Here is a 55,903-nt window from a genome sequence, read left to right as displayed (position 1 = left end):
CGTTGCGCCTGAGCGTCAAACGGTCACCTCGAGCTTCGAACCGGTCCGTGACTTGCGCACCCGCAGCCGGGTCGGGATGCGCTGCCGCAGTTCCTCCACGTGCGACACCAGCCCGACCACCCGGCCCCCGGCCCGCAACTCGTCGAGGATGTTCATCACGACGTCCAAAGTCTCGGCATCCAGCGTGCCGAAGCCCTCGTCGACGAACAGCGTGTCCAGCAAGGCCCCGCCGGTCTCGCCCGCGACGACATCAGCGAGGCCCAGGGCCAGCGAAAGCGAGGCCAGGAAGGACTCTCCACCGGAGAGCGTCTTCGCGGGGCGGACCATGCCCGAGTAGTCGTCGAGGACGTCGAGGCCGAGGCCACCACGAGTGCCGCGCGAACCAGCCGCATCGGAATGCACGAACGAGTACCGGCCCTGGCTCATCTTGCGGAGGCGCTCGGTGGCGGCCACCGCCACCTCCTCGAGGCGCGCCGCGAGCACATACGACCGCAGCGACATCTTCCGCGCGTTCTGCCCCCGCCCGTTGACGACGTCGGTCAGCGCGTCGAGTTCCGCGAAAGCCTCTTCGACCGGCCGCAACGCCTCGGCCGCCGAGCCCAGCCGCTCAGCGAGCGTGTCCAGGTCTTCGGCCCGGCTGGTGACCGTCGCCAGCACGGCGACCGCCGTCTCGGCCCGTTCGCGGGCGGATTTCGCCTCGGCGAGAGCCGATTCGACGTCCACCTCGTCGTCCGGGCCGACCCCGGCAAGCTCTGGCTCGGCAAGGGTCTCCCGCGCGGCGGCCTCCGTGGCGGCCGCTTCGGACAGCCGTTTTTCCAGCCGTGCCAATGTTTCCTTGTCGCGGGCGGCCGCTCGCATGTCCGAGACGGTGGCGAAGCCCGCCTGGTCAAGCGACTCGCGCACGGCCGCACGCTGCTGCTCCAGCCGTTCTTCGGCGCTCAGCCGCGCCACCCTGGACTCGACGAGCGCGTCGATCGCACGCACGACTCTCGTCAGGTGCTCCCGCCGAGCGCCGACGTCGGAATGCTCGCCGCGCGCCTCATCGAGCCTTCGCGCACGCTCGGTCACCCGCTCGACAAGATCCTTCCGGCGCGTCTCCAACTCCTTCGCGGCCAGTTCGGCGGTGCTGCGCTGCTCCGTGAGCGCCTCGGCTTCAGCGTCCGCGGCCTGCACGCTGTTCGCCAGCCGCACCTTCTGACCGGCCAATTCGCGCAGCTTGGCGAGCTGTTCGGTCAGCGCGCCGAGTTCCGCGGTCACCTCGTCACTCGTGCGGCCCCGCAACCGTTCCCGAAGCGCGGTGAGCGCGGTTTCCGCCTCGTGCTTCGCGGTCTCGGCGGCCTTGCGCCGCCGCTCCGCCTGGTTCTCGGCCTGTTCCGCGACCTGTTCCTGAGCCCGGTCGACCGAACCTTCGGCGGGCTGAGCCAGTGCGGGATGCACCTCGGAACCGCACACGGGGCAGGGAGAACCGTCGCCCAACCCCGCGGCCAGCTCCGCCGCCATCCCTTCGAGCCGCAACTCACGCAGGCGCAACCGATGCTCGCGTGCCTGCAGATGCGCCTCGGTCGCTTGCTGAAGCCTTTTCCCGGCTCGGCCTACCGCACGTTCGGCGGCAGGCAATCCTTCGGCGTCGCGTGCCGCCGCGGCCAGTTCCGCTTCCCGCTCGCGCGACGCTTCGAGCTTTACCCTGGCTTCCGTCGCCATGTCGAGCCGCCGCCGCAGCTCTCGAACCTGATCCGGAATGCCGGCCAGCTTCTCCGTGAGGACTTGGACCTGCGTTCGCGCGTCCGCTCCGGCTTCGGCAAGCTGCCTGATCTCCCGTTCGTCACGCCGCTGCTGCTCGGCCTCGGCCACCAGACCGGCGAGAGCACCCGCTTCCTCGCGCAGCTTCCCGGCGTGCTGCCGCAACTGCGTCACGTCCGAACCGGTTTCCGCGTAGCCCGTCGCGGCGAGCACGCGGACCCGCGCGTCTTCCGCACCACGAGCCTGATTCAGCTGTTCGGCGCACCGGTCGGCCTGGGCTGCGACGCCGACCACGGTGGCCGCACGGCGGGCCGCCGCGATTCCCTCAGCCCATCGCGCGCGCTCGGCCTCCCGTTCGGCGAGGGCGGCGAGCCGCCGGTGCGCCCCACGCACTCGCTGCACTCGCTCGGCGGAGGCCCGGCGGTGTTCCGACGTCTTCTCCGCGATTTCGCGCGCCTCGATCGCCTGCCGATTCGCGATCTCGGCGTCCGTGACCGCCTGCCGGGAGCGTGACCGGACCTGGGCGACCCAGCCGGCCACGTTCTCCTCCGGCGCTTCCTCCCTGGCCACCTGCGCGAACCGCGCGAGTAAGGCGTGCACGTCCTGCCTGCGCAGCTCCAGTTCGCGCCTCCGTTCGGCGCGAAGGTCGCGAAACCACGCCTCGACGTCGGCGAAACGCCTGGTGCCGAACAGCTTTTCCAGCAGGCGCTCGCGTTCCTCGGTGTCGGCGCGGAGAAACCTGGCGAACTCGCCCTGGGGCAGCAGGACGACCTGGAAGAACTGTTCGGCGTTCATGCCCAGGAGCCGCTCGACCGTGCGGCCGACCTCGTCGATCCGGATCAGCCCCTCGGCCAACTGCCCGGCCGGGGCGTCGCCGACCCAGGTGAGCGAAGCCCTGGCCTGCTGGGTCGTGGTGCCCTCGCCACGGAGCTTCGGGCGCTGGTATTCGGGACTGCGCACCAGCCGCAGCCGCTGGCCCTGGACCGTGAGTTCCAGCACGACCTCGGTGGGGTCGGCGGGACTCGCCAGGTCGCAGCGCAGCCGCTTCACCTGCCCGCGAGCGCCGGGAACCGATCCGAACAGCGCGAACGCGACCGCGTCCAGCAAGGTCGTCTTGCCCGCGCCGGTGTCACCGTGCAGGAGGAACAGCCCGTCGACGCCGAGCCCGTCGAAGTCCACGACCTCGCGCCCGCGATAGGGTCCGAAGGCCGACACTTCGAGCCGGTGCAACCTCATCTCAGTACCTTCCGCACCTTCCGCACCTTCCGTACCTTCCGCCGTTTTCCGTGCGACCGCGATTCACCAGAGCTTCGCGGCATGTCAGTGGTCTCCCGTGCCCGCGGTTTCCAGTGCACGCCGGAGCAACCCCGCCTCACGCTCGTTAGGCGGCGCGCCGCGGCAGTCGGCCAGGAAGTTGTCGGCGATTTCACTGTCCGAACGGCCTCGGACCGCTTCCGCATACCGAAGCGCGGCCGAAAGGTTCCCGTTCTCCGGCTGCCAGTCCAGGTGCACCGCGAACGGAAAGCGCTCCCGCAGCCGCCGCATCGCGTCGACGGGACGGACCGGATCGGTGAGCGTCACCGACAGGTAGCAGTCCAGCAGCTCGCTGTGCTCTTCGGCGATCAACAGCTGTTCGAGCCTGCCGGACAGTTTCGCCAGCCTGCGCGGCACCGGCAGCTCTTGCCGCCGCACCTCGGCGGCGCCCGCGCGGTCGAAGTCCACCAGCCACACCGATTTCCGTTGCGCCGCTTCGGAAAACGAGTACGCGAGCGGACTACCCGAGTACCGCACGTGCTCGGCGAGGGTCTGCGGACCGTGCAGATGTCCTAACGCGACATAGTCGACACCGTCGAAGACCTCGCGGCCGACCAGTTCCACATTGCCCCGGACGATCGGTCGCTCGGAATCGGTTCCCTTGCCCCCGCTGACGAAGGCGTGCGCGAGTACGACCGAACGGGTTCCCGGCGCCCGGCGCGCCAGATCGGCTCTGACCCGGTCCATCGCCTCGGTCAGGACTCCGGTGTGTCCCGCCGCCTCCGGCACACCCAGCGCGTACCGCGCGGGTTCCGGCTCCAGATAAGGGATTCCGTAGATCGCGACCGGCCCGTACGCGTCCTCGGCCAGCACGGGCTCGCCGATCCGGGCGATCTCGGTACGCAGGTGCAGACCGCCCGCCGCGGCGAACTCACCGAACGCGCCGAGCCTGGCCGCCGAGTCGTGGTTACCCGGCGTGATGACGAGTTCCGCCCCGGCGCGGCGAATCCTGCTCATCGCGCGAGTGGCGACCTGCACCGCCTCCGCGGACGGCACCGCGCGGTCGTACACGTCGCCCGCGACCAGCACGAAGTCGACCGCCTCCACGGCCACCAGGTCCGCGATGTGCCCGAGCACGGCGTCCTGCTCGGCGAGCAGATCGACGCCGTGGAAGGTGCGCCCGACGTGCCAGTCGGAGGTGTGCAGGAATCTCACGGCGCCCAAGTTAGGGCTCCTGCCTCCCGGAGCCGCGGCACCACGCCGAAGTGGTCGTCCGGCGATCGGCCGGCCGGGTATTCCGCACATGAGCCTCGGACCTGCGGTGATACCCAAGAGATCATCGTGGTGCAGCCCGCTGACCAGCCGAAACGTGTCCATCTGCGGAGAACGGGGCTAGCGGGTCCGGAAGGCCAGCCGCCGGTCGGCGTACGCCGCGATCCGGTCGAGCACCTCATCCAGCGCCATGAACACTTCCCATGGCTCCTGGCCGCTCCCGGCCGCGAGGCGTGCGGGTCACCACCTGCTCGAGGTCAGGGACGCGTTTCGCCTTCCAGATCTTGTCGGCGAGGCTCACCAGCAGGTCTTCGAGGTCCACTTCGGCCGCCGCCCGGGAGGCGTGGGTCCGCGCCAAATCCTCCTGACGCCGCGCGCCCGCAACAAGTCGCAGCCGGCTTGCTCGTGGTCCGAACCAGGTCCGGACAGTTCGCCGGGGTGATCGATCTTCCCGGTGTCGTGGGTGGCCGCACCGAACAGGACCGCCCGCCGGTCGAACTCCACGGCGGGTAGTGCTGTTCGGCCCGATCGGCCAACTGGCAAGCCACGTCGTGAACCCTGCCCGCTGGGGGCCAACCCCCGGACCCCGCCTGGGGGCAAGCCCCAGACCCCCTGCGAAGACGCGAGGCCAGCCAAGGCGGCGGCGCAAGTTCCTCCTGCAAGGCTTGTGCCACGCCCGGCAACGGACGCAGCCCCAGGTCAGCGGTGTCGGTCAGGGCACGGCGCAGAAGGTCGGGGATCACCTCGCTACGTTAGGCCGCCCATTTTTGTCGGTGGTCTGCGCCATGATGGCCAGGACCGGGAAGGGAGGAACGGAAGTGGCATCCCCCGTGATCAGCACGGCGGCCGTGGCCGTCGCCGTGGTGCTGGTGGTGGCGGTCGTCCTGCTGTGGCGCCTGTACACCGACAGCGTGCGCCGGGCGGACGCGGCCGCCCGGCAGGTCGAGGCCGAACGCTCACGCGTGGATCAGCAACAGGTCGCGCTCCGCCGCTACGAGGTGGTGTTCGCCTCGATCAGTGGCCGGGGTGAGCTCGGTGAGCAGGTACTCGTGGAGACCGCACGGGCGCTCGGGCTGCGTGAGGGCCTGCATTTCACCCTGCAGACCGACCTGGCAGGCGGCGGCGCGGCGAAGCCGGACATGGTGCTGCGGGTCGGCGGCGACCGCACCGTTCCGGTGGATGCCAAGGCCAGCCTCGCCTGCTGGGCGGAGGCGGTGGAGACCGACGACGCCGACGAACGGCTCGACGCCCTCCGAGTGCACGTCCGCAACCTACGGTCCCGGGCCGCGGAGTTGGCGGGCAAAGGCTACCAGCGATGGGCGGACGCGATCTACGGCACGATCATGTTCGTCCCCTCCGACGCGGCCGTGGTGGCCGCCCTCGACACCGACCCCGAACTGCTGCGCTGGATGCTCGACCGGCGGGTCTTCCTGTGCGGGCCCACCGGATTCGCGGTGCTCGCTTCGGCGGCGATGTTCGCGGCGAGTGAGCGGGCCGTGGTCGAGGACGTCGAACGGGTGCGGGCGGGCGCGGCCGCGGCACACCGGGCGGCGGGCGCGGCGGTGGAGGCGGTCAACCTCTCCAGCACTCATCTGCAGCGGTTCCTGTCGGCCCGGCGGCGGGAGCTGGACGCGCTGGAGGGGTTCCGCGCCTCGGTGGCGCCGCTGACCGAAGCGTCGGGAAGCCCGGTGGAGATCCCGATCATCAGGAAGGGAGACGAAATGGCCGCAAGCTGATCGTTCGCCCTGGTGGGCGCGGTCTAAGGGACGAACCTCCCGGGCACGGGGCGGCAGGGCGCACCCGGACGGCGAGAACGAACACACCTGAAGGGACGAATGGTCGAAACCAATCGAACGAAAATTCGCTGCAACAGGCAGGTTGCCAACAAGTCGGACATGCCGTAAAACCCCTGATAGAGAGGGACCTGACCTGGCCTGACGAAGTGGCCCAAGGCCCAACTCCAAGGAGTGGCAGGCGGTTGACGTCCAGTACGAGTTACGGTGTTCCCTCGTGACCGCCCTACGCGATCGCGCGAGCGATCCTGACGCCGACGAGGTTGCCGCGCCCTGGGACGCTCGTGCCATCTTCGGTGCCCGGCGCGGCCTGCCCTGGTGGGCCGCGGTACTGCTCGCGTTCGGCCTCGCCGTGGTTGGCGCCGTTGTCGACATTCAGACGCAGAACACGCTCGGCTGGGTGTTCAAGATCGCGTATTTCGTCGGCTCGGTGAGCGCGATCTGCGTGGTCCAGCGCCGGAGCCTGTTCGGGCCGATGGTGCAACCACCGCTCATCCTGGCCATCACGGTGCCCGGGGTGGTGCTGCTGGTCTCCGGGCTGCCGTCCAGCAGCGACACCCTCTCCAAGGCACTGGCGGTCGCGACGCCGCTGATCAACGGCTTCCCCACGATGGCGATCACCACGGGATGCACCCTCGCCATCGGCATCTTCCGGCTCTACCGGCAGCGCGATCCCAATCCGCCGGTGAAGACGAAGAAGTCCGGGGGGCCGACCGGGCCGAAGCGTCCGTCGAACCAGGGACGCCTCCGGGAGAACGGGCGTGCCGGCGACAGCCAGGGTCGCGGGGGCGAGAGTCCGGGACGCTCGGCGGACGGCCAGGGCCGCGCCGCGGACGAGGCTCGCCCGCGTCAGGGTCGCCCCGGCCGGGAGACCCCGACTCGCGGGCAGCGGCCGTCTGAGGGACGTGGCGGCGCGCAGCGCCGGTCTACGGGCGAAAGTCCGCTACCACCCCCCGCGCGACGGCAGCCCGGAGACGAAGGCCCGCGCCGTGGCGAACCCCCGGCCCGGACCGGCAAGACCCCGCCTCCCTCCGGCCGCCGTCCGCGCGGTGCGGCACCCGACGACCTGGACCGTCGCCGATCCGGTGGCCAGCCCGGCGCCGACCGGCAACGCCGCGTGCCACCCCGTGGCGGCGATCAACGCGGTGGTCCCCCTGGCGACCCGCGCCGCGGTCCCCGCCAGAACCCCCCACCCCCGCGCCGCCGCCCCTGGGACGACGAACCCTGACCCCACCGCGAGTCCCGCTTCCGCGACACCCGAGTCCCGCTTCCGCAACACGCGAGTCCAACTTCCGCAACACGCGAGTCCAACTTCCGCGCAGCGCGAGCCGCACCTTCGCCACGACTGAGTCCGACCTTCCCGACTGGTGAGTCCCGCCGACCGTCACTTTGGGTCGCGACCGAAGACGGCTGGGGCGCCGGGAAGGCTCAGCTGCTCACTTTCCGGAGCTCACGCGGCAGGGCGAACGCGATCTTCTCGCTGGCCGTGGTGACCTCTTCGACGTCGGCCCAGCCGCGCTCGGCGAGCCACCGCAGCAGTTCCATCACCAGCACGTCCGGCACGGAGGCACCACTCGTCACGCCGACTGTGCCGACGCCGTCCAGCCACGACTCGTCCACCTCGCGTGCGAAGTCGATCAAGTGCGCGTCCCGGGCTCCGGCTTGCAAAGCCACCTCGACAAGGCGCTTGGAGTTCGACGAGTTGCGCGAGCCGACCACGAGCACCAGGTCGCATTCCGCGGCCATCGCCTTGACCGCGCCCTGCCGGTTCGAAGTCGCGTAACAAATGTCGTCGCTCGGCGGGTCGGCCAGGTTCGGGAATCGTTCCCGCAGCTGCTCGACCCGCTCCATGGTCTCGTCGACACTCAGCGTCGTCTGGGACAACCACACCACCTTGGACGGGTCCCGCACCTGAGCCTTCGCGGCATCCTCGGCGGTGTCGACGAGCTGCACATGGTCCGGTGCCTCGCCCGCGGTGCCCTCGACCTCCTCGTGGCCCTCGTGGCCGATCAGCAGGATGTCGTAGTCGTCCTTGGCGAACCGGTTGACCTCCTTGTGCACCTTCGTCACAAGCGGGCAGGTCGCGTCGATCGTGCGCAGGTTGCGTTCGGCGGCTTCGACGTGCACGGCCGGGGAGACGCCGTGCGCGGAGAACACGACCAGCGCTCCCTCGGGCACCTCGGAGGTCTCATCGACGAAGATGACCCCTCGCTCACGCAGCGTCTCGACGACGTGCCGGTTGTGCACGATCTCCTTGCGGACGTACACCGGCGGGCCGTAGAGCTCGAGTGCCTTCTCCACGGCGATCACGGCGCGATCGACACCCGCGCAGTAACCACGCGGCTTGGCCAGAAGTACGCGCTTGACGGGGGTCGCTCCAGTCATGGTTCCCATGGTACGGGCCGTCGAAGTGTGTGGCCGATCACGCCGACCCGGGGGAAGGTCGTTTGGGCAGGATGGCCCACATGCGGCAGGCTGTATGCATGAAGCCGCTCCCGCTTCCTCTCCGAGTCGCCGCGGGCCTCGCCATGGCCGCCGCCGAGCGCGCCCGTGAGCTGCCCAGGCAGTTGCTCGGCCTCCCCGTCACCGTGCTGTCCCGGGCACTGCAGTTCTCCATGCGCGTGCAGCAGCAGGTCACCGAGCTGGCGATCAAGGGCGATCAGGCCCTCTCCTCGTTCCGCCCGGTCGAGGAGACGCCGAGCTGGGCCACCTTCGATGAGGACATCGAGCCGCAGGCCAGCACGAACGGCCATCGCTCTGACGCCGTTGCCGCCCGTGACCCCTGGGAACAGGAGGAGCGCGCGCTGGCCGAGGACCACACCGAGGGTGAGTTCGACAGCACGATCGATCCCGAGGCCGTACTCGGCCCGGTGGGCCTGGCCAACTACGACGAGCTCTCCCTGCCGCAGCTACGCGCCCGGCTGCGCCGCTTCTCGCTGGAACAGCTCGAGGAGCTGTTGGCCTACGAGCGCGCGCACGCCAACCGGCCGTCGTTCGTCGGCATGCTCACCCGGCGGATCGGCAACGTGCAGCGGCTCGGCGAAGGCACCGCGGACGACGGCGCTCAGTGACCGCTGAAACAGCCAGAGAGCAGACGAGCGCTGAGCACCCTTGGCCGGTCCGCACGGTGGCCAGGAAGATCGCGGACTGGATCCACCGGCTCGGCGCGGTCTGGGTGGAGGGTCAGGTCACCCAGATCTCGGCGCGCCCCGGCACCCAAACCGCCTTCCTCACCCTGCGCGACCCGTCCGCCGACGTGTCGATGACGGTCACCTGCCCGATGCGGCTGGTCCGGACCATCGAGCCGCCGCTGCGGGACGGCGCGAGCGTGGTGATCTACGCCAAGCCGACGTTCTTCCTCGGCCGCGGCACGATCAGCCTGCGGGCCACGGAGATCCGCGCGGTCGGCATCGGGGAACTGCTTGCCCGGATCGAACGGCTGCGAAGGCTGCTCGACGCCGAGGGCCTGTTCGCGCCGGAACGCAAGCGCAGGCTTCCGTTCCTGCCCAAGGGAATCGGTCTGATCACCGGGCGCGCTTCGGCGGCGGAACACGACGTGCTGGCCAACGCGCACGCGCGCTGGCCCGCCGCGCGCATCCAGGTGGTCAACACCGCCGTCCAGGGCCCCACAGCCGTCCCGCAGATCCGAAAAGCACTGTCGATTTTGGACTCCGACCCGAATATCGACGTGATCGTGATCGCCCGTGGCGGCGGCAGTGTGGAGGATTTGCTGCCCTTCTCCGACGAGGCGTTGTGCCGGGCCGTGGCCGCGGCGGGCACGCCGGTGGTCAGCGCGATCGGGCACGAACCCGACACACCGCTGCTCGATCACGTCGCGGATCTCCGCTGCTCGACACCGACCGACGCGGGCAAGCGGATCGTGCCCGACGTCAAGGAGGAGACCGCGCGCGTGCACCAGCTCCGGGACCGCGCCCGCCGCGCGCTGCACGGCTGGGTGGACACGCAGTGCCGACTGCTCGACCAGTTACGCAGCCGCCCGGTGCTCGCCGATCCGCTCGGCCCGATCGAGCGGCGCGCCGAAGACGTCGAGTCGCACCGCGAACGCGCCCGTCGGGCGATTTTCGGCACACTGTCCACCGAGCAGGCCGCGATCGCCTCCGCCAGGGCACGGCTGACCGCGCTCGGACCAGCGGCGACGATGGCTCGCGGCTATACCGTCGTGCAGTATCCCGACGCCGAAGGCAACCTCCAGGTGCTCCGATCCATCTCTCAAGTGGCGGAGGGAACTCCGCTGCGCGTGCGCGTCGTCGACGGCGCCGTGCACGCGGTCACCAAGACCAGCGAACCAGGAGAGTAGGAAGTGCGCGCGACGTTCCTCCCGCTCACCACGGACGCCGCGGCGAAGACCGGGGCGCATACCGTGCTCCGGCGGGCCGCGGAGGCCGAAGCCGCGGCCAACGCGTGCTGGGCCTCGCTGCTGGGTGGTTGTGCTTCGGCCAAACGGTGGGGGCTGGACACGCGGCTGCGGCAGTTGTCCCAGGCGACCCGCGACCTGGCCGGTACACGCTGGTGGTTCACCGAAGGCACCGGTTACCGGCGCCGGGTGGCGCACGCGCAGGGCTGTATCGAGGAAGCCATCATCGAAGGTGACGGTTCCGAATTCGCGCGGGCGTTCGCCGGATACGACCACGCGATGGCGACCGTGGTCGTGGCGGCGCGCAACCAACGGCACGGCACCGTTCACACGAGGCCCGCGAAAAACCAGTAGTGTGCGCACGTGAGCGAGGAAATCGGCTACGAACAGGCCCGTGACCAGCTGGTCGAGGTCGTGCGCGAACTCGAGACGGGTGGGCTGTCCTTGGAGCAGTCGCTTGCCCTCTGGGAGAAGGGCGAGCACCTCACGAAGGTGTGCGAGCGGCATCTCGAAGGTGCGAGGGAACGTATCGAGGCCGCGCTCAAGTCCGTAGAGGACGAAAACGGCGACGAGGGGTGACCACCGTCGCCCTGCGATACGGGACAATTCTGGGAGAATCGTTGTCCGTCTAGCAGGCAGGAGGCAGCGATGTCCCAGTCCCCCAGCACATCCAGACTCAAGGAGGCTCCGGACCGCAACCTGGCCATGGAGCTGGTGCGCGTGACGGAAGCCGCGGCGATGGCGGCCGGCCGGTGGGTCGGCAAGGGTGACAAGAACAGAGGCGACGGCGCCGCGGTGGACGCCATGCGCCAGCTCATCTCGACCGTCTCCATGCGCGGGGTGGTGGTCATCGGCGAGGGCGAGAAGGACGAGGCGCCGATGCTCTACAACGGCGAGGAGGTCGGCAACGGCGACGGTCCCGACTGCGACGTCGCGGTGGATCCCATCGACGGCACCACCCTGATGGCCAAGGGCATGCCGAACGCGCTCGCCGTGCTCGCGGTCGCCGAACGCGGTGCGATGTTCGACCCGTCCGCGGTGTTCTACATGGAAAAGCTCGCCGTCGGGCCGGAGGCCGCGGGATCGGTGGATCTGTCGGCGCCGGTCGCGGAGAACATTCGCCGCGTCGCCAAGGCCAAGAACAGCGGTGTTTCCGACGTGACGGTCTGCATCCTCGACCGGCCGCGGCACGAGCGGCTGGTCAAGGAGGTCCGGGACGCCGGCGCCCGGATCCGGTTCATCTCCGACGGTGACGTCGCGGGCGCGATCGCCGCGGCCCGGCCGACCACCGGCGTCGACCTGCTGCTCGGCGTCGGCGGCACGCCCGAAGGGATCATCGCGGCGTGCGCGATGAAGTGTCTCGGCGGTGAGTTGCAGGGCAGGCTGTGGCCGAAGGACGACGCCGAGCGCGAGAAGGCGCTGGCCGCGGGGCACGACCTGGACCGGGTCCTCACCACGGACGACCTCGTGCGTGGCGACAACGTGTTCTTCTGCGCAACCGGTGTTACCGACGGCGACCTGCTGCGCGGTGTGCACTACCGGGAGGGCGGCGCGACGACTCAGTCCATCGTGATGCGGTCCAAGTCCGGCACCGTCCGGATGATCGACGGCTACCACCGGTTGACCAAGCTGCGCGCCTACTCGTCGGTCGACTTCGACGGCCAGTTGGGGGAGTTGGACGACGAAAACGCCCCGGTCCCGCCGCTCCCGTGAGCCCTCCCGCGCTTGAAACCCGATAATCGAGGCGACTACAAGGCCCGCCCTGTTCCACTGTCGGGGCGGCAGGGCGCCCATTCGAACGGCGTCACCCGACGTGGTGAGGAGCGCCCTGTCGACGCGATCGCGGCCACCGCGGGAGGAGTTCAGCCGCCGCTGGAGTGGCCGGGGAAGAGATGTGCTTCGGGGTCGAGCGCGACGGCGATGTTGTTGATCGCCGTCGCCGCCTCGCCGAACCCTGTGGCGATCAGCTTGACCTTGCCCGGGTAGGCGGCGACGTCACCGGCCGCGTACACGCGATCCCGGCCGGTGGCCATGGTGGAGTCGACGGCGATGGACCTGCGGTCGATCTTGAGGCCCCAGTTCTCGATCGGGCCGAGGTCGGCGGTGAACCCCAGCGCCGCCACCACGGTCTGCGCCGGCAGTACCACCGGCTCGCCGCCCTTGGCGTGGACGACCACCTCGGTCAACGCCCCGTTGCCGCGCAGTTCGGTGACCTCGGCGTCGGTGATGATCCGCACGCCCAGTTCCCGCGCCTCGCGAACGATGGACTCGGCCGCCCGGAACTTGGTTCGCCGATGCACCAGGGTGACGCTGGAGGCCACCGGGTGGAGTGCCAGCACCCAGTCGAACGCCGAGTCCCCGCCGCCGACGACGATCACGTCCTGCCCGGCGTGCGCGGCCAGCGAGGGCACGAAGTGGACCATGCCGCGGCCGAGCCAGCCATCGCCGGCGGGCAGCGGCCGCGGGGTGAACTCGCCGATCCCCGCGGTGATCAGCACCGCGCCCGCGTGCACCACCTGGCCGCCGTCGAGCACGACGTCCAGTCCGGAACCGGTGGAGATGAGCCGCTCGGCCTTGCGGCCCAGCAGGTAGACGGGATTCCAGGGCGCGACCTGCTCGACGAGCCCCTTGATCAGATCTCGTCCGCGCACGGCGGGAAAGCCGCCGACGTCGTAGATCATCTTCTCCGGGTACATCGCGGTCACCTGCCCGCCCGGCTCGGGCAGCGAATCGACGATGGCCATCGTCAGGCCGCGGAAACCGGCGTAGTAGCCGGCGAACAGCCCGGTCGGCCCTGCGCCGACGATCAGCACATCGACGGACAAGTCGTCGTTAGGCGCGCTCATGCCGTGATCTAACCACTCCAGGTACGTCAACTGCGTGAAATGCGCCACGGCTTACCCACTCGCGCGAGTCGCGCTCCCGGTGGTCGAACACATGCGGCGAACGCCCGCGCGCTGCGCGAAACTGGCGTCATGGCAGAACAGGAATACCGGATCGAACACGACACGATGGGCGAGGTGAAGGTGCCCGTCGAGGCGCTGTACCGGGCACAAACCCAGCGGGCCGTGGACAACTTCCCGATCTCCGGCCGGGGCCTCGAACGCGCCCAGATCCGCGCGCTCGGCCTGCTCAAGGCCGCCGCCGCCCGAGTCAACGCCCGCCTCGGCGTGCTGAATTCGGAAGTCGCCGACGCGATCGCCGAGGCCGCCGACCAGGTGGCCGAAGGCAGCTACGACGAGCACTTCCCGATCGACGTGTTCCAGACCGGTTCCGGCACCTCGTCGAACATGAACGCCAACGAGGTGATCGCGACGCTGGCCACCCGGAAGCTCGGCGTGGACGTGCACCCGAACGACCACGTCAACGCGTCCCAGTCGTCGAACGACACCTTCCCGACCACCATTCACGTCGCCGCGACCGAGGCGCTGCTGACCGACGTCATCCCCGCGCTGGAGCACCTGGCCGAGACCATCGAGGGCCGGGCCGGGGAGTGGCGGAACGTGGTCAAATCCGGGCGCACGCATCTGATGGACGCGGTGCCCATCACGCTGGGTCAAGAGGCGGGCGCGTGGGCGGCGCAGGTCCGGTTCGGCGTCGAACGGCTGCGGAGCTGCCTGCCGCGGCTCGGCGAACTGCCCATCGGCGGCACGGCCGTCGGTTCCGGGCTGAACGCTCCCGACGGCTTCGGGGCGGCGGTGGCCGAGGAGCTGGCGAGGGTGACTGGCCTCCCGCTCACCGAAGCACGTAACCACTTCGAGGCGCAGGCCACGCAGGACAGCGTGGTGGAGGCTTCGGCACAGCTGCGCACGGTGGCCGTCTCGCTGAACAAGATCGCCAACGACCTCCGGTGGCTGGGCTCCGGCCCGCGCACCGGCCTGGCCGAGCTGGCCCTGCCCGACCTCCAGCCGGGATCGTCGATCATGCCCGGCAAGGTGAACCCGGTGATCCCGGAAGCGACCCTGCAGGTGGTTGCCCAGGTGATCGGCAACGACGCCGCCGTCGCCTACGCCGGTGCGCAGGGCAACTTCCAGCTCAACGTCAACCTTCCGGTGATCGCCCGCAACGTGCTCGAGTCGGCGCGGCTGCTCGCGGCGGTGTCGCGATTGCTGGCGGACAAGGTGTTCGCCGGGGTGACCGCGAACGTCGACCGGCTCAAGACCTACGCGGAGGGCTCGCCGTCGATCGTGACGCCGCTCAACCGCTACCTCGGTTACGAGGAGGCGGCGGCGGTGGCGAAGCAGGCGCTGAAGGAACTCAAGACGATCCGTGAGGTGGTCGTCGAGCGGGGTCATGTGGCGAACGGCAAACTGACCGAGGCCCAGCTCGACGAGGCCCTCGATGTCCTCCGCATGGCACGCCGCGGCTGAGTCAGGCCACGTCTCGCCACGCGGCGGGTGGCCGGTAGTGCCGCGAGCCGGACGCGGTCGGAGCGGCCTCGTCCTGGGTCCGGCCGGTACCCGCCCGCCGCGCCCGGTGGCCGGAAGCGCGGTTGCCCGGCCACGGCCACCGGCTGTCCCGGCCGCCGATCAGCACGGTGCACAGCACCCCGATCAGCAACGGGATGTGGCTGGCCAGCCGGTACCACCCGACGTGCCCCGAGACTATGTCCACAAGGGACAGCGACACGAGCAGGACCGCGAAGCTGAGCAGCACCGGAAGCTGGCTGCGGGCCCGGTTGGGCCGGGCGGCCACCCACAGCAGTGCGACGGCGACCGCGAAGTTGAACGCGGCCGCCTCGTGCTCGAGATGCGAGCTGGGCGCGATCGACATCCCGTCGCCCATCGGCTGCGGCAGCAACAGCATCGAAACCACGATCGAGAACTGGGAAACCGCGGCGAAGACGAGCGCCCACCGGCCCCAGTCGACCGACCGAAGGCGAGTGGGCAGCGAGAAATGGCTGACCACCTCGGCGGTGACGTCCGGGGTTTCGCCCGCCGGGGCGAGCCGGGCCAGCCGCGTAACCGCCGCGGCGTCGTCTCGCCACGACGCACACGCCGGGCAGCCGTCGACGTGCAGGTCCAGCGCGGCCGGTTCGACCCCGGGGTCCTCACCGTCCAATGTCGCGGAGATCGCCTCACGTGCGGTCGCACAGTCCATATCACCATTGTCGCCCGCCGCGGGCGAATAGTTCCCGCACTGCTCGGATCGTCCCGGACAGGCCGAATTCATGCTGGCGCCATGTTGCGTTGATCCCGGCCGAGCACTCGTCCGTACATTCAGGTAAGCGCTCGACACTGCACGAGAGGGACCGCCGTGGACGATGAGGAGATCACCGGGTACGCGTTCCGTGCCGCCCACGGCGACCGCGCCGCGGCGGAACGGTTCGTCGCGGTGACCCGGCACCAGTTGCACCGGCTGCTGTCCTACCTGTCGAGCCCGGCGGTCGCCGAGGACCTCACGCAGGAGACCTACCTGCGTGCCTTCGCCGCCCTGCCCTCCTACGAGGGCCGGTCGCCCGCCCGGATGTGGCTGCTGGCGATCGCCAGGCGGGTCGCGGCCGATCATCTGCGCACGGCCCGGCGCAGGCCGGTGACCAGCCAGGTCGGGGACTGGGCCGCGACCGTCGAGCGGAACGGCACGCATGCCCCCGACCACGGCAGGCTCGTCGTGCTCCGGCGGCTGATCGACGACCTGGAGCCGGAGCGCCGCGAAGCCTTCGTGCTCACCCAGGTGATCGGATTGTCCTATTCGGACGCCGCGGAGGTCTGCGAGTGCGCGGTCGGCACCATCCGCTCACGAGTGTTCCGGGCACGCGAGGAGCTCACCGCCGCGATGACCGCGAGCGGGGGCAAGGCGTCGCACGGCTGACTCGGCCGCGGCCACGAGTATGTGGCCTTCTTCGGGCGGGAGTACCTGGGTGACGCTTTGCGGCGTGGCGCGACGGTGGGGCTCAGGGTCGTGGAGTCGCCTGCCATTGCTGGATGAAGCGTTCGTGCAGCTCCGCGCCGAGAGCCAGCGCGCGCTCGTGGAGCGCTCCGAAAACGAACGCGTCCGGTGCCGCCTCGCCTGCGGCGAGTTGGCGCAGCAACGCGCGGCAGGCGACCAGGTCATGGTGGTCGCCCAGCGTGCTTTGTGTCGCCTTCGCCGCTCTACGCCAGCGCTGTAACCGGCGTCCGAACGCGGGGAGGGCGGCTTCCGCGGTGTAGCGGGCTTGCTTGGCCTTTTTGCGGACCTCGTGCAGTCCCGCGTCGAGCTCCTCGCCGTTTTGCGCGTGGTCCAGGGCGCTGACGGCGTTGGTCAGCCGTCGGTGAGCTCGCCTGATCGCTCGGCTGAGCTCGTCTCGCGCCGCGCTCTCGGCGTGCGGAGTGAGTGGCGGTTCGGCGGCCGTTGCCTCCAGCGAGCCGAGAAGCGACGCATACCGGTGGCCGTTGAGCACATCGAGGGCAGCGGCACGCGCCTCACGGGTGGACTGCTCGAAATGCCGGGTCAGTGCGGCGCTGGCGCTTTCGACGTCCAGAGCCTCACCGACCGAGGACACCTGCTGAGCGAGCACCTCACGCATGACCTCGATGTCGCGGGCGTCGGACAACACCTGGCCTGCCCACCTCAGCTCTTCCGCGATGGGCGTCGTGCGCTCGCGGTCGAGCACCCTGCGGTAGCTGGTGAACAAGCTTCGCAGGCGGCGCATCGCGACCCTCAACTGGTGGACGGCGTCCTCCTCGTCACGGCGCACGCCGAGGTCGTGGCGCCGTACCGCGTCCACCTGAGCACGCAGATAGGCCAGGATCACCTCGCCGGCCGTCGACCGCCGGTCCACCCGGGCCCTGTCCGCGAGCACGTCGGCGAGCAGCCGGCGTAGCTTCGACGGCCAGTGCCCCGGCCGGGCACCCGAAGCGACCAGGGCCTCGCTCAGGTCGTCCAGCAGGTCGGGCGGTACCGCCTGGGCCAGCTCGATCTCCAGCTCACGCCACCCGTCCAGATGCGCGACCGGCCCGCCGGTCTCCCCGGTGACCTGGTCGTCGGTCAGTACCGCCACCCGCCGTCCGGACCGGTCGACGAGGTCGTAGCTGTAGCGCTCGGTCCGCAGATGCGCGACTTCGGTGAGGCTCTCCGTGCCGACCTCGGCGCGTACGCGCTCGATCAGTTCGGCCGGGACGTTGTCACCGGCATCCATCGGCAGTTGAACCTCGTCGCGGGCACCCGAGCCGGCCGGAAGTTTCAGATGCCATCCCGCGTCGGCGTCCCCGCTCCGTCTGCGCAGCGTGATACCCGCCCTGAGCAGGCGGTAGTCGTGGGTGTCGAAATAGGCGGCGTCGAGGATCGCCCGCACCGGCTCCCGCTGGGCGGCTACCGGCCCCACTCCGGTCAAGTGTGGCAGCGCGCGTCCGGGATCGAGGTCGAATTTCCGTTCCCGCTCGCGAATCACCAGTGGCACCACGCTCATTTCCCCGGGATGCCCGCCGCCGCTGAAGCGAAACTTCCTCCGGAGTCGCGGAACGGCCTGTCTGCCCGCCCCTGCCGGCGGTCACCGGAAGAAAACTGTCGGTGGGGCGAGGCATGATGATCCCATGCAGCTCACCGACATCGTCACCGCCTCCGCCGCCCTCGCCGCCACCCGCTCCCGCAAGGCGAAGATCGCCACGCTCGCGGACTTGCTGAACCGCGCCGAGCCGGGCGAACTCCCGGCCGTGGTCGCGTTCCTGACCGGCACGCCCACCCAGGGCCGGATCGGCACGGGATGGCGGACGCTCGCCGAACTCGGCGCGAACGCGTGGACCGGACCGCCCGCGTTGACGGTGTCCGAGGTCGACACGGCGCTGGGCGAGGTCGCCATCGCGTCCGGGAGCGGTTCGGCCCGGCGCCGCTCGGAGATCCTGCGCGCGCTGTTCGCCAAGGCCACCGAGGCCGAGCGGGAGTTCCTGTTCCGGCTACTCACCGGCGAGCTGCGCCAGGGCGCGCTGGAAGGCGTGATGATCGACGCCATCGCCACGGCCGCCGAGGTGCCCGCCGACGCGGTGCGCCGGGCGTTCATGCTCTCCGGACGGCTGCCCGTCACCGCGCTGGCTGCGGTCACCGGAGGCGAACGCGCGCTCGCCGAGTTCCGGCTCGAACTGGGCAGACCCCTGCGCCCGATGCTGGCTTCCCCGGCGGAGTCGCTGGACGAAGCGCTGGGCGAGCACGCCGCGCGCCTTGTCGAGTACAAAATGGACGGTGCTCGGATACAGGTGCACGTCGACCGCGACGAGGTGCACGTCTACACCAGGACGCTCCGGGAGATCACCGCGCACGTCGGCGAACTGGTCGACCTGGTGCGGGCGCTGCCGTGCGAATCCGTCGTACTCGACGGTGAAACCCTCGCGCTGACCGACGACGGCAGGCCACGACCGTTCCAGGAGACGATGAGCCGCTTCGGCAGCCAGTTCGGTGCGAAGATGCCGGCCAGTCGTGAGGAGCAGCTCCGCGCCCTGCTGCTGCGGCCGTACTTCTTCGACTGCCTGCACCTCGACGGCGTCGACCTGCTCGACGCGCCATTGCGCGAGCGGCACATGGCGCTGCGAAAGGTGGCCGGCGAGCACCTGATTCCCGGCGAGATCGAACCGGCCGACGCGGCATCCGTGCTCGAGGCCGCGCTGGCATCCGGTCACGAGGGGGTGATGGTCAAGTCGCTGGGCTCGGTCTACGCCGCGGGCCGCAGGGGCCGGGCCTGGCTGAAGGTGAAGCCGTCGCACACGCTCGACCTGATCGTGCTCGCGGCCGAATGGGGGCACGGCAGGCGCACCGGCTATCTGTCCAATCTGCACCTCGGCGCACGGGATCCCGACGGCGGGCCGCCGATCATGGTGGGCAAGACGTTCAAGGGCCTCACCGACGAACTGCTCGCCTGGCAGACCAGGACGTTCCAGGAAATCGAGACCGCGCGCGACGACTGGACCGTCCATGTGCGACCGGAACTGGTCGTGGAGATCGAGCTCGACGGCGCCCAGGTGAGCACCCGCTACCCGGGCGGGGTGGCGTTGCGGTTCGCCAGGGTGGTGCGGTACCGGCCCGACAAGGAACCCGCCGACGCCGACACGATCGACGCCGTACGGGCCACCCTGAGAGGCTGACCGATGAACGCCTTACCGCCCAAGGAAGATTGGATTGGTCAGCGCGGCCATCGCGCCGAAGTTCAGGCCGGGCGAGAGCGCCGGAGCGCCGGGGGTGCCGTCCGCCTGCGGGTGCCGCACTTCGGCCCGGACGTAGGCCGACACGTCCGGCGTGGTCAGCCAGGTCACCGTGCCCGAACCGCTCGCGGGCAGGCTCTGCTGGAGGATCTGGCCCTCATCGGTGATCAGCCGGACGGTCCCGTTGGGCACGCCGGTCACGTCCAGCCGCACCGCGACGCGGTCCCCGCCGGTCACACCGAGCCGCTCACCGATACCGGCCGACCGGCCCCGCGGCCCAGTGGCCACAAAGGACAGATCGACCGCGGCCGACTCCGCGATCCAGGTCCGGCCCGCGCGGAGGCCGGCGAGGATCGCGTCCCGGCTCAGCGCGTCGGCCAGCACGACGTTCTGCGGCAGGCCGATCACGTTGCCCGGGTTGTGCGCGTCGCTGTTGCCCATCGCGGGCAGCCACCGGTCGCCGCCGCGGGCGGCCGCCACCAGTTTCGCGTCCCACTCGGCGACCGCGGCTTCGTCGTCCCAGGTCCACGGGCCGTTCCACACCTCGATCGCGTCGAAGCCGGTGTAACCGAACTTGAAGTTGCAGGCCACCCAGGGGCAGTAGGGGTGCGCGGCCACGCACAACCCACCGGAACGGTGCACGTCGCGCTGATACTCCGGGAGCGCGTGATCCCGGGAACGGTACCGCCACTCGACGAACTGGCCGGGCCGCAACCCCAGCGCGAGCCAGTGCCCGTTGCGAGTGGTGACCTCTTCGCCGAGCATGATCAACAGATCGTCACCGGCGAACTTTCCCCACACGCCATGGGACGAGGAGGTGTTGTGGTCGGTGGAGGTGATGAAGTCCAGCTTGGCCTCCCGCGCTCCAGCGGCCACCTCGGCGGGCAGGCGCCGCCCGTCCGAGTAGACCGTGTGCAGGTGGCAGTCGCCGCGGTACCACGCGCGGCCCCGGCCCTTGGCCCGGGCCGGCGGGTAGTTCGGTTGGTAGGCCGCGCCCGGCGGGCCGTAGGTGAGCGTCACCTCGACCCAATAGTCCATGCCGCCGGGCGCGACGGTGTACGGGCCCAGCACGATGTGCCAGGTGCCCGGCATGATCTCGCCCGGGAGGTAGCCCGGGGTCGCTTCGGTTCCGCTGATCGAGAACCGGTCGCGGAACCCACCGGACCAGCCGCGGAATCCCGCGCCGCCGAGGGCGATCCCCCGCGCGTCGAAAACGCCGAGATCACACACGTTCCCCGGGGTGCCGGAGGGCACGGTCGGCTTGTCGTAGCCGTACACGGCGGAAATCTGGTTGGCTCCAGGCGGCACCTGGACCGGCAGGTACGCGAAATCCGGTGTACCAGGATCGAAATGTCCGGTGATCACCTTGGTCCAGGTCTGGCCCTCCGCCGCGGTCGCGAAGGAGACCGGGCCGAGGGTGGTCACGCCCGCGACCGTGGCCGCGGTGAGGAATCCGCGCCGGGAGAAATCCGGCCTGCCACAATCCGCCCCAGTGCACATGCCGTCAGACTGTGTCAAACATTCGTGACCATCGGGCAACTTTTGGCTGAACGAAGGAGGTTCGCGGGCAGATTCGGCTGACCAGCGGCTCGTCGCCCGCGCGAGTTAGGGTGCAGACATGGCAATGGTGAAGAACGTGGTCACGTCCGGGGTCTTCGAACTCGACGGCGGCAAGTGGGACGTCGACAACAACGTGTGGCTGGTCGGCGACGATCGCGAGGTGCTGGTCATCGACGCCGCGCACGACGCCGAGGCGATCGCCGAGGCGGTGGGCGACCGAGCCGTTCGCGGGATCGTGTGCACCCACGCGCACAACGACCACGTCAACGCCGCACCGGAGCTGGCCGAGCGCACCGGCGCGCCGATCCTGCTGCACCCGGACGACCGGGTGCTGTGGGACCTCACGCACCCGGACCGCGCGCCCGACGCCGAGCTTGCCGACGGACAGGTCCTGAAGATCGGCGGCACCGGGTTGAAGGTGCTGCACACGCCCGGGCATGCACCCGGCGCGGTCTGCCTGTACGCGGAGGAGCTCGGGATCGTGTTCACCGGTGACACGCTCTTCCACGGCGGTCCCGGGGCGACCGGTCGGTCCTATTCGGACTATCCGACCATCGTGCGTTCGATCCGGGAGCGCCTGTTCGCTCTCCCGGGGACCACGACCGTCCACACCGGACACGGCGAGTCCACCACGATCGCCGAGGAGAAGGCTACTTCCGGAGGCTGGGACTAGACACGACGAAATTCTTCGCGCGCGCCCAGCGAACGAGACCGGCGACGTCGATGCCGTGGGGAGCGGCGCCGGCATAGGGCTCGATGGCGTCGGCGCCGCGTGCCAGCAGTGCCTGCGCACCCTTTTCGTTGCCACGCGCCGCGTGGGTCAGGCCGACGGCCAGCTGCGCCAGGCCCTTCCAGAGGGTGCGCTCAGGGCCCTCGGTGGACTTCCACGCGTCCTCGAAAACCTCGTGGGCGTGGAAAGGCTTGCCCTCGTCAAGCAGCCGTTGCGCCTCGGCCAGCGTCTCTTCCGGGGTCCGTACCACCCCCTCGGGCTGCCGCGACACCCCCGGCGCCCCGTACGGCAGTGGTCGTCCCAGCCCGTCGCGCGGGCGCGCGTTGCGTGCCCGGCCCTGCTCGTCCCGATCCCGATCGGCCACCTGACCGAGGGTAGTCTGAGGACTCGTGCGTTTTCTCGATGGCCATGGGCCCGCCCACGATCTGACCTACGACGACGTGTTCCTGGTGCCGAACCGGTCGGATGTGGAGTCCCGCTTCGACGTCGACCTCGCCACTACCGACGGGACGGGCACGACCATCCCGATCGTGGTGGCCAACATGACGGCGGTCGCCGGCCGCCGAATGGCCGAGACGGTCGCGCGGCGGGGTGGACTGGTCGTGCTCCCCCAGGACGTCGACCCGGCCGCCGTCGCCGACATCGTGACCTGGGTCAAGACCCGGCACATCGTCTGGGACACCCCGCTCGTGCTGACCGGCGGCGATGCGGTGGCCGACGCGCTGAATCTGGTGGGCAAGCGCGCACACGGCGCCGTCGTGGTGGTCGACGAGGACCGGCGCCCGGTGGGCATCGTGGACGAGCAGGCGTGCGCGGGAGTCGACCAGTTCACGCGGGTTTCCGAGGTCGCGATACCGGCCGTGGTGACCTGCACCCTGGACACCCCGGCGCGAGAGGTCTACGAGCACCTGCACGCCGCGAGCGCCCGGCTCGCCGTGGGTGTGGACGGTGACGGAAGGCTGGTCGGGGTGCTGACCCCGACGGCGGCCCTGCGCACCGACATCTACGCACCGGCCGTCGACGGCGAAGGCAGGCTCCGGGTCGCCGCCGCCATCGGTGTGAACGGAGATGTGGCCGCGAAGGCGGAGGCGGTGGTCGCGTCCGGTGTGGACGTGCTTGTCGTGGACACCGCGCACGGGCACCAGGAGAAGATGATTTCCGCGCTGAAGGCGGTCCGGTCGCTGTCACCGGGGGTGCCGGTCGTGGCCGGCAACGTGGTCACCGCCGCAGGCACCCGCGATCTGATCGACGCCGGAGCCGACGTGGTCAAGGTCGGCGTCGGGCCCGGCGCGATGTGCACCACGCGGATGATGACCGGGGTCGGGCGTCCGCAGTTCTCCGCGGTGGCCGAATGCGCGGCCGCCGCCCGCGAACTGGGCAAGCACGTGTGGGCCGACGGAGGTGTGCGCCACCCCCGCGACGTCGCGCTGGCCCTGGCCGCCGGGGCGTCGGCGGTGATGGTCGGGTCCTGGTTCGCGGGCACCCACGAATCCCCGGGCGACCTGCGCTACGACGAAAACGGCAGGCCGTACAAGGAATCCTTCGGCATGGCGTCCAAGCGCGCCGTGGCCGGCCGGACCCGGACCCGGGCCGACAACGCCTTCGACCGCGCCCGCAAGGCCCTGTTCGAAGAGGGCATCTCGTCGTCGAAGATGATGCTCGACCCGGCCCGGCCGGGAGTCGAGGACCTGCTCGACTCGATCTGCTCCGGCGTCCGGTCCGCGTTCACCTACGCGGGGGCGCGAACCACCGAGGAGTTCGCCGAACGCGCGGTGCTCGGTGTCCAGTCCGCCGCCGGTTTCGCCGAAGGCCGCCCCCTCCCCGCCGGCTGGTGAACCTCAGGCTTCCTCGAGCGCTTCGCCAAGTCCCGCAACGGCCCGGGACCAGTGCTGGTCGGCCAGCACGTGGCCGGCGACCACGACGACCGCGACCGGCCACTCGATGAACCCGAAGGCCGCCAAAGCGCCCAAACCGGCGTAAAACGCCAGACGCTCCGGGGGCGGCACGTGCACGGTGCCCAGCACCGGTAACTCCATTCGCCGGCCAACCGCCGGACCGGCCGAACCCGATGACATCGTCCACCTCCATCGACGCAGGTCATCGGGTACCACGCCGCCGACGGCTCACGCATGCCGGCGACACCGGAATCCGGCCGGCTCGGGACGATCCGGTCGAAGGGCATGCGACGCCGGAGCGTCGCATGCCCCCGGAGGGTCAGCCGTGGTCCTCCAGCATCTCGGTGACCAGGGCGGCGATCGGAGAACGCTCCGAACGCGTCAAGGTGATGTGCGCGAAGAGCGGATGTCCCTTGAGCTTCTCGATCACCGCGGACACGCCGTCGTGACGGCCGACTCGCAGGTTGTCGCGCTGCGCCACGTCATGGGTGAGGACGACACGAGATGCCGTGCCGAGCCGCGACAGCACGGTCAACAGCACGTTCCGTTCCAGCGACTGCGCCTCGTCGACGATCACGAACGCGTCGTGCAGCGAGCGGCCGCGGATATGGGTCAGCGGCAGGACCTCGAGCATGCCCCGGTCGAAGACCTCGTCGAGGACTTCCTGGCTGACCAGCGCGCCGAGCGTGTCGAACACCGCCTGGGCCCACGGCTGCATCTTCTCGCTCTCCGAGCCGGGCAGGTAGCCGAGATCCTGACCACCGACCGCGTAGACCGGCCGGAACACCACGACCTTGCGGTGTTCCCGCCGTTCCATCACCGATTCCAGCCCCGCGCACAGCGCCAGCGCCGACTTTCCGGTGCCGGCCCGGCCGCCGAGCGAGACGATGCCGACTTCCGGGTCCAGCAGCAGGTCCAGCGCGATCCGTTGTTCGGCCGACCGGCCGTGCAGGCCGAACGCCTCCCGGTCGCCGCGCACCAGCCGGACCTTCTTGTCCTGGGTGACCCGGCCGAGGGCACTCGAAGAGCCGGACAGCAGCCGCAACCCGGTGTGGCAGGGCAACTCCCCGACCTCGGGCAGGCCGAACTCGGCCAGATCCACGGGCCCCTCGGAGAACAGCGCGTCGATCGCCTCCTGCGGCACCTCGAGATCGGCCATTCCGGTCCAGCCGGACGGGGTGACCTCCTGCGCCCGGTACTCGTCGGCGACCAGGCCGACCGCACCGGCCTTGACTCGCAACGGGATGTCCTTGGTGACCAGGATCACACCAGACCGCTCGGCGGCCAGGTTCAGCGCGCAGGCGAGGATCCGGTGGTCGTTGGAGTCGGTGCGAAAACCGGGCGGCAGCACGGTCGGGTCGGAGTGGTTGAGCTCGACGTGCAGGGTGCCGCCCTGGTCACCGATCGGGACCGGCGCGTCCAGCCTGCCGTAGGTTCGCCGCAGGTCATCGAGCAGGCGCAGCGCTTCGCGCGCGAACCAGCCGAGCTCGGGGTGGTGCCGTTTCGCCTCCAGTTCACTGATGACGACCAGTGGCAGCACGACGGCGTGCTCGGCGAACCTGCTGACCGCCCAGGGGTCGGAGAGCAGAACCGAGGTGTCGAGCACGTAAGTGTGCCGCTGGGATTCGGAAGATAGCGGGCCCGGGTCCTCGGTGCCTGTCGCACTGGTAGAGGCCTTACGGGGCGAACGCTGCGCAGTCACGGCATCTCCCTCGTGGGCGTGGCACCACGCCCGCACTAGCTGGGCCGGGCACCGCCCTGGCTGCCCGCGCTCACTGACACCGGAAGCGTCAGCGGGCGCGGCCACAAGGGCCGGGTGCCGGCCCCCTCGTGCGTTGCGCGAACGACCACGTGGCCACCGCCACTGCCGCTCCGTTCAACTACCGCCACGACCAGGGCCTCCCGTGATGTTCCGCAAGGTCACGGACCATCACCTCGCAAGTTACCTGCGTTCCGTCGCCGGTGCAGGCAGCCAGGCAGGTGATTCACGAGGATGTCATCTCACCGTAGGTAGAGCCGGCGGCGACAGTGTGTGCATGTCAAGTACCGAATCGGCGATGCCGCCAGGCATAATCACGCAGCGCACGCAGGAAGTCGACTTTCCGGAACGCCGGCCAGTACGCCTCGGTGAACCAGAACTCGGAGTGCGCGGACTGCCAGAGCAGGAAGCCGGACAACCGCTGCTCGCCGGAGGTCCGGATGATCAGGTCCGGGTCCGGCTGGCCCGAGGTGTAGAGATGCTCGGAGATGTGATCGACATCGAGGATCTTGGCCAGTTCCCGGATGGAAGTCCCCTCGTCGGCGTGCTGGAGCAGTAGTTTCTTGACCGCGTCGGCGATCTCCTGGCGACCGCCGTAGCCGACCGCGATGTTGACCTCCATGCCCTTGCGGTCTTCCGTGCGCGCGGACGCGGACTTGAGGCTGCGCGCCATGTCGATCGGCAGCAGCTCCAGCGCCCCCACCATTCGCAGCCGCCACGGGGTTCCCGGCGCGGCCAGTTCGTCGACGACGTCCACGATGATCTTGAGCAGCGCCTCGACCTCTTCCTGGGCGCGCCCGAGGTTGTCCGTGGACAGCAACCACAGCGTGACGACCTCGACGCCGGCTTCGCGGCACCAGGACAGGAAGTCCGCGATCTTGCGCGCGCCGACCCGGTGACCGTCCGAAACGTCGGTGAACCCGGCTTCGCGAGCCCAGCGGCGGTTGCCGTCCAGCATGATCGCGATATGCCGTGGATGGCGCCCGACGGCCTGCTGCACCAGCCGCCGCCCGTATGCGCCGTACAAAACCCTGGACACGAACGACCGAAGACTCACGTCGGACCAGCGTACGCACACCCGTTGGGCGAGTGGCTTGGGCCACCGGAGCGGCCGCGTCACGTGATCGGCCGCACGCCGACGTCAACGCGCGAAAAACCTACGGTCCCGTAGCCTGAGGAGGTGACCGTTGCGCCAATGCCCATCGCCGCCGTCCGCCCCCGGCTCCGCGGACACATCCACTTCTGGAGCTTCTTCGGCGCCCTCGCCGGCGTGGTGACGCTGGTCGCCCTCGCGGCCTCCACCGTCGGCGCGGAAGCCGCGCTGGCCACGTCCGTGTACGGCCTGACCGTGCTCGGTGTCTTCGGCGTCAGCGCGCTTTACCACCGGCGAGTCTGGAGCCCTCGTGGGTATCAGTGGATGAAACGCGCTGATCATTCCATGATCTTCTTGTTCATCGCCGGCACCTACACACCGTTCTCCCTGCTGGCGATGTCGAAGCCGACGGGATACGTGGTGCTGGGCGTGGTTTGGGGCGGCGCGCTCGCCGGGGTGGCACTGAAGATGCTGTGGCCGACCGCCCCGCGCTGGTTCGGCGTACCGATCTACATCGCCCTCGGCTGGGTCGCGATCTTCGTCCTACCAGAACTCGCCCGCCACGCCGGCGTCGCCGCTCTGGTGCTGCTCCTGGTGGGCGGCGCGTTCTACACCCTCGGCGCCGTGTTCTACGCCGTCCGCTGGCCGAACCACTGGCCCGAGACCTTCGGTTACCACGAGTACTTCCACGCCTGCACGGTTCTCGCCGCCATCTCGCACTACATCGCGATCTGGCTCGCCATGTACGCCTGAAGACAAGAAATCAGAAAAGAGACCCGTCACGGTTTATCTGTCTCACCGGCGGCCCGAGTCCTCTTCTTGCGCCTCTTGCTCTCTGGAAACTTCGGGCCAGCCGAATATTTTACCACAGTTCCACGCTTCTGCGTAGAGCTACGTGCGATTGTCTCACGGCCAACCAGATCGCGTAAAATGTCGCGCGCCTGATACACGTCGACATCAAATAACCGCTGAATTGTCCTGTTGTTGATATCGTCGTAATCATTGATGTGATCAATAATTTTCTTGTCGATATCACCGATAGCACGGCCCCCCTATCCCCCCCTCTATGGTAGGCCACAGCGTTACCCAATTGCGTCACCACCTCGGCACGCAAACGATATGAGGGATACCTTCGATTCATTGTTGCACGGGTCGGCTCCAAAATATTGGCCGGATCAACCGATAACCGAAGCAGAACAGCTTGCGACTCTTCCACCGTGCGTTGAAGCTCATGAGCAATAACGTCAGCCTTGACAGTTTTCTTCTCGCAGAGATGACGGACTATGAGAAGGGTGTCCGTATCGTTCTGCTCGGCCGTCGGCAGGGTAGACAAGAATTTTGTAGTACGAACTTTAGGTGGCTGTCCCCTGAACAGCACGGATACCCGGCTTGAATCTTCCGTGATGATCGGGATATCCCGGCCGGACCGGATCATCTCCCGATACATCCGGTCGACACCCTGCCCAACTTCTTCCGCAAGCCCCAGGACACGGAATCCCGAGGCGAGCGCAGAAAAACGCGCCCTTGAACCATGAGTCAAGATGTTCCTGGTGGTTATTCCCGAGACCAACGGACCAGGGGAGTCGATCCGTAGATACTGGGGCGAGTGTTCGATCTGAATCGGAACACGGAGTCGCCAGTCGCCATGGATAAACGCGTTTGCCAGCGCTTCGCGCACCGCGAGCGAGGGATAGTCTTCGATCTGCAATTGCTGACCATCGGGCAGAGTGACCGGCGTTATCCCCTGACGCGTCCGAATAAGCTGTATTAATTCTTCAAAGGCGGTCACCGCCGGACTCGAAAGCCGCGCGATCGAATCAACCTCCCCGGACTGTGTCCTTTTATGCTGTTAAACAACGATGTCCTCGGCCAGATTCTTTGCTGGACCGCACAAAAGAATCTCTCCGGACCTCGTCAGTGATCCATCGTCCGCAACGGCCTTCAAGACGCGCAGCAGGTCTTTGTCGTTAAAAGCTGCATACCGTTGACGAGTTACGTCCGTGGAAGCCGCAAGGAGACGTCGGATGTATCGCATGGCCAGAGGGTCGACATCTTCGATTGGTCGCCGGCTTGGACCGGCAGACCAGTCTATCCCCCTCCGCTCCTCGGCGAGGCGAGCGACATTCATCGGCCCCATCGGCACACAGTCGGTACTTATCCGCTGATGAGTATATCCTTTCGTCGTCGAATATACGTCCAACCCCTCGGGAACCCTTATCTCGAGCAGTCGCTTTCCAGAAAATTCAAACGCTTCGACATCTACGAGTAAACCTGGGTTAGTAAGTTGATGGATTCGCGACCGTAGCACTCCAGAATCAAGATCGCATCCAACAAACGCGTCTTCGCCCGCTTTGCTGTCCGCTACCCCAACGATGATCGTCCCACCGCTCCCGTTCGCGAAGCAAACGGCCGCCTCGGCGAGATCGCCGCATGCTTCCTTGAAGTTTGTTTTCTGCTCCTTGAAGTCGAGTCGCTCGGTCTCGACCTTCGAAGCCGACTTGCCATTGAGCACAGCCTTGAGTTCGGGCAGGACCGTGGTCATCGTTTGACTCTCCTTTGGGGCAAGTAACAGTGTGACAGTAAACCCAAAGGAGGCTCAAAGCTCGGCGACTCCGTCCAGTTCGTGCCAGGCCGTCACACGTCGGGCAGGGGCGAGAATCCCGAGAACCGTCGAGCACCAAACTCGCAGCGCAGAGGGTTGTCGATCTAGAAACGCCAGGTCGAAGTCGGCGGACGCGGGCAACTCCCCGGCCTCGGCACCTGCGGCAAGGCTTGGCGCAGCATTTCCCGCCGCGGTCACCGCTCAACGACCTGGCGGTGGGAAAACTCAGCGCCCCGATCACCGACATCGCTCCACTGCCCCTGCCCGAGGGGAAACCGCTGGTCGGCCATGGCTTGACGAGCCGGTCACGGAACCTGTCGAGCGGTTCGGGGTGCCGGTGCCGCTCTACCAGCAGCGAGCCGACGGTGGTCATGGCGTTGGCGCGCAGCAGGTTGTGGTGAATGTTCTTCAGGATCGCCAAGGCATGCTCGCGCGGAGGTCAGGGTGCCGCGCCCCGCCACCGCGGTCGTCCGCGTTTCGCGTGGCGATTTCGATTCGGGCCGGTTCGCCGAGGTCCAGGCCATGACCGAGGAAACCGGGAGCTACCTGGTCCCGGCGATCAGCAAGCTGGCTGATCACCTATCACGCGGGCGCCTCGCCCAAGGAGCACGCCGAGCAGATGAGCCGGCTGAAGCAAATGATCCTCGACGCCCGCGCCGACGCGGAGAAGGTCGGCGTCAACTTCATCCCGATCGTCAACTACCCGGTCAACTGGACGACCTGAAACGGCTCACGTAGCGGCGTTGCCAGGGCGTTTCGACCGCGTGCGGGTCGTAATGCTCCCGCACGTAGGCCACGGCCCGGTCCGGCGGGACACCGTCGAGGACGGCCAGGCAGGCCAGCGCTGTGCCGGTCCGCCCACGGCCGCCCGCGCAGGCGACCTCGACGCGTTCGGTTTCGGCTCGCCGCCACGCCTCGGCCAACGCCGCTCGCGCGGCCGAATCATCGCTGGCGAGCCGGAAATCGGGCCACCGCACCCAGATCGATTCCCACGGGACCGCCGGGGGCTCCTTGCCCAGCAAGTAAAGGGCGAAAGCCGGCAAGGGCCCGCCGGGTAGAGGCCGCGTCAACCCGCGACCCCGGACAAGGCGCCCCGACGGCAGCCGCAAGATACCGGGCGCGGCCGGGTCCCAGGTTTCGGACATGCCGATCAATGTAGGACCTCGCCCGGCGACCGTGGTGGCCCCGCCGGGCACCCCTTCATCGTGTCGGGAAGCACCACTGCCGGGTTCTTCGTTGGCAGCTACATGATCGTCTCCTTCTGGTGTCACATTCACCCGCTGGGCGGGGTCAGTGCTTTGACACGGCTCAACGGAGGAACGTGACGATGGACGCAGAGTTCTTGGCGGTGCGGTTCGAGGAGCACCGGCCCCAGCTGAGGGCAGTGGCCTACCGGATGCTCGGTTCGCTGAGCGAGGCCGATGACGCCGTCCAGGAGGCCTGGCTACGGCTCAGCGGTTCCGACGCGGACGCGATCGAAAACCTGGGTGGCTGGCTGACCATCGTCGTCGGTCGGGTGTGCCTGAACATGCTCCGATCGCGCAAGCGCGAGGAACCGCTGAGCGTGCACGTTCCCGATCCGGTCATCACCACCGACGACGGTCCCGGCCCCGAGCACGAGGCGCTGCTGGCCAACTCGGTCGGCCTCGCGCTGCTCGTGGTCCTGGAAACGCTGGCCCCGGCCGAACGACTCGCCTTCGTGCTGCACGACCTGTTCTCCGTGCCCTTCGAGGAGGTCGCCGAGATCGTCGGACGCACGCCCGCCGCGGCACGGCAACTCGCCAGCCGCGCCCGCCGCCGGGTACAGGGCGCGTCCCCGGCCCCGGACGCCGATCTGGCCCGCCGACGTGAAGTCGTCGACGCGTTCCTGAGCGCGGCGCGTGGTGGCGACTTCGACGCGCTCGTCGCGGCGCTGGACCCGGAAGTCGTGGTGCGCACCGACCGCGGCGCGCTGCGCCCGGGCGTCATCCTGCGCGGCCCGCATGCGGTGGCCGAAGGAGCGACGACGTTCGCGCGGTTGGCCGAGTTGGTACTACCCGCGCTGGTCAACGGCAGCCCCGGAGCGATCGGCATCGTGGACGGCAAGCCGGTCTCGGTCGCGGCGTTCACCGCCAGGAACGGGAAAATCGTCGCGATGGACATCATCGCCGACCCGGAACGACTCGCTCGGCTCCTTTCGGCCTAAGACGGGGCGTCGACGAGGGTGCGAGCGTGGGGGCGGAGACACTCGCACAGCTGGTTCACCGCGGCCACCACCGTAATCGCACGGGGTGAGGTGAGGCGGCCGTGCCCGAGGAACCAAGCTTGTCCTCGTCGACATGAGAAAGCACGTAGCGGTCTCGCACCTGGTTCAGAAATTTTTTCGGCATTTGCCGGACCGCCGCGCGGCAACCCGGCCGCCGTCTTCAGTTTGCGGGTATCGAAGACGGTCCAGCAGGGCTCACAAACCGTGACGTACACGGCATCGCCGGGCTGTGGGTCGGCCTGATCTTCCTGAGGCGGCCGGGCGCCAACTGGCTCCCGTCCGCGCCTAACGCCGGCGGAGTCGTCCGCGGGGTGCTCGGCCTTGGCGTCGAAGGACTCGTGTATCGCCGTGCTGATCGTCATGTACGACCAGTCGGCGAACGCGTTTTCCGGCGTCCGCGGCGCTGGCCGCCGTTCGGCGCGTCCGGACGCTCGCCGGACGCGACCGCCCCTACTCCTTCAGTCCTGGGCCAGGTCCGGCCCCTTCGTGCGCAAATCGTCGACCTTGGACATCGCCTCACGCAGCTCGCCGAGCCAGCTTTCCGCGTGCTCGCCCACCAGGCGTACGGCCCAGGCCAGGGCTTCCGACCGCGAGCGCGCCACGCCCGAGTCGACGAGTGTGTCGAGCACCTTGCGTTCGGGCTGCCGCAGCCGCGTCATCACCGGCACGGACAGCGTGGTGAACAGCTCCTTGGTACCGCCGATCCGCGCACCCCAGGCGACCTTGCGCCCATAGCGGTGCTCCGCCTGGCGCGCGATCTCGATGCGGTGCTCCCGGGTGTCCTCCCGGAACCGGCTGATCCGCCCCGACTCCGCCGCCGCCCGCGCCGCGTCGTCGTCGAACTGCTCGGCGAGCGGTGGCAGCTCGCCGACGATGAGGATCTCCTCGCGATCGACCGTGATTTCGGGGGCCGAGACGAACCAGTCGTCCGGCAGCCGCCCGGCGAACCACGCCGCGGCGTCCTCGGCGGATGGCACCTCCGCCTGTTGCCAGCCGCCCCGGCCCTTCCAGCCCCGATGTCCGTGTGTACGCATGACCGCCTCCGGATTACATAATTACCTTGATACAGAGATTACCGCGCACATCGTTGACCTGGGCCCATGTTCACCCCGGGCGAAAGGGTCAGGACAAGGCCGTCTCGAGGGCGTCCTGGCTGGTGACCGGTCGGTCGCACACGTAACCGCGGCAGACGTAGGCGGCCGCGCCACCGTCGACCAGTGGCCGGTCCATCAGCAGCGGCACGCTGTCCGGCGGGCCGGCGAGCACGACGCCACCACCGGGCACTTTCCGGGCCGCCGTCGCGCGGAGTTCGGACCACGCGGCGGGGTCCTGACCGACGACCGCGACCTGGATCGGCCCCGCGAGGAGCGCCTCCGCGACGGACAGCCAGTGCCCGGCGAACCGCGGCATCTTGGCGGCGAGTTGCCCGGCCCGGAGCACCGCGCTCTCCGCCGCGTCGCGATACCGCGCGGCCCGGTCCGGGCCGACCAGTACCGACGCCGTCACGAGCGCCCCGGCCAGCGAAGATGCGCCCGAAGGGCTGGCGTTGTCGCCGGGATCGGACGGCCGGTGAACCAGCGTCTCGGCGTCGTCGGCGGTGTCGTGGTAGGCGCCCGGCGTGCCCTCCACGCCGAACCGGTCCAGCGCGATGTCCAGCAAGGCCGTCGCCTCCGCGAGCCAGTGAGGGTCGCCCGTCGCCTGATGCAGCGCGAGCAGCCCGTCGGCGAAGCAGGCGTAGTCCTCCAGCACCCCGGCGGCCGCCCCGGCCTTGCCGTCCCGCGAACTGCGCCGCAGCCTGCCGCCGGTCAGGTGAATGTCCAAAACAGACTGTGCCGCGCGCCCGGCCGCGGTGATCCATTGTGGCCGGTCCAGTGCCACCCCGGCGTCACACAACGCACTGATCGCGAGCCCGTTCCACGCCGCGATCACCTTGTCGTCGCGGTCGGGCCGCGGCCGCTGATCCCGGCTCGCCAGCAGGGCGCGGCGAACCCGCTCGTAGCGCTCGTGGTCATCGGGGTCCGTGCGCAACTGAAGCACGGACGTGCCGCGCTCGAAGGTGCCCTGTGCGGTCACCCGGAACAATTCCGCCGCCCAGGCCCCATCCTCGGCGCCCAGAACGTCGACGAGTTCCGCGGGCGTCCAGACGTAGGTCAGCCCCTCCTCGCCCAGCGTGTCGGCATCGAGTGACGCGGCGAAGCCGCCCTCGGCGGTGCCCAGCCGGTCCAACAGGAAATCGCCGGTCAGCCCGGCGACCGCTCGGGCCCGCGCGGAACCGGTCAGCCGTGCCAGGTGGGCGTAGACCCGCAGCAGCAAGGCGTTGTCGTACAACATCTTCTCGAAATGCGGCACCACCCAGGCGGCGTCCACCGAGTACCGCGCGAACCCGCCGGCCAGGTGGTCGTGCATCCCGCCCCGGGACATCGCGTCCGCACACTGCCCGGCCAGGGAAAGCGCCTCGTCCGAACCGGTTCGCTCATGGTGCCGCAGCAGGAACTCCAGGACCATCGACGGCGGGAACTTCGGCGCGGAACCGAATCCTCCGTTGACCCGGTCGGCCTGCTCGCTCAGCCGCAACACCGCACCGGCGAGCACGTCTTCGTCCACAGTGGACTCCGGTAGCGGCCCGGTCTGCTCGGCGAGGTGCGTGACGATCCGGCCCGCGCCCTCCCGCAGCTCCGCGCGCCGGTCGCGCCATGCCTGGGCCACCGCGACCAGCAGATGCCGGAACGACGGCATCCCGGGGCGGGGCTCCGGCGGATAGTAGGTGCCACAATGGAAGGGCTCGCCGTCCGGGGTGAGGAAACATGTCATCGGCCAGCCACCCTGGCCGGTCATCGCCTGGGTCGCGGTCATGTAAACCGCGTCGATGTCGGGGCGCTCTTCACGGTCCACCTTGATGTTGACGAAGTTCTCGTTCATCAACCGAGCGGTCTCGCTGTCCTCGAAGGACTCGTGCGCCATCACGTGACACCAGTGGCAGGCGGCGTAGCCGACGGACAGCAGGATCGGCACGTCCCGCCGTTTCGCCTCGGCCAGCGCTTCGGCGCCCCACGGCCACCAGTCGACCGGATTCCCGGCGTGTTGCAGCAGGTACGGACTGGTCGCGGCGGCAAGTCGATTGGCCATACCTACAGGCTAGGCTTCGGCCCGTGCTTGTTCTTGATCAGCGCGACATCGAGTGCCACGTGCCGTCCTCCGGTGCGCTGGTCGGCAAGCCGGCGGTGCGCGACGAGAACCGCGACAAGAACAAGGCACAGGCGATGGCCGGCGAACGCGACGGCGACGGCCAACCGCACGGTGGACACGACCGATCCGGCGTCGGTCGCCACCGCGGTGGCCTGGTGGGAGGGGCTCACCTCGGCCGGTGTGAGGGCATGGTGGTCAAGCCCACGGGCAACCTGACCCGGGCGGGGTGCCCGGTGCCTCGTGCAGCCGTGCGTGAAGGTCCGGGGACGGGAGTACCCGCGGATCATCTACGGCCCGGACTACATGCTGGACGAGAACCTGACCAGCCTTCGGAGCCTCGGCTGCAAGCGCGCGCTCGCCCTCCGCGAGTACGCGCTCGGCTTTGAAGCCCTCCAACGCGTCGCCTGTGGCGAGCCGATCTGGCGCGTGAACGAGTGCGTGTTCGCGGTGCTCGCCCTCGAGTCCGAACCCCTCGACCCCCGCCTCTGGGAACTATTTCGAATTGGTTTGCGTAGCGCGGTTAGCGGCGCAAGCCGACGGCCTTACCGCAAGCCACCGCTTTGAAACCACAACCCAAGGCCGAAGTCGGCCGCCGCGAAAGCTGGACTCGCCCGGGTCAGCCGGAGTGGTCGCTTTTTTCTTTCGCGCTCGTGTCCGCCGGCTTCTCGGCTTCGGTCGTGTCCGGGTCTTCGCCGGGGGCGGGCTCGCCCCCGGCGGATTCCTCCGGCGGGTCGAAGCTGGCAGGCACGCGTTTGAGGTGCTTGGTCATCGAGCGCACCAGGAGGGCCACCGCGATCAGGAAGAGAAGCAGCAGCAGGAAGCCCACCGGCGAGGACTTGCCGAAGTCCTCGCCCTGGCCGCCATTGTCACCGTTGCCGGGCTGTTGCGACAGCACCATGGCGGTCGTGTGGACCGGCGCCGTCACAGCCACCAGCACCGCGCTCATCGATGACTCCAGACCTCGTTACGATTCGGCGCCCAGTCGATCGCCTCACCAGGGCGCTACCTCCGAGTGTAGGACCCGTCTCGCCACGGAGAACCGTCAGGTGGCCACCTTCTCCCGGACTCCGGCGAACAGGTCGTCCTCCGGGAGCGTGCTGTCCACCAGCGAGCGGACCAGCTCGTACTCCTCGGTCGGCCACAGCTTCCGCTGCATCTCCAACGGCACCGCGAACCACCGGCTGTTCGGATCGATCTGCGTGGCGTGCGCCTTGAGCGCCTCGTCGCGGACCTCGAAGTAGTCGCCGCACCCGATACGCGTGGTGACCCGCTCCATCACGTCGGCCCAGTCGGGATTCCACCGTTCGAGCCACTCGGCGTAGGGCGACTCGAGACCCGCGCCGACCAGCGCGTCGTGGAAGAGCTGCATCCGGGCCCGCGAGAAGCCGTGCATGTAGTACAGCTTGAGCGGCTGCCACGGATCCCCGGCGTCGGGGAAGCGGTCGGGTTCCGGCGCGGCGTCGAAGGCCGCCATCGACACCTCGTGGCAGCGGATGTGATCGGGGTGCGGGTAGCCACCGTTCTCGTCGTAGGTCAGCACCACGTGCGGGCGGAACTCGCGCATCACCTTGACCAGCGCGGCCGTCGGCTCCTCGAGCGGGACCGTGGCGAACGAGCCCTCGGGCAGCGGCGGCGGCGGATCACCCTCGGGCAGCCCCGAGTCGACGAAACCCAGCCAGTGATGCCGCACGCCCAGGATCTTGGCGGCGCGGGCCATCTCCTCACGGCGGACCTGCGGCATGTTCTCGCGTATCCCCGGCTTGTCCATGGCCGGGTTGAGCACGCTGCCCGCCTCGCCACCGGTGCAGCTGACCACCATCACCTCGGCGCCCTCGGCCACGTACTTGGCCATGGTCGCCGCACCCTTGCTCGACTCGTCGTCCGGGTGTGCGTGCACCGCCATCAGGCGGAGCAAGCCGGACCCCGGTTCAGACACCTGCTCGTCAGATCCCACCATCCGTGCAACGGCCCCTTCTCGCGCCGGTATTCCCGGCTGACGGATAATCAAAACCATTGGCACCCATTGTCACCGAGGGGTACGACAGTTCCGACGAGGAGGCCCGGTTGAACACCCGCACGTTGCCGGAGGGGCGCTACGGCCCGGCACGTGGCCGACCTCCACGACACTGGCGGCGCTGGCTGTTCACGCTGGTCGCGCTGGTGGCGAGCGGTTTGGTCGCGTGGGTGGCCTACCTGAACCTCGGGCCGGCGCCGATCTCCGCGGACCGGGTGTCGTTCGACGAGAAGCCCGGCAACGTCATGTCGGTCACAATCAACGTGACTCGGGACGACCCGGCCAGGCCCGGGGTCTGCATCGTGCGGGTCCGGGACATCTCCGGCGCGGAAAGCGGGCGGAAGGAGGTCTACGTCCCGGCCGGCGACGGGCACAGCCTGCAGACCACCGTCGTACGTAGCACCGATCGCCCGGTCACCGCGGACATCTTCGGGTGCTCCTACGACGTACCAACGTATCTGTCAAGAAGCTAGCGGCCAACGGGGTGAAATCCTCGCCGAGTGTCCGATAAGTGAGAAAGCGGGCGGTCAGCCGCCCCCTTTTCGTGCTATTCTGTTCTACCGGCACGGCCCGACGGGCCGTGTTTTTCCTTTATCTCGGCCGCACTGGCTGGTGTGCCAGTGTGGCCGGCCGGCTTGTATACCCATGCCCGGCAGGCACGACGAGGAGATGGTGACCGTGAGCGACACCCAGGTGACCTGGCTGACTCAGGAAGCCTACGACAGGCTCAAGCACGAGCTCGACGAACTGATCGAGAATCGTCCGGTCATCGCCGCGAAGATCAACGACAGCCGGGAAGAGGGCGACCTCAAGGAGAACGGTGGCTACCACGCGGCCCGCGAGGAGCAGGGCCAGGCCGAGGCCCGGATCCGCCAGCTGCAGGAACTGCTGCGCGCCGCGAAGGTCGGCGAGGCGCCCCCCAACGACGGCACCGCGGAGCCGGGCAAGATTCTCACGGTTCGCTACGAAGGTGACGACGAGGACGAGAAGTTCCTGCTGGCCACGCGCGAGGAAGGCGCGGAGGGCGAGCTCGACGTGTACTCACCGGAATCGCCGCTGGGCAAGGCCCTGCTGGGCGCCAAGGAAGGCGAGACGCGCGAGTACGACCTGCCCAACGGCAGGACCCAGAAGGTCAAGCTGATCAAGGCGGTGCCTTATACCGGCTGAGCGCTGAAACGTCCCGGAGAGGCCCGTTCCGGATATCCGGAACGGGCCTCTCCGCCGTTACGGCAACCGATTTCCGGAACAAGCATCGTCGACCAACACCTGAGACCCGCGTGTGGCTCCGTTCCCACCCATCGTGGGAACGACCCACGAAACGAGCCAACGGCAACGGGCGAGAACCGGAGTCGACCGTTCCATGCTGACTAGAGTCGAGGTAGTGAGTTCCGAACCGATCTGCGTCACCTGCGGCACGCAGTACTCCGCTCCCCGTCCCGACTGCCCGGTCTGCGAGGACGACCGCCAGTGGGTGCCCGCGTCCGGCCAGCAGTGGACGGACCTGGACACGCTACGTGCCGGCGAGTACACCGCGCGCGTGGAGGAACAGGGCCCGGGCGCCATCGGGATCGGCGTCACCCCGCGCTTCGCGATCGGCCAGCGCGCGCTGCTGGTCAGGGCGGAGTCGGGGAACGTGCTCTGGGACTGCTGCGCCTATCTCGACGACGACCTCGTGGCCCGGATCGCCGAACTCGGCGGGCTCACCGGCATCGCGATCAGCCACCCGCACTACTACACGACGATGGTCGAGTGGGCGCACGCGTTCGACGTGCCGGTCTACCTGCATGAGAAGGACAGGCGGTGGATCGGGCGCCCTGATGACGCGTTGCGGCTGTGGAGCGGTGAGACCAGGCAACTGGCCGACGACCTGACGCTGATCAACCTGGGCGTGCACTTCGCCGGCGGCACGGTGCTGCACTGGCCGGGCGGGGAGAACGACCGCGGCGCCCTTTTCACCGGCGACATCGTCCAGGTCAACCCGGATTTGAAGACCGTCAGCTTCATGTACAGCTACCCGAACTTCATCCCGGAACGGCCGGCGGTGGTGCGGCGCGCGGCGGAGATCCTGCGGGGCTACCGGTTCAGCGCGATCTACGGGGCCTGGTGGGACTTCGCCATCCGCCAAAACGCCCATGACGTCGTGCGGCGGTCGGCCAAGCGCTACCTGGACTTCTGTGCGTCATCGCGCTGAGCCACGCGTTGCAGCAGCGGCCGCACCCGCGGCGGGATCGGCGTGGACAGAGCCAGTGCGGTCGACGTCCGCAGCACGTCGGGCACACTGACCACGGCATCGATCACCCGTTGGAGGTCGTCGTGGTCCCGGGCGACCATGCGGGCGAACAGGTCGCCCTGCCCCGTGGTGGCGTGCACCTCGCAGACCTGCTCGATCGCCGACAGCGCCTCGATCACCTGGGCCCGCCTGCCCTGCGCGATCTCCAGCACGGCGAACGCGGTCAGCCCGTAGCCCATCGCGGCCAGGTCCACCTCGGGCGGGAAGCCGCGAAGCACACCTCGCTCGGTGAGCCGGTCGAGCCGGGCCTGCACGGTGCCCCGGGCGACGCCTAGCCGCCGGGCGCATTCCAGCACGCCGAGCCGGGGCACGTCCGTGAGCAGAAGAAGTAGCCGGGCGTCCAGCGCATCCATTTTGTCCACCTCCGCCCAGCCACCCTGGAGGCCGACTGGTCAATCTGTCCAGTGAAAAGCTCGTCCATTGCCCATCTTGCGCGCCCTGGCGATGCTTATTTGGCGACACTACCGACACGGTCGCGCGCAGACAGTGGAGGAAGGCATGACCAACAGTCTCGACGACGTCACCTACGACCAGTTGCGCCAACTCGTCGGGCTGGTGGACCACGATATTTCGGCCGACCCGTTCCCGGTTCGCGCCGTGGACGCCGTCGTGTTCGTCGCCGGGAACGCGACCCAGACCGCGTGGTTCTACCAGATGGCCTTCGGCATGCGGCTGGTCGCCTATGCCGGACCGGAAACCGACGTAGCCGACCACAAGTCCTTCGTGCTGGAGTCCGGCTCGGCCCGGTTCGTGATCAACGGCGGGGTCCGACCCGGCTCCCCGCTGCTCGACCACCATCGCCGCCACGGCGACGGAGTGGCCGACCTGGCACTCGAAGTGTCCGATGTGGACAAGTGCGTGGCGCACGCGCGGGCGCAGTGCGCGACGATTCTCGAGGAGCCGCACGACGTCTCCGACGAACACGGCGTGGTCCGGCTGGCCGCGATCGCCACCTACGGGGAGACGCGGCATTCGCTGGTCGACCGTTCGCGGTACCACGGGCCGTACCTGCCGGGCTACCAGGCTCGCGAGGGGGGCCGTGCCGTCTGGGAGCGCAACCCCCAGACCCCACCGGGGGGCAAGCCCGCAGACCGCCTGCGCAAGCGGCTGTTCGAGGCGGTCGACCACTGCGTCGGCAATGTCGAACTGGGCAAGATGGACTACTGGGTGGACTGGTACCACCGTGTGATGGGCTTCGTGAACATGGCGGAGTTCATCGGCGACGACATCGCCACCGAATACTCCGCACTGATGAGCAAGGTGGTGTCCAACGGCAACCACCGGGTCAAGTTCCCGCTCAACGAGCCCGCGATCGCGAAGAAGAAGTCACAGATCGACGAGTATCTCGAGTTCTACGGCGGCCCGGGGTGTCAGCACATCGCGCTGGCCACCGACGACATCGTGGGCACCGTGCGCGCGATGCGCGAGGCGGGCGTGGAGTTCCTGAACACCCCGGACTCCTACTACGACGACCCCGAACTGCGTGAGCGGATCGGCGAGGTGCGCGTGCCGATCGAGACGTTGAAGGAGCACCGCATCCTTGTCGACCGTGACGAGGACGGCTACCTGCTGCAGATCTTCACCAAGCCGCTCGGCGACCGCCCCACGGTGTTCTACGAACTGATCGAACGGCACGGCTCCCTGGGCTTCGGCAAGGGAAACTTCAAGGCCCTCTTCGAAGCCATCGAACGCGAGCAGGCACTGCGGGGAAACCTCTGACTGGGACGCTGCTGATCAGCGCTGGGCTAAAAAACCGTGAATCCGGCGCGTTGCAGTTCGGTCGTCAGCTCGGCGCAGTGAGAAGGGCCGCGAGTCTCCAGACTCAGCGACACCTCGACCTCGCCGAGCGCCAGCGCGCCGGAAATCCGGCGGTGCTCGACGTCGAGTACGTTCGCGCCGAGTTCACTGATCCGTGACAGCACGGCCGCGAGCACGCCCGGCCGGTCGGGCACGCGTAGCCGGAGCGCCAGGTAACGCCCGCCCGCGGTCATGCCGTGCCGGATGATCTGCAGCAACAGCAACGGGTCCACGTTGCCGCCGGACAGCACGCCGACGATCGGCGGCCGGAAGGTGCCCCGATGCTGCAGCAGTGCGGCGACCGCGGCCGCACCCGCCGGTTCCACGACGAGCTTCCGGCGCTCCAGACACAGCAGCACGGCCCTGGACAGCGACTCCTCGGTGACAGTGACGACGCCGTCGACCAGGGCGGCCACGTGAGCGAGGGTGATCTCCCCCGGCTGCCCGACCGCGATCCCGTCGGCCATCGTGTGCGGCTCCGGCAACCGCACCGGGTTGCCCCTGGCCAGTGACGGCGGGAGGGCGGCGGCGCCCTCCGCCTGCACGGCGACGACCTTGGCTTCCGGGCGCAGGGCCTTCAGCGCGACCGCGATCCCGGAAACCAGCCCGCCACCGCCGGCGGGCACCAGCACGGTGCCCACGTCGGGGACCTGTTCCAGTAGTTCCAGTCCCACCGTGCCCTGGCCGGCGATCACGTCGGCGTGGTCGAACGGGTGGATGAACACCGCGCCGGTACGCTCCGCGAACGCGACGGCCGCGGCGAGGGTTTCGTCGAACACTTCGCCATGGAGGTGCACGTCGGCGCCGTAACCGTGGGTCGCGGCCAGTTTGGGCAGCGGCACACGGTCCGGCATGAACACCGTCGCCTTCGTGCCCAGCAGCGAGGCGGCCAGCGCCACACCCTGCGCGTGGTTACCCGCGCTCGCCGCGACGACGCCGCGCCCCCGTTCTTCTTCGCTCAGCCCGTGAATCCGCGTGTACGCGCCGCGAATCTTGAACGAGCCAGTACGTTGCAAGTTTTCACATTTGAGATGAATCAAACCGCCGTGAACCCGCTCGAGGTCCCGCGCGTGTTCCATCGGGGTCGCTCGGACGACCCCCTCGAGCAGACCACGCGCCTCGGTGATCTCTTGCAGGCTCACCAGTCGCATAACACGGGATCATGCCACCCGCGCAACGGGGTCCAGGTACCCTGGGACGCGGTCGGCATCGGGAATCAGGAGTAACCATGCGAAGGCGGAACGAAACGGACGACGGCTCTGGCCGGCGCGCCACTCGTTCGGCCGGGGCACTGCCTCTGGTCGCGGCTGTCACCTCGGCACTGGCACTCACCGGAGCCGCGTTCTACACCGTCGACCGGACCGGGTGCGGCGAACCCAGCCAGTACGTGCGCCACGACAACCGGGTCGAACTGGTCGGCGGCTGCGTTGACGCCTCCCAGCTCTCCGGTCTGCAGTCCGTGCCGCATTCCTCGGGTCAGGTCACCGAGTACAGCACCAACTACCGGCCCTGACTCCAGCCCAGCGCGGCGCGAAGGTCGGTGACGAGGTCGCGCACGTCTTCGATCCCGACCGAGAGCCGCACCAGATCCGCGGGTACCTGAAGCAGTGAGCCGCTCGTGCTCGCGTGGGTCATGCGGCCCGGATGCTCGATCAGCGACTCGATCCCGCCCAGGGACTCGGCGAGGATGAACAGCGAGGTCCGCGCGGACATCTCCAGCGCGGCCCGCTCGCCGTCGGCGTGCCGGAACGACACCATGCCGCCGAACCGGCGCATCTGCTTCGCCGCGACCTCGTGGCCGGGGTGCCCGGGCAGGCCCGGGTAGTAGACCTTCGCGACCTTCGGGTGCGCCGCCAGCGTTTCGGCGACGAGCTCGGCGTTGTCGCAGTGCCGTTCCATGCGGACCGCCAACGTCTTGATGCCACGCAGCGTGAGCCACACGTCGAAGGGGCCCGGCACCGCGCCCGCCGCGTTGCGCAGGAAGAACAGCTGCTCGCGCAGCTCGTCTTCGCCGGTGAGCACCGCGCCGCCCACGACGTCGGAGTGCCCGCCGAGATACTTGGTCGTGGAGTGCACGACCACGTCCGCGCCGAGCGCGAGCGGGGTCTGCAGGTACGGGGTCGCGAAGGTGTTGTCCACGACGAGCCGTGCTCCGGCGTCGTGCGCGATGGCGGCCAGCGCGGCGATGTCGGCGATGCCCAGCAGCGGGTTGGAAGGCGACTCGCACCAGATCAGCCTGGTCTCCGGCCGCACCGCGGCCCGCACTCTGTCTACATTGGACAGATCGGCGACGGTGTGCGCGATCCCCCACTGTGCCAGCACCTTGTCGATCAGCCGGAACGTGCCGCCGTAGGCGTCGTTGCCGAGCACGAGGTGGTCGCCCGGCCGCAGCACCGCCCGCAGCACCGCGTCGGACGCGGCCATGCCGGAGGCGAACGCCAGACCGTGCCGTGCGCCCTCCAGCGAGGCCAACTGCTCCTCGAGCGCGGTGCGCGTCGGGTTCGCGGTGCGTGAATACTCGTAGTCACCTTCACGCGTGCCACCCACGCCGTCCTGGGCGTAGGTCGAGGTCTGGTAGATCGGCACGATGACCGCGCCCGTCCGCGGATCGGGCTCCTGACCGGCGTGAATGGCACGAGTCTCGAAACCGAGGTTGTCCATACCCCTAATTTAGGCCTTAGGGGTGACCACCGCCGGGCGGGGTGGCCCATCAGGACCAACCGCTGGTTACCCAGCGTGTGGTGGGTGGTGCGCAGGCCAACACCAACGTCGTAACGGCGGGCGCACAGAGAATCACGACGTAGCCCAGCGGAAGCGCGCTGTCGGCCAGGCCGAGGAAGTGGATCCCGAGCGCGCCCAGCAGGATCACCACCACATACAGCAACAACGCCACCGCCGAACCCACGATCGTGACCGTCCGCCCGAACGGCTTGGCGAGCACCAGCCCGACCCCACCGGTGATCAGCAGCGCGGCCACGGCCAGGTGCAGCACGAAGGTCAGCAGCGCCCGCCCGAGATCGCCGTCGCCGGCCAGCAGCAGCGCGCCCCCGGCCACGCCGATCAGGTGAAACAACCCGCCCAGCAGGGCGAGCACGGCCGCCGGAATGCCAGTGGCGCCGCCACGGGGCTGCTGTGTCACGGGCATCTGCTTACCAGCCCCGCGCCGGCCCACTGTACGGGGGGCCGTAGCCGGCGTCCGGCGGCCGGTAACGCAGGTACCGGAACGTCGACGGCTGCGCGGCCAGCAGGACCACCAGCGGTCCCCCGACGATCCCGCCGATCCGCACGAAGGCCGCGTTCGGCACGAAACGAAAGACCCGGTCGAAGAATTCCACGAACGCGTACGGATGGATCAGCAGGGGTTCGGCCACGACCGCCGCGATCGTGGCGAGCCCGCCGGCCAGCAGCAGTACCGAACCGGCGAGCAGCCGCAAGAAGGTCATCAGCGCGCCGAGGAGCAGCAGTATCGCCGCCCCGAAGTACAACGCGTCCGAGATCTTGGTGTGGTCGGGCAGATCGCTGATGCCGTAGTCGACGAAGTCCGTGATGGGCAGGTAGCCGAGCACTCCGGCCAGGGCGAGGGCAACGAGTCCGCCGAGAACGGCGGTGACGCCACTGGGGGTCCGAGGACCTACCGGTTGCCCGTCGCGCCGCACCGGGGAGCCGAACGGATTCGTCACAACGCCCCCAACGACGATTGCGGGCCGACCAACTTACTGTAGCGGCAGTTTCGTCGTTTTCGGGAAAAAACAACGATGCCCCGGGCGGCCGGGGCATCGTCGGTTCAACTCACCACTGCTGCGGCGGCTGGCCAGGTTGACCGTACTGGCCGGGCCGCTGCCCGAAGCCCGGCGGGGCGACGCCGGGCTGCGGCTGGCCCGGCTGCGGGAAACCGCCGCTACCGGGGTTCGGACCACCCGGCTGCGGGAAACCACCGCTGGACGGCGCACCCGGCTGACCGAACGGAGCCGGCTGACCGAAACCGCCCGGCTGACCGAAGGGCGCCGGCTGACCGAAACCGCCCGGCTGGCCGGGGAACCCGCCCCCGGGTGGGCCACCGAAACCACCGGGACCCGACGGCGAGCCACCGCCCGCGCCGATGAACTGCGCGGTCTGCGGGAAGAACCCGAGGGCGCCGATGACCAGCACGATGATGCCGAGGATCAGGTCGGTGACGATCCGGCCGACGCTGAAGGTGTACTGCGCGCCGAAGATGATCGAGAACAGCAGCAGCAGGAAACCGCCGCCGACCGCCACGAAGTGCGCGAACTTCTGCTTGAGGATGATCAGCACACCGGCCGCCGCGGTGGCCAGCCCGCCCAGGATCAACATGATGAAGTAGAAGATCGCGGCGCCCGGGACCGACGAGGCCTCGGACGCGCTGCCCACCGCGTCTTCACATGTCTGCTTGAGGGTGCCCGAGTACTGGTCGCAGTAGCTCGACGACGCGCTGGCGGCACTGCCCGCATCCGTCCACACCGTGAGCGTGAGGATCGCGGTGAGCAAGCCGATCACGATCAGCGCGCCCGCGGCGATCCAGGCGAACAGCTGGGCGTTGCCACCGGCACCACCACCCGGCGCGCCGTAACCGCCCGGAGCGCCGAAGCCGGGAGGCGGGCCACCGAAACCACCCGGCTGGCCCGGTGCACCGAAGCCCTGCTGCGGCTGCTGACCGAACTGCCCCGGCTGCTGCGGCGGAAACCCGCCCGGCTGGCCGAAACCCTGCGGGGGCTGCTGGCCGAACGCGCCCGGGTTGTCCGCGGCGCTCGGGGGCGGGGCGTACGGGATCGCGGGTTGCATCCCCGGGGGGACCAGTTGCGTCGCCTCACCCTGTCCCTCCTGCGCCTGGCCAGGTTGAACCACCTGGGTCGGCTCGGGGGTGTCGCCGAAGCCACCGCTTTGGGGCGGTGCCTGTCCGGGCTGAACCACCTGGGTCGGCTCCGACGAAGCGAACGGGTTGTCCTGTTGCGGCTGGGGACCACTCGGCGGGCCCTGCGGTGGCTGGCCGCCACCCCAGGGCTGGTTCGGTGGCTGCGGAGCGCTCATGTGGGTCTTGAACCCCCTTGAAGAGACAGACGTACTACTGGCGGCACACGCTATCGGATACGGTACGCCCCCGCTCGTAACGGCCTGGGCGGATTGAGCGATGTGATACAGCCTTTAGCTTCTGCGACCTGCCATGAACGCGAGAAGGTCGTGCCGCGTTACCACGCCTGCGGGCTTACCGTCAATGAGTACGAGCGAGCCATCGGCATCGGCAAGCGCTTTCAGTGCAGCGCTTACCGGTTCGCTGGCACCGATCGTGGGCAGTGGCGGTGACATGTGCCTATCCAGCCGGTCGGACGGCGCGGCCCGGCCGGTGAACAGGGCGTCCAGCAGGTCACGCTCGTTGACCGCGCCCACCACCTCCGCGGCCATCACCGGCGGTTCGGCACTGACCACCGGCATCTGGCTCACGCCGAACTCGGACAGGATCGCGACCGCTTCCCCGACCGTCTCGTTGGGATGGGTGTGGACCAGGTCGGGCAGCGACCCGGTCTTCGCCCTGAGCACGTCGCCGACGATCGCGCCGGAGGTGTCCGGCGGCAGGAAGCCGAAGGACGACATCCACTGGTCGTTGAACACCTTACCCAGGTAGCCGCGGCCGCCATCGGGCAGCAACACGACGACCACGTCGTCCGGGCCGAGCCGGCTCGCCAGCCGCAGCGCCGCCGCGACCGCCATCCCACAGGACCCGCCGACCAGCAGCCCTTCCTCGAGCGCGAGCCTTCGGGTGAACTGGAACGACTCGGCGTCGGAGATCGCGATGATCTCGTCCGGGATCGACGAATCGTAGGTCTGCGGCCAGAAGTCCTCGCCGACGCCTTCGACCAGGTAGGGACGGCCGGTACCGCCCGAGTAGACCGAGCCCTCGGGGTCCGCGCCGACGACCTTGACCCGGCCCGACGAGACCTCCTTGAGGTACTTGCCGGTGCCCGAGATGGTCCCGCCGGTGCCGACACCGGCGACGAAATGCGTGATCCGGCCGTCGGTCTGCCGCCAGATCTCGGGTCCGGTCGAGTGGTAGTGGCTGGCCGGGTTCTCCGGATTGGCGTACTGGTTGGGCTTCCAGGCGCCGTCGATCTCCCGCACGAGCCGGTCGGACACGGAGTAATAGGAGTCCGGGTGCTCCGGCGGCACCGCGGTCGGGCAGACGACCACCCGGGCACCGTAGGCCTTGAGCACGTTGCGCTTGTCCTCACTGACCTTGTCCGGGCAGACGAACACGCACTTGTAGCCCTTGCGCTGGGCGACCATGGCCAGGCCGACACCGGTGTTGCCCGAGGTCGGCTCCACGATCGTGCCCCCGGGCGGCAGTTCGCCCGCGGCTTCGGCGGCCTCCACCATGCGCAGCGCGATCCGGTCCTTCACACTGCCACCGGGGTTGAGGTACTCGACCTTGACCAGCACGAGAGGCGCCAGCCCCTCCGTGAGCGAGTTCAGCTTGACCAGCGGGGTGTCGCCCACGAGGTCGACCACGTGCTCGGCGTATTCCATAGGTTGTGACCTGCAGTTTCTGATTGAACGCGGGTTTTCGGTGCTGCCAGTCTAGGCAACTGTTTTCCCTGGTCACCGCATAGCGGCAAGCGGGTGACTCCGCACCAGGCCGGGATCATTCCCCTGCCTGGTCGTTACTGTTTCGCGACATGATCGCGCACGTCGACGAGTCCGGCGTCCGCCTGCACGACGGTCGGCGCCTCCATGTGGTCGCGGCCGTGCCCACCTCCACCGAAGCTCACCGACGTGCTCACCACGCTCCAGGTCAAGCCCGATGTGCCGCGGCACTACCGCAACCAACAGCCGGAACGGCGGGTGCTCGTCGCCGAGGCCATCGCTGCCGCGTCACCGCACGGCTCGATCCTGCTCACCACGACCACAACCGATGGCGGGCGGGAAGACGCCCGCCGCGTTCTGCTGTGCGAGCTGTCCCCCCGCCTGGAGCACGTCGAGCAGGTCCGCGAGGTCGTGCTGGAGAGTCGAGGTAACGGCGACCGTCACGATCGTCGTTCCCGTGGCCGGCTACGGCGATCCCGCCAGATCATTGCGCTGCGGTCGAGCACGGCCCGAAATCGTTGCCGCTGTCGTGGCCGGCGGGCTGGATCGCGTCGGCCTATGTCGCCGCGCACCACCACAGCGACAGGGAAGCGTGGGAGATCATCGCCAGTGCGCACCTGATCGACATCGCGACCGTACCCCAGACGGGGTGAAGCCGGAGGTCCCGAATTTCCTCGGGCACGTTCCCCGGCTCACTTCCGGCCGCATCCGCGGATCGGCCAGCTTCAAGATCACTGTACCCCTTACTCAGCTCCAGGTGACCCCACGGGTGCACAGTGTTCACAGTGTTCACAGTGTTAGAGCGTTAGAGCCCTTTCCCGGGCAACGTGGACCTGAACCGCCCAGCCGGATCACCCGAGTAGCCGTCTTCGCGCTATGCCTGTGGCCGCGACGACGACTACCAACAGTACGTTCGCGACCTGCGGGCCGGCACTGGCCGCTGACCGAATCGAGCCCGCCGCACCCGCCGCGGAAGACCGAACAAAGTGAGCTCTCCCAGCCGCACACTTCACATCAGGGACGGGAAAACTAGACTGCCACTAAGCATGCGCTTACCCCTGTCTGGGGGTGCGACTCCCAGACCCCTTCCCGAAGGAGCGTCCGTCATGCCAGAAGCCGTAATCGTGTCCGCCGCCCGCTCGCCGATAGGGCGGGCCAACAAGGGGTCGCTGGTGAGCACGCGCCCGGACGACCTGGCGGTGCAGATGGTGCGGGCCGCGCTGGACAAGGTTCCCCAGCTGGACCCGGCCGACATCGACGACCTGATGCTCGGCTGCGGGCTCCCCGGCGGCGAGTCCGGCTTCAACATGGGCCGGGTGGTGGCGGTACAGCTCGGCTACGACCACCTGCCCGGTTGCACGATCACCCGTTACTGCTCGTCCAGCCTGCAGACCACCCGCATGGCACTGCACGCGATCAAGGCGGGCGAGGGTGACGTGTTCATCTCCGCCGGAGTCGAGACGGTCTCGCGGTTCGCCAGGGGCAGCTCGGATTCCTGGCCCGACACGCACAACCCACTGTTCGCCGACGCTGAGGCCCGCACCGCCCAGGTCGCCGCGGAGGGCGCCGAAACCTGGACCGACCCGCGCACCGAGGGCAAGGTCCCGGACGTCTACATCACCATGGGCCAGACCGCGGAGTACCTGGCGCGCTTGAAGAACGTCTCCCGGGAGGAGATGGACGAATTCGGGGTGCGCTCGCAGAACCTCGCGGAGAAGGCGATCGCCAACGGGTTCTGGGCCAAGGACATCACGCCGGTGACCCTGCCCGACGGCACCGTGGTCAGCAAGGACGACGGCCCGCGCCCCGGGGTGACCCTGGAGGCGGTTTCCCAGCTGAAACCGGTGTTCCGCCCGGACGGCCGGGTGACCGCCGGAAACTGTTGCCCGCTCAACGACGGCGCGGCGGCGCTGGTCATCATGTCCGACACGAAGGCGAAGGAACTGGGCATCACGCCGCTGGCCAGGATCGTGTCGACCGGTGTCTCGGGGCTGTCGCCGGAGATTATGGGCTACGGCCCGGTCGAGGCGTCCCAGCAGGCGCTGCGCCGCGCCGGAATGTCCATTTCGGACATGGACCTGGTGGAGATCAACGAGGCCTTCGCCGCCCAGGTCATTCCGTCCTACCAGGATCTCGGTATCGAGGTGGACCGGCTGAACGTCAACGGTGGCGCGATCGCGGTCGGCCACCCGTTCGGGATGACCGGCGCCCGCATCACCACCACGCTGATCAACTCGCTCCAGCACCACGACAAGCAGTTCGGGCTGGAGACCATGTGCGTCGGGGGCGGCCAGGGCATGGCGATGGTCCTCGAGCGGCTGAGCTGACGAAACCGGGGCCGCCGGACCGGCCGGCGGCCCCGGTTCCCGGGCACGTCAGGTGGAACTGTTGTTCTTCTTCTTGCCGCACAGGGTGGTCGGCGGCTGCGGGTAGACGATCGCGCCGTCGGCCTCCGTGCCGTCGCAGGCCGACTCACTCGCCGTGCCGTCGACCACCTTGACGAATTCCGCCTCGGCCGTGGGGTCGGTACACGCCACCCGCTGGTAACCCTTGGTGCTGCTGGTGATGTTGCTGAAGCAGTCGCCCTGCTTCGCGTTGATCATCAGACACAGCTTGTAGGAGTACTTGCCGGAGACGGAGTAGTGGTCGTAGACGTCGTCACCGGGGCAGCTGGCGCTGGCGCTGTCCAGCCGGAGAGCGACCTTCACGTTCGCCGACGGGTCACCGCAGTCGACCTTGGTCGGCGAGTCGCCACCCCTGGAGAAGTCCGTGATGCTCAGACAGTCGCCCGCGGAAGCGCTGCCCGGCGACTTCGTGAAGAAAAAGACGGCGGTGATCGCGAGCCCGATCACCACGACGATCACGAGGGTGATCCGTAGCCAGGTGAATTTCTTCCGCTGACCGACCGGCTGGCCCGGCGGCGGGCCGAACGGCTGCCCCGGCGGCATTCCCGGCTGTGCCGGTGGCATTCCCGGTTGCCCCGGGGGCGTTCCTGGCGGCGTGCCCGGTGGCGGGCCGTACGGGGTCTGGCCGACGTACGGGGCGCCGTACGGGGCGGCGGGCGCCGGCTGAGCCCCGGGAAAGCCGGGTTGACCACCGGGCGGGGTGCCGTAGGGCTGCCCGGGTTGCGGGGGAACGCTCACACGAACCTCACACCTGTGAAAGACGAATGTGGAGGTCTCATCCAACACGGTGTGATCAGCGGACGGGCAGGCACCCCATCGAAAGAGTGAACAGCAAGACAGAGGACGCCCGGTTGATTACCGAGCGTCCTCATGCCGTCGCGAGTTGCCCATTCGCGTGCCGCGAGTTCCCCCGACTCGAAGGGGACCGCACGATTACCTGGGCAACCTCCTATGACGAGGCGCTAGTCGTTTTGGAGATACGACAGCAGTCGCAGGATCTCCAGGTACAGCCAGACCAGCGTGGTCATCAGACCGAACGCGGCGAACCACGCCCACTTCGCCGGCATGCCCTCGCGGATCATGCGGTCGGCCATGTCGAAGTCGAGCAGGAAGTTGAACGCCGCGATCCCGATCACCACGAGGCTGAAGATGATCGCGAGCGTCCCACCGTCCCGCAGGCCCATGTTCACGCCGAAGAAGCCGAGCAGCAGATTGACGAGCATCAGGATGACCACGCCCGCGGTCGCCCCGATGATCCACTTGGTCAGCCGCGGGGTGACCTTCACCGCGCCGGTCCGGTAGACCACCAGCATCGCGATGAACACCCCGGCGGTACCGAGGATCGCCTGCAGCACGATGCCCGACCACAGATATTCGAAGATGCCGCTGATGGCGCCGAGGAAGACACCCTCGGCCGCCGAGTAGATCAGCGTCATCGGCCCGCTCGGCTTCTGACGGAAGATCATCACCAGCGACAGCCCGAAGCCGACCAGCATCGAGACGACCAGCACGCCGACGACGGACCCGAGCGTGCGAGCCTCCGCCTGGCCGATCGCCCAGATTCCGGTGAGCACGCCGGTGATCAGCGCGGTGCCCAGGGACAGCCCGGTCTTGATGACGACGTCGTCCACGGTCATCGGCCGGTCGCCGGCCCCGGACGGTGCCTGCGGCATGCCGTACCCCGGCCCGCCGCCCAGCGGTTGGTTGAAACCTACGTTCGGCCCGTACTGGCCTTGTCCCGCGCCACCGATCGGCAAGTTGCGGAACGCGGGGTTGCTTGTGGATCGCACCTGATCCTCCTGGATCTACTGGCACCTGCATCAGGTCCAACGGCGTGGGCCGCCGACCAGTTCCCGGTCAAGTAAAGATGACTTTACCCATGGCGCGTCGAAGATACGTAATTCGGGCGATTGCCGGAACACGCTGCCAAGACGACGCTCACAGGACGTGGCTGCTCGGTCACTATGATCCTACTGAGGGGCTGTCATGCTGAAGAGCTTCCCCGCCGAAGGTGGACGAAGAACACTGGCTCGAGTGCTGAGCGTGGTGGCCGCGGCCACTTTGGGCGCGTTCGCGCTGGTCACCGTCGCGGCCCCGGCCGAAGCGGCGTTCAAGGAGCAGACGGGCCTGCAGGCGCGACCGGGCCAGCCCTACGGCGGCTCGACCCGCGAGGACAAATACGACTGGCTGGGCTCCTATTTGGTCGACGGCAAGCAGGTGTTCTGCGTCAACTACGCGCTCAAGGAGCCGGACACCGACGAGAAGTACGTCAACAACGACGTGCTCAAGACGAAATGGGGCGAGGACCTGCCCGCGGACGTCGCCGCCAACATCTCCTACCTCCTGCTGCGCTATGGCGACACAACGGACAATGACAAGGCCGCCGCGCTCGCGCACCTGCTGCACTCATGGACCGCCGCACCCCGCCCGGGCAAGGACGATCTCAACCCCAACAGGAGCTTCAAGGACGTCGGCTACGACGCGCCCTTCCACTTCGACCACCTGCCCACGACCGCCGCGAAACAGGCGGTGGCCGAGCTGACCGCGGACGCCGAGGCCAACCGCGGGCCGTGGACGGCCGAGGTCACCGCGCCGAAGGACGCCCAGACCATCGGCACCGCCGCCGACTGGACCATCAAGGTGCGCAACGCCAAGGGCAAGGGCGTCACGAAGGCGCCGGTGACCGTCGAGATCACCGACGGCGCACTCGACGACGGCACCACCAGGACCAAGGTCACCACCAATGCCGACGGAACCGCGAGCGTCCGCGTGACGGCCACCGGCACGAACCCGAAGGTGGCGATCACCCTGTCCGCACCCGCCGAGCAACCTCGCGTGCAGATCCCCGCCCCCGACCGCGGCGACGTCCAGCGGGTCGTGGCCACCGGCGGGGAACGACAACTGACCGCGCAGGGCGGCACCACCGCGCGGAACAAGCCGGGCGCGGTGCGAATCACCAAGCTGGATGCCAAGAGCGGCAAGGGAATTCCGGGTGTCCAGTTGCGGGTGACCGGCAAGGACAAGACCTCCGCCGCGACGGGTCAGGACGGCAAGGTGCTCACCGGTTCCGACGGCAAGCCGGTCGTGGTGGCCACCGCCGGCGACGAAGGCAAGGCGACCGTGGAGAACCTGCGGACGCCGCAGGAGATCTGCGTTGTAGAGGTGAGCCCTCCGGACGGCTACGACAAGGCGTTCGACCCGGCCAACCCGCCCGCGGCGTGCGGCACCGTCCAGCCCGGCGAGACGCTCGCGCTCGCCGTGTCCAATGTGCCCAACGAGGTGCCGACGGCGATCCCGGCCGGTGCGGCACCGCCGTCGATCACCGTGCGGGGCGCGACCACCACGATCACCTCGCCCGCCGGGTTCGCCACGATGGGCGGGTTGGCGCTGCTCGGTTCGGCACTGGTCGGCTTCTTGGCACGGCGTCGGTTGGGGAAGTAATCGATGCTCTCGAGGCGCGGCGGAAGGAGGTTGGCCGGGGCCTACCTCCTGGGCGCCGGAAGCGTGCTGGCGGTGCAAGGGCTGCTCGCCACGATCCTGCTGTGGCCACCGACGAACACGGTGGACGGCAGCCCGCACACCGCCGCGGTCGCCGCGGACCGCGTTGCCGCCACCGAAGAACCGGTTCCGGCACCGGCGCGAACCACCACCGAACCGCCACCTGTGGTGACCCCGGCCGAAAGGACCGAGCCCGCGGCAGCCACGCAGACCACTCAGGCGCAGGCCCCGGGCACGGTCCGGTTACCCGGCGGCAGTGTCGCTCACCTGGTACGGCAGGACGTGGTCGACGGGGTCCTGCCCGTACCGCAACGGCTCGACCAGGCCGCGTGGTGGGGCGCCGCCCTGGCCGCGCAGCGCGGAGCCACCGTGCTCGCTGGTCACGTCAACTGGGGTGGCCGGACGGGTCCGTTCGCGGAACTGTGGACGGCGCGGATCGGCCAGGCGGTGACCGTGGTGGACGGCGGCGGAAAGCTTTCGTCCTACCGGATCTCCCAGCTGTTCAGCCTCCAGAAGGACGAGCTGCCGCAACGCGCCGGCGAATTGTTCGCGCAGACCGGTGCGCACCGGCTGGTGCTGGTCACCTGCGGCGGCGAGTGGGTCGGGGGCGAACAGGGCTACGCCGAGAACCGCGTGGTCGTCGCCGACGTGACCTAGTGCCGGGCGGTACAGCACAATATGGCGCATGGCCGGTTATCTCGTCACGGGCGCGACCGGATTGATCGGGCGCCAGTTCACCAGGCTGCTGCTCGAGGCAGAAGACACCGAGCGGGTGTACCTCCTGGTCCGCGAGTCGTCGAGGGAGCGGCTCGCGAGCCTGGTGAGCGGCTGGCCCAACCCCGGCCGGGTCACGCTGGTGCTCGGCGACCTGTCCGCGGAACGGCTCGGGGTCACCGACGAGATCCGTGACGAGCTGCGCGGCAACGTCGACCACCTCGTGCACCTCGCCGCCCTGTACGACATCACCGCGGACGACGAGACCAGCATCAAGGCCAATGTGGACGGCACGAGGAACGTGATCGAACTCTCCGCCGACATCCGGGCCGGCTGTCTGCACCACGTGTCCTCGGTCGCGGTGGCCGGGGACCATGACGGCGTTTTCACCGAGGACATGTTCGACGTGGGCCAGCGCCTGCCCACCGCCTACCACCGCACGAAGTTCGAGGCCGAGCGCCTGATCCGCGAGCAGCACGACGTGCCGTGGCGGGTGTACCGGCCGGCGGTGGTGGTCGGGCACTCCGAAACCGGTGAGACGGACAAGATCGACGGTCCCTACTACCTGTTCCCCGCGATCGACAAGCTGCGGCGGCTACCGAACGTGCCGCTGCCCGGAGCCGACCTCGGCGACACGAACATCGTTCCGGTGGACTACGTGGCCAAGGCGCTGCTGGCGCTGGTCACCAGGCCGGGATTCGACTTCACCGCGTTCCACCTGGTGAGTCCCGAACCCCAGTCAGTGGCATGCGTTTACAACGCGTTCGCCCGCGCGGCCGGGGCGCCGACGATCGGCTTCGAACTCGACCGGCGTCTTTCCGGCGGACTCCTGAAGCTGGTGAAGCTGAGCGAACACCTGCCAGGGGCCACGCTCGTCCGCGACGCTTTCCTGGAACGCCTCGGCATTCCGCCGGTGCTGCTGGAGAACACCACGTTCCCGTCGGTGTTCGCCTCGGCGGCGACCCGGCGCGTGCTCGCGGGCAGCGGTATCGACGTGCCGAGGATCGAGGACTACGCCGACGCGCTGTGGCGCTACTGGCGCGAGCACCTCGACCCGTTCCGGGCCCGCGCGCACGGTGCGCGCGGCGAACTCGACGGTCGTCGCGTGATCATCACCGGCGCGTCCTCCGGTATCGGCCGCGCCACCGCGCTCAAGGTGGCCGCCGAGGGCGGCGTCCCGTTGCTCGTCGCCCGGCGGCAGGCCGAACTCGAGGAGGTACGCGACGAGATCATCGCGGCGGGCGGGTCGGCGTCGGTGTACCCGGTCGACCTGACCGACTCCGAAGCCGTGTCGAAGGCCGTCAAGCAGATGGTCGACGAGCACGGCCGGATCGACATGCTGGTCAACAACGCGGGCCGGTCGATCCGCCGGTCGATCAAGCTGTCGTTCGACCGGTTCCACGACTACGAGCGCGCGATGGCGATCAACTACTTCGGTGCGGTCCGCCTGATTCTGGCCTTGTTGCCGCATATGACCGAACGGCGGTTCGGGCACATCGTGAACGTGTCGTCGATCGGCGTGCAGGGCATCGCGCCGCGGTTCTCCGCCTACGTCGCGTCCAAGGCGGCCCTGGACTACTTCAGCAAGATCGCCGCGACCGAGACGCACGGCGCCGGGATCACGTTCACCACCGTGCACATGCCGCTGGTGCGCACCCCGATGATCCGGCCGACCAAGATCTACGACGCGTTCCCGACCAAGTCGCCGGACCAGGCGGCGGACCTGGTGATGGAGGCGCTTCTCAAGCGCCCCAAGCACATCGGCACGCCGACCGGGTTCGCCATCCAGACCGCCTACGCCGTCGCGCCGGGTCTGGTGGACGCGATCGCCTACCAGGCCTACCGGGTCTTCCCCGACTCGACCGCGGCCGGCGGCCAGGGTCGCGTTCGGCTCGGCAAGGGCGAGCGCCACCTGTCCGCGGCCGCCACCGCACTGGCCCGGCTGACGCGCGGCTTCCACTGGTGAGAAAAGGCAGGTGA

General features: G+C 69.0%; 55 protein-coding genes and 2 pseudogenes (1 of these 57 cut by a window edge). 26 read left to right on the top strand and 31 right to left on the bottom strand.

Annotated elements, in window-relative coordinates; translation table 11 throughout:
- Positions 1–12 carry the 3' end of a DNA-3-methyladenine glycosylase 2 family protein gene (locus VJT49_RS06195; protein ID WP_324163723.1) on the top strand. 1,461 nt of this gene lie to the left of the window's left edge, so only the last 12 of its 1,473 coding nucleotides appear in the window; its start codon lies beyond the left edge, outside the window; it ends in the stop codon at positions 10–12.
- A gap of 3 nt (positions 13–15) precedes the next feature.
- Here VJT49_RS06195 and VJT49_RS06190 read toward each other — a convergent pair whose 3' ends face one another.
- The 3 genes from VJT49_RS06190 to VJT49_RS06180 form a co-directional block, all read right to left on the bottom strand.
- Positions 16–2,976 (bottom strand): SMC family ATPase, encoded by a 2,961-nt coding sequence (locus VJT49_RS06190; RefSeq protein ID WP_324163722.1) that lies wholly within the window; start codon positions 2,974–2,976, stop codon positions 16–18.
- A gap of 84 nt (positions 2,977–3,060) precedes the next feature.
- Entirely contained in the window at positions 3,061–4,209 is a 1,149-nt protein-coding gene (locus VJT49_RS06185) for an exonuclease SbcCD subunit D (protein ID WP_324163845.1), read from the bottom strand.
- A 235-nt stretch (positions 4,210–4,444) separates the two neighbouring features.
- Positions 4,445–4,624 carry a hypothetical protein gene (locus VJT49_RS06180; protein ID WP_324163721.1) on the bottom strand — a complete coding sequence of 60 codons (180 nt, stop codon included), beginning with the start codon at positions 4,622–4,624 and terminating at the stop codon, positions 4,445–4,447.
- 430 nt (positions 4,625–5,054) lie between these two features.
- On the opposite strand from VJT49_RS06180, the gene rmuC reads away from it, so the two are divergent.
- The gene (gene rmuC / locus VJT49_RS06175) at positions 5,055–6,002 is read left to right on the top strand and encodes a DNA recombination protein RmuC (protein WP_414635849.1); all 948 of its coding nucleotides are present in this window, start codon (positions 5,055–5,057) and stop codon (positions 6,000–6,002) included.
- Positions 6,003–6,276: 274 nt separating this feature from the next.
- The gene (locus tag VJT49_RS06170) at positions 6,277–7,287 is read left to right on the top strand and encodes a DUF6542 domain-containing protein (RefSeq protein WP_324163719.1); all 1,011 of its coding nucleotides are present in this window, start codon (positions 6,277–6,279) and stop codon (positions 7,285–7,287) included.
- 200 nt (positions 7,288–7,487) lie between these two features.
- Here VJT49_RS06170 and VJT49_RS06165 read toward each other — a convergent pair whose 3' ends face one another.
- Positions 7,488–8,444 (bottom strand): 4-hydroxy-3-methylbut-2-enyl diphosphate reductase, encoded by a 957-nt coding sequence (locus VJT49_RS06165; protein WP_324163718.1) that lies wholly within the window; start codon positions 8,442–8,444, stop codon positions 7,488–7,490.
- Positions 8,445–8,542: 98 nt separating this feature from the next.
- Here VJT49_RS06165 and VJT49_RS06160 point away from each other — a divergent pair, with 98 nt between their 5' ends.
- The 5 genes from VJT49_RS06160 (at position 8,543) to glpX (ending at position 12,147) form a co-directional block, all read left to right on the top strand.
- Complete coding sequence (locus VJT49_RS06160) at positions 8,543–9,130, top strand: lipid droplet-associated protein (protein ID WP_324163717.1); 588 nt, start codon at positions 8,543–8,545, stop codon at positions 9,128–9,130.
- The gene (gene xseA, locus VJT49_RS06155; protein ID WP_324163716.1) at positions 9,127–10,377 is read left to right on the top strand and encodes an exodeoxyribonuclease VII large subunit; all 1,251 of its coding nucleotides are present in this window, start codon (positions 9,127–9,129) and stop codon (positions 10,375–10,377) included. Before VJT49_RS06160 ends, xseA begins: the two co-directional genes overlap by 4 nt.
- A 3-nt stretch (positions 10,378–10,380) precedes the next feature.
- Positions 10,381–10,788: a hypothetical protein gene (locus VJT49_RS06150; protein WP_324163715.1), complete on the top strand. Its 408-nt coding sequence runs from the start codon at positions 10,381–10,383 to the stop codon at positions 10,786–10,788.
- Positions 10,789–10,797: 9 nt separating this feature from the next.
- On the top strand, positions 10,798–11,013 hold the full coding sequence (locus VJT49_RS06145; protein WP_324163714.1) for an exodeoxyribonuclease VII small subunit: 216 nt from the start codon (positions 10,798–10,800) through the stop codon (positions 11,011–11,013).
- Positions 11,014–11,082: 69 nt separating this feature from the next.
- The gene (gene glpX, locus VJT49_RS06140) at positions 11,083–12,147 is read left to right on the top strand and encodes a class II fructose-bisphosphatase (RefSeq protein ID WP_324163713.1); all 1,065 of its coding nucleotides are present in this window, start codon (positions 11,083–11,085) and stop codon (positions 12,145–12,147) included.
- 149 nt (positions 12,148–12,296) lie between these two features.
- Here glpX and VJT49_RS06135 read toward each other — a convergent pair whose 3' ends face one another.
- Entirely contained in the window at positions 12,297–13,280 is a 984-nt protein-coding gene (locus VJT49_RS06135) for an NAD(P)/FAD-dependent oxidoreductase (RefSeq protein WP_324163712.1), read from the bottom strand.
- 129 nt (positions 13,281–13,409) lie between these two features.
- Here VJT49_RS06135 and VJT49_RS06130 point away from each other — a divergent pair, with 129 nt between their 5' ends.
- Positions 13,410–14,804, top strand: coding sequence for a class II fumarate hydratase (locus VJT49_RS06130; RefSeq protein ID WP_324163711.1), 1,395 nt, complete (start codon positions 13,410–13,412; stop codon positions 14,802–14,804).
- 1 nt (position 14,805) lies between these two features.
- Here VJT49_RS06130 and VJT49_RS06125 read toward each other — a convergent pair whose 3' ends face one another.
- Positions 14,806–15,534 (bottom strand): zf-HC2 domain-containing protein, encoded by a 729-nt coding sequence (locus VJT49_RS06125; RefSeq protein ID WP_324163710.1) that lies wholly within the window; start codon positions 15,532–15,534, stop codon positions 14,806–14,808.
- Positions 15,535–15,690: 156 nt separating this feature from the next.
- Here VJT49_RS06125 and VJT49_RS06120 point away from each other — a divergent pair, with 156 nt between their 5' ends.
- Positions 15,691–16,245: a sigma-70 family RNA polymerase sigma factor gene (locus VJT49_RS06120; RefSeq protein ID WP_324163709.1), complete on the top strand. Its 555-nt coding sequence runs from the start codon at positions 15,691–15,693 to the stop codon at positions 16,243–16,245.
- An 82-nt stretch (positions 16,246–16,327) separates the two neighbouring features.
- Here the strand turns inward: VJT49_RS06120 and VJT49_RS06115 are convergent, their stop codons facing one another.
- Positions 16,328–17,821 carry a CYTH and CHAD domain-containing protein gene (locus VJT49_RS06115; RefSeq protein WP_324163708.1) on the bottom strand — a complete coding sequence of 498 codons (1,494 nt, stop codon included), beginning with the start codon at positions 17,819–17,821 and terminating at the stop codon, positions 16,328–16,330.
- A gap of 124 nt (positions 17,822–17,945) precedes the next feature.
- Here VJT49_RS06115 and VJT49_RS06110 point away from each other — a divergent pair, with 124 nt between their 5' ends.
- Positions 17,946–19,484, top strand: coding sequence for an ATP-dependent DNA ligase (locus tag VJT49_RS06110; RefSeq protein ID WP_324163707.1), 1,539 nt, complete (start codon positions 17,946–17,948; stop codon positions 19,482–19,484).
- A 12-nt stretch (positions 19,485–19,496) separates the two neighbouring features.
- On the opposite strand, the gene VJT49_RS06105 is transcribed toward VJT49_RS06110, so the two are convergent.
- Positions 19,497–21,041, bottom strand: coding sequence for a CehA/McbA family metallohydrolase (locus tag VJT49_RS06105; RefSeq protein WP_324163706.1), 1,545 nt, complete (start codon positions 21,039–21,041; stop codon positions 19,497–19,499).
- Between the two features lie 118 nt (positions 21,042–21,159).
- Between VJT49_RS06105 and VJT49_RS06100 the strand changes: the two genes are divergently transcribed.
- Entirely contained in the window at positions 21,160–21,774 is a 615-nt protein-coding gene (locus VJT49_RS06100) for an MBL fold metallo-hydrolase (protein ID WP_324163705.1), read from the top strand.
- Here the strand turns inward: VJT49_RS06100 and VJT49_RS06095 are convergent.
- Complete coding sequence (locus tag VJT49_RS06095) at positions 21,752–22,195, bottom strand: DUF309 domain-containing protein (RefSeq protein ID WP_324163704.1); 444 nt, start codon at positions 22,193–22,195, stop codon at positions 21,752–21,754. The genes VJT49_RS06100 and VJT49_RS06095 overlap by 23 nt on opposite strands.
- A gap of 25 nt (positions 22,196–22,220) precedes the next feature.
- Between VJT49_RS06095 and VJT49_RS06090 the strand changes: the two genes are divergently transcribed.
- Complete coding sequence (locus VJT49_RS06090) at positions 22,221–23,666, top strand: GuaB1 family IMP dehydrogenase-related protein (RefSeq protein ID WP_324163703.1); 1,446 nt, start codon at positions 22,221–22,223, stop codon at positions 23,664–23,666.
- Positions 23,667–23,669: 3 nt separating this feature from the next.
- On the opposite strand, the gene VJT49_RS06085 is transcribed toward VJT49_RS06090, so the two are convergent.
- The 3 genes from VJT49_RS06085 to VJT49_RS06075 all read right to left on the bottom strand — a co-directional run bounded on the left by VJT49_RS06085 (position 23,670) and on the right by VJT49_RS06075 (position 26,542).
- Positions 23,670–23,855 carry a hypothetical protein gene (locus VJT49_RS06085; protein WP_324163702.1) on the bottom strand — a complete coding sequence of 62 codons (186 nt, stop codon included), beginning with the start codon at positions 23,853–23,855 and terminating at the stop codon, positions 23,670–23,672.
- Positions 23,856–24,045: 190 nt separating this feature from the next.
- Positions 24,046–25,332 (bottom strand): PhoH family protein, encoded by a 1,287-nt coding sequence (locus VJT49_RS06080; protein ID WP_324163701.1) that lies wholly within the window; start codon positions 25,330–25,332, stop codon positions 24,046–24,048.
- A gap of 433 nt (positions 25,333–25,765) precedes the next feature.
- The gene (locus tag VJT49_RS06075; RefSeq protein WP_324163700.1) at positions 25,766–26,542 is read right to left on the bottom strand and encodes an isoprenyl transferase; all 777 of its coding nucleotides are present in this window, start codon (positions 26,540–26,542) and stop codon (positions 25,766–25,768) included.
- A gap of 138 nt (positions 26,543–26,680) precedes the next feature.
- Here VJT49_RS06075 and trhA point away from each other — a divergent pair, with 138 nt between their 5' ends.
- Complete coding sequence (gene trhA / locus VJT49_RS06070) at positions 26,681–27,331, top strand: PAQR family membrane homeostasis protein TrhA (RefSeq protein WP_324163844.1); 651 nt, start codon at positions 26,681–26,683, stop codon at positions 27,329–27,331.
- A 109-nt stretch (positions 27,332–27,440) separates the two neighbouring features.
- Here trhA and VJT49_RS06065 read toward each other — a convergent pair whose 3' ends face one another.
- From VJT49_RS06065 to VJT49_RS06055, 3 genes are all read right to left on the bottom strand, one after another.
- Entirely contained in the window at positions 27,441–28,367 is a 927-nt protein-coding gene (locus VJT49_RS06065) for an ATP-binding protein (RefSeq protein WP_324163699.1), read from the bottom strand.
- A gap of 60 nt (positions 28,368–28,427) precedes the next feature.
- Entirely contained in the window at positions 28,428–29,120 is a 693-nt protein-coding gene (locus VJT49_RS06060) for an ATP-binding protein (RefSeq protein ID WP_324163698.1), read from the bottom strand.
- Between the two features lie 767 nt (positions 29,121–29,887).
- Complete coding sequence (locus VJT49_RS06055; RefSeq protein ID WP_324163697.1) at positions 29,888–30,325, bottom strand: protein phosphatase; 438 nt, start codon at positions 30,323–30,325, stop codon at positions 29,888–29,890.
- A 182-nt stretch (positions 30,326–30,507) separates the two neighbouring features.
- Between VJT49_RS06055 and VJT49_RS06050 the strand changes: the two genes are divergently transcribed.
- The gene (locus tag VJT49_RS06050; protein ID WP_324163696.1) at positions 30,508–31,365 is read left to right on the top strand and encodes a sigma-70 family RNA polymerase sigma factor; all 858 of its coding nucleotides are present in this window, start codon (positions 30,508–30,510) and stop codon (positions 31,363–31,365) included.
- On the opposite strand, the pseudogene VJT49_RS35085 reads toward VJT49_RS06050, so the two are convergent.
- From VJT49_RS35085 to VJT49_RS06035, 4 genes and pseudogenes are all read right to left on the bottom strand, one after another.
- Positions 31,362–31,528: pseudogene (locus VJT49_RS35085) on the bottom strand (acyl-CoA dehydrogenase); the annotation flags it as partial. The gene VJT49_RS06050 and the pseudogene VJT49_RS35085 sit on opposite strands and share 4 nt — an antisense overlap.
- A 355-nt stretch (positions 31,529–31,883) precedes the next feature.
- Complete coding sequence (locus VJT49_RS06045) at positions 31,884–32,459, bottom strand: hypothetical protein (RefSeq protein WP_324163695.1); 576 nt, start codon at positions 32,457–32,459, stop codon at positions 31,884–31,886.
- 88 nt (positions 32,460–32,547) lie between these two features.
- Positions 32,548–34,551 (bottom strand): thioredoxin domain-containing protein, encoded by a 2,004-nt coding sequence (locus tag VJT49_RS06040; protein WP_324163694.1) that lies wholly within the window; start codon positions 34,549–34,551, stop codon positions 32,548–32,550.
- 2 nt (positions 34,552–34,553) lie between these two features.
- On the bottom strand, positions 34,554–34,781 hold the full coding sequence (locus tag VJT49_RS06035; protein ID WP_324163857.1) for a hypothetical protein: 228 nt from the start codon (positions 34,779–34,781) through the stop codon (positions 34,554–34,556).
- On the opposite strand from VJT49_RS06035, the pseudogene VJT49_RS06030 reads away from it, so the two are divergent.
- A pseudogene (locus tag VJT49_RS06030) lies at positions 34,723–35,097 on the top strand (polynucleotide kinase-phosphatase); the annotation flags it as partial. The gene VJT49_RS06035 and the pseudogene VJT49_RS06030 overlap by 59 nt on opposite strands.
- A 130-nt stretch (positions 35,098–35,227) precedes the next feature.
- Here VJT49_RS06030 and VJT49_RS06025 read toward each other — a convergent pair.
- Together VJT49_RS06025 and mca are read right to left on the bottom strand one after the other, a co-directional pair.
- The gene (locus tag VJT49_RS06025) at positions 35,228–35,557 is read right to left on the bottom strand and encodes a hypothetical protein (RefSeq protein WP_324163693.1); all 330 of its coding nucleotides are present in this window, start codon (positions 35,555–35,557) and stop codon (positions 35,228–35,230) included.
- Between the two features lie 96 nt (positions 35,558–35,653).
- Entirely contained in the window at positions 35,654–36,568 is a 915-nt protein-coding gene (gene mca, locus VJT49_RS06020; RefSeq protein WP_324163692.1) for a mycothiol conjugate amidase Mca, read from the bottom strand.
- A gap of 65 nt (positions 36,569–36,633) precedes the next feature.
- Between mca and VJT49_RS06015 the strand changes: the two genes are divergently transcribed.
- The 3 genes from VJT49_RS06015 to VJT49_RS06005 all read left to right on the top strand — a co-directional run bounded on the left by VJT49_RS06015 (position 36,634) and on the right by VJT49_RS06005 (position 38,816).
- On the top strand, positions 36,634–37,098 hold the full coding sequence (locus VJT49_RS06015) for a DUF4307 domain-containing protein (protein ID WP_324163843.1): 465 nt from the start codon (positions 36,634–36,636) through the stop codon (positions 37,096–37,098).
- Positions 37,099–37,294: 196 nt separating this feature from the next.
- Entirely contained in the window at positions 37,295–37,792 is a 498-nt protein-coding gene (gene greA, locus VJT49_RS06010) for a transcription elongation factor GreA (RefSeq protein ID WP_324163842.1), read from the top strand.
- Positions 37,793–38,006: 214 nt separating this feature from the next.
- A complete protein-coding gene (locus VJT49_RS06005) occupies positions 38,007–38,816 on the top strand; it encodes an MBL fold metallo-hydrolase (protein ID WP_324163691.1) in 810 nt (269 codons plus the stop codon).
- Here the strand turns inward: VJT49_RS06005 and VJT49_RS06000 are convergent.
- Positions 38,786–39,268 (bottom strand): Lrp/AsnC family transcriptional regulator, encoded by a 483-nt coding sequence (locus tag VJT49_RS06000; RefSeq protein WP_324163690.1) that lies wholly within the window; start codon positions 39,266–39,268, stop codon positions 38,786–38,788. The two genes, VJT49_RS06005 and VJT49_RS06000, sit on opposite strands and share 31 nt — an antisense overlap.
- Before the next feature lie 145 nt (positions 39,269–39,413).
- On the opposite strand from VJT49_RS06000, the gene hppD reads away from it, so the two are divergent.
- Positions 39,414–40,634, top strand: a complete 1,221-nt coding sequence (gene hppD / locus VJT49_RS05995; protein ID WP_324163689.1) for a 4-hydroxyphenylpyruvate dioxygenase — start codon at positions 39,414–39,416, stop codon at positions 40,632–40,634.
- Between the two features lie 26 nt (positions 40,635–40,660).
- On the opposite strand, the gene ilvA is transcribed toward hppD, so the two are convergent.
- Positions 40,661–41,863, bottom strand: coding sequence for a threonine ammonia-lyase (gene ilvA, locus VJT49_RS05990; protein WP_324163688.1), 1,203 nt, complete (start codon positions 41,861–41,863; stop codon positions 40,661–40,663).
- Positions 41,864–41,940: 77 nt separating this feature from the next.
- Here ilvA and VJT49_RS05985 point away from each other — a divergent pair, with 77 nt between their 5' ends.
- A complete protein-coding gene (locus tag VJT49_RS05985; protein ID WP_324163687.1) occupies positions 41,941–42,225 on the top strand; it encodes a hypothetical protein in 285 nt (94 codons plus the stop codon).
- Here the strand turns inward: VJT49_RS05985 and VJT49_RS05980 are convergent.
- The 6 genes from VJT49_RS05980 to VJT49_RS05955 form a co-directional block, all read right to left on the bottom strand.
- A complete protein-coding gene (locus VJT49_RS05980) occupies positions 42,213–43,373 on the bottom strand; it encodes a cystathionine gamma-synthase (RefSeq protein WP_324163686.1) in 1,161 nt (386 codons plus the stop codon). The two genes, VJT49_RS05985 and VJT49_RS05980, sit on opposite strands and share 13 nt — an antisense overlap.
- A gap of 49 nt (positions 43,374–43,422) precedes the next feature.
- On the bottom strand, positions 43,423–43,851 hold the full coding sequence (locus VJT49_RS05975; RefSeq protein WP_324163685.1) for a hypothetical protein: 429 nt from the start codon (positions 43,849–43,851) through the stop codon (positions 43,423–43,425).
- Between the two features lie 10 nt (positions 43,852–43,861).
- Entirely contained in the window at positions 43,862–44,392 is a 531-nt protein-coding gene (locus VJT49_RS05970; protein ID WP_324163684.1) for a hypothetical protein, read from the bottom strand.
- A 109-nt stretch (positions 44,393–44,501) separates the two neighbouring features.
- Positions 44,502–45,758, bottom strand: coding sequence for a hypothetical protein (locus VJT49_RS05965; RefSeq protein WP_324163683.1), 1,257 nt, complete (start codon positions 45,756–45,758; stop codon positions 44,502–44,504).
- A gap of 114 nt (positions 45,759–45,872) precedes the next feature.
- Positions 45,873–47,249, bottom strand: coding sequence for a cystathionine beta-synthase (locus tag VJT49_RS05960; protein WP_324163682.1), 1,377 nt, complete (start codon positions 47,247–47,249; stop codon positions 45,873–45,875).
- A 345-nt stretch (positions 47,250–47,594) separates the two neighbouring features.
- Complete coding sequence (locus tag VJT49_RS05955) at positions 47,595–47,750, bottom strand: hypothetical protein (RefSeq protein WP_324163681.1); 156 nt, start codon at positions 47,748–47,750, stop codon at positions 47,595–47,597.
- A 74-nt stretch (positions 47,751–47,824) separates the two neighbouring features.
- On the opposite strand from VJT49_RS05955, the gene VJT49_RS05950 reads away from it, so the two are divergent.
- Together VJT49_RS05950 and VJT49_RS05945 are read left to right on the top strand one after the other, a co-directional pair.
- Entirely contained in the window at positions 47,825–47,959 is a 135-nt protein-coding gene (locus VJT49_RS05950) for a hypothetical protein (protein ID WP_324163680.1), read from the top strand.
- Between the two features lie 453 nt (positions 47,960–48,412).
- On the top strand, positions 48,413–49,633 hold the full coding sequence (locus tag VJT49_RS05945) for an acetyl-CoA C-acetyltransferase (RefSeq protein ID WP_324163679.1): 1,221 nt from the start codon (positions 48,413–48,415) through the stop codon (positions 49,631–49,633).
- A 48-nt stretch (positions 49,634–49,681) separates the two neighbouring features.
- On the opposite strand, the gene VJT49_RS05940 is transcribed toward VJT49_RS05945, so the two are convergent.
- Complete coding sequence (locus VJT49_RS05940; RefSeq protein ID WP_324163678.1) at positions 49,682–50,449, bottom strand: LppU/SCO3897 family protein; 768 nt, start codon at positions 50,447–50,449, stop codon at positions 49,682–49,684.
- A gap of 224 nt (positions 50,450–50,673) precedes the next feature.
- A complete protein-coding gene (locus VJT49_RS05935; protein ID WP_324163677.1) occupies positions 50,674–51,501 on the bottom strand; it encodes a Bax inhibitor-1/YccA family protein in 828 nt (275 codons plus the stop codon).
- A 196-nt stretch (positions 51,502–51,697) separates the two neighbouring features.
- Between VJT49_RS05935 and VJT49_RS05930 the strand changes: the two genes are divergently transcribed.
- The 3 genes from VJT49_RS05930 to VJT49_RS05920 are packed head-to-tail and all read left to right on the top strand — an operon-like array spanning position 51,698 to position 55,889.
- Positions 51,698–53,152, top strand: coding sequence for an MSCRAMM family protein (locus VJT49_RS05930; RefSeq protein ID WP_324163676.1), 1,455 nt, complete (start codon positions 51,698–51,700; stop codon positions 53,150–53,152).
- Positions 53,153–53,155: 3 nt separating this feature from the next.
- Entirely contained in the window at positions 53,156–53,866 is a 711-nt protein-coding gene (locus VJT49_RS05925) for a class F sortase (RefSeq protein WP_324163675.1), read from the top strand.
- Between the two features lie 28 nt (positions 53,867–53,894).
- On the top strand, positions 53,895–55,889 hold the full coding sequence (locus VJT49_RS05920; RefSeq protein WP_324163674.1) for an SDR family oxidoreductase: 1,995 nt from the start codon (positions 53,895–53,897) through the stop codon (positions 55,887–55,889).
- The last annotated feature ends 14 nt before the right edge of the window (positions 55,890–55,903 follow it).

Source organism: Amycolatopsis sp. (assembly GCF_035276945.1).
Taxonomy (GTDB): Bacteria; Actinomycetota; Actinomycetes; order Mycobacteriales; family Pseudonocardiaceae; genus Amycolatopsis_E.
This window is presented reverse-complemented; position numbering and strand designations above follow the sequence as displayed.

Bases quoted from the DNA above. Each gene is read 5' to 3' on its own strand.
- VJT49_RS06190 (WP_324163722.1), bottom strand. From the start codon at position 2,976: ATGAGGTTGCACCGGCTCGAAGTGTCGGCCTTCGGACCCTATCGCGGG.
- rmuC (WP_414635849.1), top strand. From the start codon at position 5,055: ATGGCCAGGACCGGGAAGGGAGGAACGGAAGTGGCATCCCCCGTGATC.
- VJT49_RS06165 (WP_324163718.1), bottom strand. From the start codon at position 8,444: ATGACTGGAGCGACCCCCGTCAAGCGCGTACTTCTGGCCAAGCCGCGT.
- VJT49_RS06160 (WP_324163717.1), top strand. From the start codon at position 8,543: ATGAAGCCGCTCCCGCTTCCTCTCCGAGTCGCCGCGGGCCTCGCCATG.
- glpX (WP_324163713.1), top strand. From the start codon at position 11,083: ATGTCCCAGTCCCCCAGCACATCCAGACTCAAGGAGGCTCCGGACCGC.
- VJT49_RS06135 (WP_324163712.1), bottom strand. From the start codon at position 13,280: ATGAGCGCGCCTAACGACGACTTGTCCGTCGATGTGCTGATCGTCGGC.
- VJT49_RS06130 (WP_324163711.1), top strand. From the start codon at position 13,410: ATGGCAGAACAGGAATACCGGATCGAACACGACACGATGGGCGAGGTG.
- VJT49_RS06125 (WP_324163710.1), bottom strand. From the start codon at position 15,534: ATGGACTGTGCGACCGCACGTGAGGCGATCTCCGCGACATTGGACGGT.
- VJT49_RS06115 (WP_324163708.1), bottom strand. From the start codon at position 17,821: ATGAGCGTGGTGCCACTGGTGATTCGCGAGCGGGAACGGAAATTCGAC.
- VJT49_RS06110 (WP_324163707.1), top strand. From the start codon at position 17,946: ATGCAGCTCACCGACATCGTCACCGCCTCCGCCGCCCTCGCCGCCACC.
- VJT49_RS06105 (WP_324163706.1), bottom strand. From the start codon at position 21,041: ATGTGCACTGGGGCGGATTGTGGCAGGCCGGATTTCTCCCGGCGCGGA.
- VJT49_RS06100 (WP_324163705.1), top strand. From the start codon at position 21,160: ATGGCAATGGTGAAGAACGTGGTCACGTCCGGGGTCTTCGAACTCGAC.
- trhA (WP_324163844.1), top strand. From the start codon at position 26,681: ATGCCCATCGCCGCCGTCCGCCCCCGGCTCCGCGGACACATCCACTTC.
- VJT49_RS06060 (WP_324163698.1), bottom strand. From the start codon at position 29,120: ATGACCACGGTCCTGCCCGAACTCAAGGCTGTGCTCAATGGCAAGTCG.
- VJT49_RS06055 (WP_324163697.1), bottom strand. From the start codon at position 30,325: ATGTCCGAAACCTGGGACCCGGCCGCGCCCGGTATCTTGCGGCTGCCG.
- VJT49_RS06050 (WP_324163696.1), top strand. From the start codon at position 30,508: ATGGACGCAGAGTTCTTGGCGGTGCGGTTCGAGGAGCACCGGCCCCAG.
- VJT49_RS06045 (WP_324163695.1), bottom strand. From the start codon at position 32,459: ATGCGTACACACGGACATCGGGGCTGGAAGGGCCGGGGCGGCTGGCAA.
- VJT49_RS06040 (WP_324163694.1), bottom strand. From the start codon at position 34,551: ATGGCCAATCGACTTGCCGCCGCGACCAGTCCGTACCTGCTGCAACAC.
- VJT49_RS06025 (WP_324163693.1), bottom strand. From the start codon at position 35,557: ATGAGCGCGGTGCTGGTGGCTGTGACGGCGCCGGTCCACACGACCGCC.
- mca (WP_324163692.1), bottom strand. From the start codon at position 36,568: ATGGTGGGATCTGACGAGCAGGTGTCTGAACCGGGGTCCGGCTTGCTC.
- greA (WP_324163842.1), top strand. From the start codon at position 37,295: ATGGTGACCGTGAGCGACACCCAGGTGACCTGGCTGACTCAGGAAGCC.
- VJT49_RS06000 (WP_324163690.1), bottom strand. From the start codon at position 39,268: ATGGATGCGCTGGACGCCCGGCTACTTCTTCTGCTCACGGACGTGCCC.
- hppD (WP_324163689.1), top strand. From the start codon at position 39,414: ATGACCAACAGTCTCGACGACGTCACCTACGACCAGTTGCGCCAACTC.
- ilvA (WP_324163688.1), bottom strand. From the start codon at position 41,863: ATGCGACTGGTGAGCCTGCAAGAGATCACCGAGGCGCGTGGTCTGCTC.
- VJT49_RS05985 (WP_324163687.1), top strand. From the start codon at position 41,941: ATGCGAAGGCGGAACGAAACGGACGACGGCTCTGGCCGGCGCGCCACT.
- VJT49_RS05980 (WP_324163686.1), bottom strand. From the start codon at position 43,373: ATGGACAACCTCGGTTTCGAGACTCGTGCCATTCACGCCGGTCAGGAG.
- VJT49_RS05965 (WP_324163683.1), bottom strand. From the start codon at position 45,758: ATGAGCGCTCCGCAGCCACCGAACCAGCCCTGGGGTGGCGGCCAGCCA.
- VJT49_RS05960 (WP_324163682.1), bottom strand. From the start codon at position 47,249: ATGGAATACGCCGAGCACGTGGTCGACCTCGTGGGCGACACCCCGCTG.
- VJT49_RS05945 (WP_324163679.1), top strand. From the start codon at position 48,413: ATGCCAGAAGCCGTAATCGTGTCCGCCGCCCGCTCGCCGATAGGGCGG.
- VJT49_RS05930 (WP_324163676.1), top strand. From the start codon at position 51,698: ATGCTGAAGAGCTTCCCCGCCGAAGGTGGACGAAGAACACTGGCTCGA.
- VJT49_RS05925 (WP_324163675.1), top strand. From the start codon at position 53,156: ATGCTCTCGAGGCGCGGCGGAAGGAGGTTGGCCGGGGCCTACCTCCTG.
- VJT49_RS05920 (WP_324163674.1), top strand. From the start codon at position 53,895: ATGGCCGGTTATCTCGTCACGGGCGCGACCGGATTGATCGGGCGCCAG.